This window comes from Salibaculum griseiflavum (assembly GCF_003129565.1).
In the GTDB taxonomy this organism is placed as follows: Bacteria; Pseudomonadota; Alphaproteobacteria; order Rhodobacterales; family Rhodobacteraceae; genus Salibaculum; species Salibaculum griseiflavum.
Map to the genome: position 1 here is coordinate 1 of NZ_QETF01000014.1, position 56431 is coordinate 56431.

At 64.4% G+C, this 56431-nt stretch carries 50 protein-coding genes and 2 tRNA genes (1 of these 52 cut by a window edge); 23 read left to right on the top strand and 29 right to left on the bottom strand.

The genetic code is table 11. The features are described 5' to 3' along the window. Positions 1-693: hypothetical protein (locus DFK10_RS16515; protein WP_217810144.1), on the top strand; the 693-nt coding region annotated here is incomplete at its 5' end. Positions 694-1466: 773 nt separating this feature from the next. Here DFK10_RS16515 and DFK10_RS11880 read toward each other — a convergent pair. The 6 genes from DFK10_RS11880 to DFK10_RS11910 form a co-directional block, all read right to left on the bottom strand. Continuing rightward, a complete protein-coding gene (locus DFK10_RS11880; RefSeq protein ID WP_109389253.1) occupies positions 1467-3740 on the bottom strand; it encodes an AAA family ATPase in 2274 nt (757 codons plus the stop codon). Further along, positions 3737-4411: a hypothetical protein gene (locus DFK10_RS11885; RefSeq protein WP_109389254.1), complete on the bottom strand. Its 675-nt coding sequence runs from the start codon at positions 4409-4411 to the stop codon at positions 3737-3739. Before DFK10_RS11885 ends, DFK10_RS11880 begins: the two co-directional genes overlap by 4 nt. Positions 4412-4516: 105 nt before the next feature. After that, positions 4517-4912 (bottom strand): helix-turn-helix transcriptional regulator, encoded by a 396-nt coding sequence (locus DFK10_RS16695; protein ID WP_328589374.1) that lies wholly within the window; start codon positions 4910-4912, stop codon positions 4517-4519. Positions 4913-5062: 150 nt separating this feature from the next. Further along, positions 5063-6328: a tyrosine-type recombinase/integrase gene (locus DFK10_RS11895; protein WP_109389255.1), complete on the bottom strand. Its 1266-nt coding sequence runs from the start codon at positions 6326-6328 to the stop codon at positions 5063-5065. Positions 6329-6945: 617 nt separating this feature from the next. Further along, a complete protein-coding gene (gene glpK, locus DFK10_RS11905) occupies positions 6946-8412 on the bottom strand; it encodes a glycerol kinase GlpK (RefSeq protein ID WP_109389257.1) in 1467 nt (488 codons plus the stop codon). Between the two features lie 12 nt (positions 8413-8424). After that, a complete protein-coding gene (locus tag DFK10_RS11910; RefSeq protein WP_109389258.1) occupies positions 8425-9138 on the bottom strand; it encodes an RlmE family RNA methyltransferase in 714 nt (237 codons plus the stop codon). Positions 9139-9276: 138 nt separating this feature from the next. Between DFK10_RS11910 and DFK10_RS11915 the strand changes: the two genes are divergently transcribed. Further along, on the top strand, positions 9277-10269 hold the full coding sequence (locus tag DFK10_RS11915) for a glucokinase (protein ID WP_109389259.1): 993 nt from the start codon (positions 9277-9279) through the stop codon (positions 10267-10269). Positions 10270-10402: 133 nt separating this feature from the next. On the opposite strand, the gene DFK10_RS11920 is transcribed toward DFK10_RS11915, so the two are convergent. From DFK10_RS11920 to guaB, 3 genes are all read right to left on the bottom strand, one after another. Continuing rightward, on the bottom strand, positions 10403-12730 hold the full coding sequence (locus tag DFK10_RS11920; RefSeq protein WP_109389260.1) for an ATP-binding protein: 2328 nt from the start codon (positions 12728-12730) through the stop codon (positions 10403-10405). A gap of 144 nt (positions 12731-12874) precedes the next feature. Then, positions 12875-14029: an RsmB/NOP family class I SAM-dependent RNA methyltransferase gene (locus DFK10_RS11925; protein WP_109389261.1), complete on the bottom strand. Its 1155-nt coding sequence runs from the start codon at positions 14027-14029 to the stop codon at positions 12875-12877. Further along, positions 14029-15477 carry an IMP dehydrogenase gene (guaB, locus tag DFK10_RS11930; protein ID WP_109389320.1) on the bottom strand — a complete coding sequence of 483 codons (1449 nt, stop codon included), beginning with the start codon at positions 15475-15477 and terminating at the stop codon, positions 14029-14031. The genes DFK10_RS11925 and guaB overlap by 1 nt, the downstream gene beginning before the upstream one ends. Between guaB and DFK10_RS16280 the strand changes: the two genes are divergently transcribed. From DFK10_RS16280 to DFK10_RS11940, 3 genes are all read left to right on the top strand, one after another. Beyond that, positions 15476-15703, top strand: a complete 228-nt coding sequence (locus DFK10_RS16280; RefSeq protein WP_146193263.1) for a hypothetical protein — start codon at positions 15476-15478, stop codon at positions 15701-15703. The two genes, guaB and DFK10_RS16280, sit on opposite strands and share 2 nt — an antisense overlap. Further along, complete coding sequence (locus DFK10_RS11935) at positions 15700-17748, top strand: ASKHA domain-containing protein (protein ID WP_109389262.1); 2049 nt, start codon at positions 15700-15702, stop codon at positions 17746-17748. The genes DFK10_RS16280 and DFK10_RS11935 overlap by 4 nt, the downstream gene beginning before the upstream one ends. Positions 17749-17793: 45 nt before the next feature. Then, positions 17794-17867: transfer RNA gene (locus DFK10_RS11940), tRNA-Gly, on the top strand. 79 nt (positions 17868-17946) lie between these two features. Here the strand turns inward: DFK10_RS11940 and pgi are convergent. The 6 genes from pgi to DFK10_RS11970 form a co-directional block, all read right to left on the bottom strand. Then, the gene (pgi, locus tag DFK10_RS11945; RefSeq protein WP_109389263.1) at positions 17947-19545 is read right to left on the bottom strand and encodes a glucose-6-phosphate isomerase; all 1599 of its coding nucleotides are present in this window, start codon (positions 19543-19545) and stop codon (positions 17947-17949) included. A 4-nt stretch (positions 19546-19549) separates the two neighbouring features. Next, complete coding sequence (pgl, locus tag DFK10_RS11950) at positions 19550-20224, bottom strand: 6-phosphogluconolactonase (protein ID WP_109389264.1); 675 nt, start codon at positions 20222-20224, stop codon at positions 19550-19552. A 3-nt stretch (positions 20225-20227) separates the two neighbouring features. Next, the gene (gene zwf, locus DFK10_RS11955) at positions 20228-21682 is read right to left on the bottom strand and encodes a glucose-6-phosphate dehydrogenase (protein WP_109389265.1); all 1455 of its coding nucleotides are present in this window, start codon (positions 21680-21682) and stop codon (positions 20228-20230) included. 112 nt (positions 21683-21794) lie between these two features. Next, complete coding sequence (locus tag DFK10_RS11960) at positions 21795-22379, bottom strand: HNH endonuclease (protein ID WP_109389266.1); 585 nt, start codon at positions 22377-22379, stop codon at positions 21795-21797. Positions 22380-22560: 181 nt separating this feature from the next. Beyond that, positions 22561-23229, bottom strand: a complete 669-nt coding sequence (locus DFK10_RS11965) for an alpha/beta hydrolase (RefSeq protein ID WP_109389267.1) — start codon at positions 23227-23229, stop codon at positions 22561-22563. Further along, positions 23226-23858 carry a DNA-3-methyladenine glycosylase family protein gene (locus DFK10_RS11970; protein WP_109389268.1) on the bottom strand — a complete coding sequence of 211 codons (633 nt, stop codon included), beginning with the start codon at positions 23856-23858 and terminating at the stop codon, positions 23226-23228. The genes DFK10_RS11965 and DFK10_RS11970 overlap by 4 nt, the downstream gene beginning before the upstream one ends. A 69-nt stretch (positions 23859-23927) precedes the next feature. On the opposite strand from DFK10_RS11970, the gene DFK10_RS11975 reads away from it, so the two are divergent. Next, positions 23928-25175 (top strand): MFS transporter, encoded by a 1248-nt coding sequence (locus tag DFK10_RS11975; protein WP_109389269.1) that lies wholly within the window; start codon positions 23928-23930, stop codon positions 25173-25175. Here the strand turns inward: DFK10_RS11975 and DFK10_RS11980 are convergent. The 5 genes from DFK10_RS11980 to DFK10_RS16520 form a co-directional block, all read right to left on the bottom strand. Then, on the bottom strand, positions 25172-25930 hold the full coding sequence (locus tag DFK10_RS11980; protein ID WP_109389270.1) for a squalene/phytoene synthase family protein: 759 nt from the start codon (positions 25928-25930) through the stop codon (positions 25172-25174). The genes DFK10_RS11975 and DFK10_RS11980 overlap by 4 nt on opposite strands. Positions 25931-25985: 55 nt before the next feature. Further along, positions 25986-27608 carry a citramalate synthase gene (gene cimA, locus DFK10_RS11985; protein ID WP_109389271.1) on the bottom strand — a complete coding sequence of 541 codons (1623 nt, stop codon included), beginning with the start codon at positions 27606-27608 and terminating at the stop codon, positions 25986-25988. A 136-nt stretch (positions 27609-27744) separates the two neighbouring features. Further along, positions 27745-29175: a cysteine--tRNA ligase gene (cysS, locus tag DFK10_RS11990; protein ID WP_109389321.1), complete on the bottom strand. Its 1431-nt coding sequence runs from the start codon at positions 29173-29175 to the stop codon at positions 27745-27747. A gap of 197 nt (positions 29176-29372) precedes the next feature. Further along, positions 29373-29759: a VOC family protein gene (locus DFK10_RS11995; protein WP_109389272.1), complete on the bottom strand. Its 387-nt coding sequence runs from the start codon at positions 29757-29759 to the stop codon at positions 29373-29375. A gap of 3 nt (positions 29760-29762) precedes the next feature. Continuing rightward, entirely contained in the window at positions 29763-29930 is a 168-nt protein-coding gene (locus tag DFK10_RS16520) for a hypothetical protein (RefSeq protein WP_217810145.1), read from the bottom strand. A gap of 84 nt (positions 29931-30014) precedes the next feature. Here DFK10_RS16520 and soxR point away from each other — a divergent pair, with 84 nt between their 5' ends. After that, on the top strand, positions 30015-30455 hold the full coding sequence (gene soxR, locus DFK10_RS12000) for a redox-sensitive transcriptional activator SoxR (RefSeq protein WP_109389273.1): 441 nt from the start codon (positions 30015-30017) through the stop codon (positions 30453-30455). 32 nt (positions 30456-30487) lie between these two features. Next, complete coding sequence (locus tag DFK10_RS12005; protein ID WP_109389274.1) at positions 30488-31666, top strand: pyridoxal phosphate-dependent aminotransferase; 1179 nt, start codon at positions 30488-30490, stop codon at positions 31664-31666. A gap of 39 nt (positions 31667-31705) precedes the next feature. Here DFK10_RS12005 and DFK10_RS12010 read toward each other — a convergent pair whose 3' ends face one another. Then, positions 31706-32314, bottom strand: coding sequence for an outer membrane protein (locus DFK10_RS12010; RefSeq protein WP_109389275.1), 609 nt, complete (start codon positions 32312-32314; stop codon positions 31706-31708). A gap of 435 nt (positions 32315-32749) precedes the next feature. On the opposite strand from DFK10_RS12010, the gene DFK10_RS12015 reads away from it, so the two are divergent. Further along, complete coding sequence (locus DFK10_RS12015) at positions 32750-34306, top strand: trimethylamine methyltransferase family protein (protein WP_109389276.1); 1557 nt, start codon at positions 32750-32752, stop codon at positions 34304-34306. Between the two features lie 271 nt (positions 34307-34577). Here the strand turns inward: DFK10_RS12015 and DFK10_RS12020 are convergent, their stop codons facing one another. After that, the gene (locus DFK10_RS12020; RefSeq protein ID WP_109389277.1) at positions 34578-35678 is read right to left on the bottom strand and encodes an anhydro-N-acetylmuramic acid kinase; all 1101 of its coding nucleotides are present in this window, start codon (positions 35676-35678) and stop codon (positions 34578-34580) included. Between the two features lie 62 nt (positions 35679-35740). Between DFK10_RS12020 and tyrS the strand changes: the two genes are divergently transcribed. After that, a complete protein-coding gene (gene tyrS / locus DFK10_RS12025; protein ID WP_109389278.1) occupies positions 35741-36994 on the top strand; it encodes a tyrosine--tRNA ligase in 1254 nt (417 codons plus the stop codon). Here the strand turns inward: tyrS and DFK10_RS16700 are convergent. Beyond that, positions 36991-37119, bottom strand: a complete 129-nt coding sequence (locus DFK10_RS16700) for a hypothetical protein (RefSeq protein ID WP_268952262.1) — start codon at positions 37117-37119, stop codon at positions 36991-36993. The two genes, tyrS and DFK10_RS16700, sit on opposite strands and share 4 nt — an antisense overlap. 45 nt (positions 37120-37164) lie before the next feature. Between DFK10_RS16700 and DFK10_RS12030 the strand changes: the two genes are divergently transcribed. The 6 genes from DFK10_RS12030 to DFK10_RS12055 all read left to right on the top strand — a co-directional run bounded on the left by DFK10_RS12030 (position 37165) and on the right by DFK10_RS12055 (position 42098). After that, entirely contained in the window at positions 37165-37953 is a 789-nt protein-coding gene (locus DFK10_RS12030) for a GNAT family N-acetyltransferase (protein ID WP_109389279.1), read from the top strand. A 60-nt stretch (positions 37954-38013) separates the two neighbouring features. Then, a complete protein-coding gene (locus DFK10_RS12035; protein ID WP_109389280.1) occupies positions 38014-38436 on the top strand; it encodes a Fur family transcriptional regulator in 423 nt (140 codons plus the stop codon). After that, the gene (locus tag DFK10_RS12040; protein ID WP_109389281.1) at positions 38433-39305 is read left to right on the top strand and encodes a DMT family transporter; all 873 of its coding nucleotides are present in this window, start codon (positions 38433-38435) and stop codon (positions 39303-39305) included. Before DFK10_RS12035 ends, DFK10_RS12040 begins: the two co-directional genes overlap by 4 nt. Continuing rightward, on the top strand, positions 39305-40195 hold the full coding sequence (locus DFK10_RS12045) for a DMT family transporter (RefSeq protein ID WP_109389282.1): 891 nt from the start codon (positions 39305-39307) through the stop codon (positions 40193-40195). The genes DFK10_RS12040 and DFK10_RS12045 overlap by 1 nt, the downstream gene beginning before the upstream one ends. Positions 40196-40244: 49 nt before the next feature. Then, entirely contained in the window at positions 40245-41519 is a 1275-nt protein-coding gene (eno, locus tag DFK10_RS12050) for a phosphopyruvate hydratase (protein WP_109389283.1), read from the top strand. A gap of 63 nt (positions 41520-41582) precedes the next feature. Then, positions 41583-42098: a GNAT family N-acetyltransferase gene (locus DFK10_RS12055; RefSeq protein ID WP_109389284.1), complete on the top strand. Its 516-nt coding sequence runs from the start codon at positions 41583-41585 to the stop codon at positions 42096-42098. Between the two features lie 4 nt (positions 42099-42102). On the opposite strand, the gene DFK10_RS12060 is transcribed toward DFK10_RS12055, so the two are convergent. Then, positions 42103-42372 (bottom strand): glycine zipper 2TM domain-containing protein, encoded by a 270-nt coding sequence (locus DFK10_RS12060; protein ID WP_109389285.1) that lies wholly within the window; start codon positions 42370-42372, stop codon positions 42103-42105. Between the two features lie 188 nt (positions 42373-42560). Here DFK10_RS12060 and DFK10_RS12065 point away from each other — a divergent pair, with 188 nt between their 5' ends. Further along, positions 42561-43256: a haloacid dehalogenase type II gene (locus DFK10_RS12065; protein WP_109389286.1), complete on the top strand. Its 696-nt coding sequence runs from the start codon at positions 42561-42563 to the stop codon at positions 43254-43256. 185 nt (positions 43257-43441) lie between these two features. Then, positions 43442-43864: a cupin domain-containing protein gene (locus DFK10_RS12070; RefSeq protein ID WP_109389287.1), complete on the top strand. Its 423-nt coding sequence runs from the start codon at positions 43442-43444 to the stop codon at positions 43862-43864. Between the two features lie 463 nt (positions 43865-44327). Here DFK10_RS12070 and DFK10_RS12075 read toward each other — a convergent pair whose 3' ends face one another. The 5 genes from DFK10_RS12075 to pdxH all read right to left on the bottom strand — a co-directional run bounded on the left by DFK10_RS12075 (position 44328) and on the right by pdxH (position 50392). Next, positions 44328-47993 (bottom strand): vitamin B12-dependent ribonucleotide reductase, encoded by a 3666-nt coding sequence (locus DFK10_RS12075; protein ID WP_109389288.1) that lies wholly within the window; start codon positions 47991-47993, stop codon positions 44328-44330. Positions 47994-48521: 528 nt separating this feature from the next. Next, a tRNA-Pro gene (locus tag DFK10_RS12080) sits at positions 48522-48598 on the bottom strand. A 45-nt stretch (positions 48599-48643) separates the two neighbouring features. Further along, positions 48644-49144 carry a DUF192 domain-containing protein gene (locus DFK10_RS12085; protein ID WP_109389289.1) on the bottom strand — a complete coding sequence of 167 codons (501 nt, stop codon included), beginning with the start codon at positions 49142-49144 and terminating at the stop codon, positions 48644-48646. Next, positions 49108-49647 carry a cold-shock protein gene (locus tag DFK10_RS12090; RefSeq protein ID WP_109389290.1) on the bottom strand — a complete coding sequence of 180 codons (540 nt, stop codon included), beginning with the start codon at positions 49645-49647 and terminating at the stop codon, positions 49108-49110. The genes DFK10_RS12085 and DFK10_RS12090 overlap by 37 nt, the downstream gene beginning before the upstream one ends. Before the next feature lie 142 nt (positions 49648-49789). Continuing rightward, positions 49790-50392, bottom strand: a complete 603-nt coding sequence (pdxH, locus tag DFK10_RS12095) for a pyridoxamine 5'-phosphate oxidase (protein ID WP_109389291.1) — start codon at positions 50390-50392, stop codon at positions 49790-49792. Positions 50393-50548: 156 nt separating this feature from the next. Here pdxH and fabI point away from each other — a divergent pair, with 156 nt between their 5' ends. The 5 genes from fabI to trpE form a co-directional block, all read left to right on the top strand. Beyond that, positions 50549-51355: an enoyl-ACP reductase FabI gene (gene fabI, locus DFK10_RS12100; protein WP_109389292.1), complete on the top strand. Its 807-nt coding sequence runs from the start codon at positions 50549-50551 to the stop codon at positions 51353-51355. A gap of 5 nt (positions 51356-51360) precedes the next feature. Further along, on the top strand, positions 51361-51882 hold the full coding sequence (gene gpt, locus DFK10_RS12105) for a xanthine phosphoribosyltransferase (protein WP_109389293.1): 522 nt from the start codon (positions 51361-51363) through the stop codon (positions 51880-51882). Beyond that, positions 51882-53063, top strand: coding sequence for an aminotransferase (locus DFK10_RS12110; RefSeq protein ID WP_109389294.1), 1182 nt, complete (start codon positions 51882-51884; stop codon positions 53061-53063). Before gpt ends, DFK10_RS12110 begins: the two co-directional genes overlap by 1 nt. A 69-nt stretch (positions 53064-53132) precedes the next feature. Then, a complete protein-coding gene (locus DFK10_RS12115; protein ID WP_109389295.1) occupies positions 53133-54980 on the top strand; it encodes a peptidyl-prolyl cis-trans isomerase in 1848 nt (615 codons plus the stop codon). A gap of 3 nt (positions 54981-54983) precedes the next feature. Then, positions 54984-56431: the 5' portion of an anthranilate synthase component I gene (gene trpE, locus DFK10_RS12120; protein WP_109389296.1), read on the top strand. Its footprint extends 64 nt past the window's final position; the window shows 1448 of its 1512 coding nt (coding positions 1-1448); the start codon lies at positions 54984-54986; its stop codon lies beyond the right edge, outside the window.

Genomic DNA, 56431 nt, shown 5'->3' on the forward strand with positions numbered 1-56431 from the left:
GCACTGGAGGATGTGGTAGTCGTCTTCATGGTGTTGCTTCCTTTTTGGTTTGATCACCCCGAGCCTACGGCTCAGGGGAAGCAACGCCACCCTTTTTCAAAGTTTCAACATCCGTCGGGACATCCCCATGCCGTGCACCAATTGGATGAGGAGGTCTTCTTGGATGGCTTTGTCACGTTGGGCGTTGGCAACAATGATCTGGAAATGGCCAATGACGTGCTGGCGCTGGAAAGCGACTACACCACGCGCGCGGCCACTCTGGGGGCGTCTCTCTCCGGCGTTTATGAGCACAAGCAGTACGAGTTCCGCCCCGAGCTGGCCTTCAGCTACGGTAAGACCTGGATTGGCACTATGGACTTCACGGGCCGCGCCTATGGCTTGGTGGACGACACGCTGAGCTTGGATGCAGGAACTGTGTCGATTGCAAACCTGACGCTGCGACCTGAAATGATTTTGGCGCTGGACGCCGGCACGGTGGCCGAGAGCAACTCCCAGTTCAGCTTTGCGCCGCGGCTGATCTGCGAAAGCCGCAAGATCACGCAGACCACCGAGGACTGCGGGGGGGGTGCAGAACTGGGGCTGAGCAGTCAATCCGAGGATGGTCGCAGCCGGACCAAACTCCGCATCATCATGGACCGCGTGGGCGATACCACACGCTCCAGCCTCGCGTTCAACCTCGAACATCGGTTCTAAACACCACTCACAAGCACCAAAAAGGGGGCGGCCTAAGGGTCGGCCCTTTTTACGTCAAGATGGCTTAGGGGAAGCAGCGCCCACCCGGCACCGGCCCGCTTTGGCCAACTCAACTTTGCCTCCCTAAGCCGCACGCCACTTGGCCTGAGCCGGACAGCTCACTGAGCTGCGCGTGCTGAGAGGCGGGTTGTAAGCGCGCCGTGGGCGAGGCCCCAGTAACCTTACCACCGGGCAACGCGCGGTATTTATAAAGCCCGCGTCGCGGGATGCGACATGCCAGTTCAGCCTAGGGCTGTTGCACCACTCGGGCAAACGAAAGTGACGGTGTCCTCGGCCACCATTGGTACGACCAGTTCGTTGAGGGCGAACATAGGCCTTTGGCGCGCGGTTCCTCTTCTGGATTCCACTCGGGCAGCTTGGTTTATGACGCGCCGATTCTTGGGGGCGCTTGCCGTTGCTGGATCGCTTCAGCTGCCCCGAGTTGGGTGGGGCAAGGGTCGCCACGGGGGGCGAGCTGAGCAATTTAATAACTGCTTAATAAATACCAAAATATGGGAATTTGGCCATATATAACGGTTATTAAGTGCTGACACACGTGTTCACCTCCCCTTCATCTCCTGAAATGAGGGGTTCATCTCCTATTCATCTCCCCCTCCACCTCAGCTTCGCCTCCTATTCATCTCCCCTTCATCTACCCTGTTCTTCCACCCCCCATACCCCCCTAGGGGCTGCCCGCCCCCTTTGGGGGCGGGCGGGCAGCCCTTAACTCGTTATTAAGGTGCGTCACCACCTTCAGCTTGATCGCCCCCCGGTGGAGACGATGCGAGCACAAGTTGGCTCACGCGCTTGGACGGCGGCCCACTCTGTTCGTTGCGGATAGCGCCATCGGACATGAGTTGATACATGGCCTGCTTGAATGCAGCCTTTTGCACTCCTTCGCTGTCCGGATGCTCTGCGAACTGTTTGGGGGCATAGTTGGGCCCGGAGGAGGCGTTGACCTTGAAACCGTTCGCGTTGAACTGCCGCAACAGCACCACAAACACCCTCTTGGCTTTGTCCGTGATGTTCTCGCCGCCATTGAGGCCGGACGTGCCTGCGCCCGTGCAGCCCCCCGTAGGAACGAACACGCCCCTTTGGTAGCGCAACCCAAGCGCGCCGCCTTTCGGGCCGTAGTTGGCTTTCATGGTCGTGAGGATGCGCGCGTCGGGGTCCGGCTCATATCCATCACGCATGTCGCGCGACAGATACAGCCGCGACCGGGCCGAGTTGCTCCATGCAACAGACCCGCTGTCACCGCTGCCGGAACTCATGCCGCTCTTACTCGGGTGCGCCAAGAGCACTACCGCGCAGTTATGCTGGATTGCCAAGCCGCGCAAAAGACCGATGAACTGTCTGGCCTGAGACTTGTCGTTCTCGTCGCCTGCATAAAGATCGTTCAGCGTATCGAGCACGATCAGCGCCGGTGCATCGCGCAAAACTTGCGCTTCGATCTCCGCGAACAACCCCGTGGCGGCCAAACGTCCCGCGGGATCAAACGTCCCGAGAATGGCATCCTCGCCCGCCAAGCTGCGCACGGTCAGCCGGTCCAAGTCCTGCAAGGTCAGACCTGAGCCAGTTGCAGTTAAGGCCAGACGTCGATGCAATTCAGGCACATCGTCCTCTGCTGAGATGAACAGCGCGCTACCGCTGTGAACGTCCTGGCCAACCCAGTCCTTTCCGCTGGCCGTTGCCACGGCCAACTGAAGCGCCAAGAGACTTTTACCTGTGCCGCCATCGCCATAGAGCATCGTTACGTTTTCCAATGGCACCAAATCCTCAACCAACCATTTCCGCGGCGGAATGGCCTGGCCGTGCAGTTGGGAAGCTGGGAAAAACGTGCTCGTATGTTTGGCGTTTTGGGCCCCTGTTGTGGCGCTTTCAATTGCCCTCAACGCTTCGAGCGTAGCTGTTCGCTCGGGTTCTGCCTGTTGGTCCATAGCAGCCAAAGTCAACTCACCGAACACATGCTTCGCCTCGTTCCACCCGTGCTCCTTGGCTTTTGCAAAAACCGTGGCAACTGACACACCCCCGGCGCGCTCTGAGCTGAAGCTATTCCAAGTCTTGTCGTTTTCGTCGGTTGGGCCTCCTATCTCGTTGCACCAGTCGTCCCAAATCGCGCGAGCGACATCCTCCCCCAAATCTGAGATCGCGCTATGAACCGCAGCCGAGATTTTGATCCAGTGTTCGCGGTCGTTATATCGAATATAGCGGAGGGCGTCTGTGAGAGCCGCTGCGCGGCGCTCCGGCGGTATTCCGTACCATTTGCCACGTGTAGCCCTCTGCGCCCCTGAGGAGGGGCCTGAAGGCGCTTTTGGCCCCATTGACATGGGTGTGCCGCCAGAACCCAGTTCCCGGCGCTCCAGAAGGCGCTCACGCAGCCCAGAGGCCTCCGTGATCTCCCCCGTGGAGCCAATCCGCTGCCCAGTGCTCGTGAAGAACTTTTTGCCGTCCGCGAAGAGGCCGACACCATTGCGTTCTGCGCCGTTGATAGCCTCATCGCCCGGCTGCCGCTCCATCAGCACCCGAAAGCCATTTTGCGACGGGGACCATTCTAAATAGCTGTCGGGGTTTGCGATCAGCCCGCGCGCCCACTCATGCAGTTCGCCTTGGTCGTTGAGCACCTCATCGATATCGCCGCCCACCATCGCAGAGCCGGGACGCGGCAGGTAGCCAAGACCCCACGCGCCGGTTTTATTGGCCTCAATCCCGCGGCGGGTGTTGAACGCTTTGCAGGCCTTGGCGGCTTCCGCGAAGGTCAGCTTGGCCGCCTCATCCTTGCCAACCTGCTGACCAGTCTCAGCATCCACGGGCAGCTTGTTCATTTTGCCAGGTTTGCCGTTGGCCTTGGCCTCCAACCGGTAGACCAGCCAATTCCGCTCCTGCTTGGCTATTTCCCAAACAGCACCGCTTGGCCCCACCGGGTGTGTCTCGGCCCGATTGGCTTGGATTGCGTTTTTTTGGCAGTCTGTTGAGGTTTCTACCCCCGTGGTATTCAAACAGCTATTCATGGCTGCACTCCTGCGCGCTTGGCGATCTTACGCACGATGAATTCACTGAAGGTCTTGGCGTCTTTTTGGCGATGCGGATTTTGGGCCAATTTGTAGATGTATGTCAGCCAACACACCGCTTCATAGAGTGTAGGACCGGTTTCGTTGTCATCGACGGCGTTACGGGCCGCCTTTTGGGCCGTCGCTGCGAACAGCTCAATCTCCTCGGTTTCGACCCGGACCCCCTTACGCCAATTAGACACGGGAAGCAGTTCAGGGCCGTTGGGGTCACCAGTAGGTTGATCCAAACCGAGGAAGTGTCTGTTCAGCTGCCACGTAAACTCGGATATCCAGCGCTTTTTCTTTGGGAACTGGATGCGATATTCGACAACCCCAAATGCCTCATAGAGCTGCCGCAAAAGGTCTCCTGGCGTGCATTCATTGAACGACGTTGGCACCAACCAAACCTTAGCAAACTTTGTGGCATGCACCCGCGCCGCCTTAACGTAGTGGCTGGGAAAGGCATCCTCCACGGCAGTGATTGCATCGTTTTTGCAGAGGGCTATCCCATGTGAGCTAAGGCAAAGAGATAGACCGAGCGATTCGGTTTCACGCTCAAAGATCGTCTTTGGCAGCTCGTCGGCATCAATGATTTGCTTGGCCGTCGTGTTAGTTTCATGTATATCAATCATAGTGATTGTCCTTCGATCACATAGCGTTGCCTTCGGCCTCTATTGATCGGCAAAGAGGCAGGCATAGGTTTAAGCGGCGGGTCCTATGGGAGCCGCCGCTACCCTTCACGCAGCCCGGCTTTCCTCGATGCGGTCTTCGATCCACTGGTGAACTTCATGCTCCAACCAGACCGACAAACGCCCGAGCTTCACCGGGGCCGGAAATACCCCGTTGCGAATGTCGCGATAGATCGTCGAGCGCGCCAAGCCGCAAAGCGCTATCACTTCAGGCAAGCGTATAAGCCGACTTGTTTCAGGGCGCTGAGCAACCCCAGTGTTGGAATGTTCAATGATATCCGAAGGGAGTGCCCGCGGTGTTGCGGCACCGGGAGAACGCTGTTTCATGCTGATGTCCCATAGATTTTGGGTTATTTTGGAACCCAAACTTTTCCGTACACGTCGAGTAAGCCGGCGCTCGTGCACGATCGTTAGAACAACGGTCAAAGCGTAGCGCTTTGACATGAGCGTTGCCAAGGTGGCTGGCAAGGCCACCTTGATTTATGTCCACATATTGCCATTTGGGGCCACAGGCTGTCAACATGTGGTGCCATTCGAGATGTGACAGCCATGCAAAAATACCTTGGCTATCGCTATGCCGAACATTTCATCAGGTCATCTTCGCATGGTCACCACGTTTTTCGCCCCCGTGGTGACGTCTTGGCCGTCCAAGTGAGACGCCCAGGCTTCCATCATCGGACGGCGACGCTCAACCGCAGAAACGCGCATATAAGCCCGTTCCACGGCCCCCAGCTGGTGCGCCAGCTGCTCTTCAATCAGTTCACGCGCAAACTCCGTACAGGTGGCGGCCCAGCCTTTGAACGTGGCCCGCAATCCATGCACGGTGTACTGGCCATAGTTCATGCGCTTGAGCTGCATGATCGCAGCCATCTCCGACAGCGGCTTACCTTTGCGTGGACCGGGAAACAGCCAGTCCTCCGGCGCCACATCGCGCCCATGCCGCCGTTTGGCTTCCTCCAAAATCACCGCCATGCGTTCCGTGATCGGCACCACATGATCGCGACGCATCTTCATACGCTCGGCCGGGATCGTCCACACCATCCGGTTCAGGTCAAGTTCCGCCCAGGTCCCAAAACGAGCCTCCCCCGTTCGGCAGGCCGAAAGCGCAATCCATTCAAGCATCAGAGCCGCAGTGCTCTCCGCCTGTCGGGTGCGCAGCTCCGCAATGAACGGTGAGATTTCATCATGTGGGATGCTGGCGTGGTGCCCACGGGTCAGTTTGCGCGGCGCAGGCAGGGTCGCATCAAATTGCCGCCATGCAGCTGGGTTATCCGCATGAAAGTAACCATTCTGCGTGGCATGGCTGAACAGCCGCTCCAAACGCTCTCGGCTGCGTGTGGCTGTGACGCTTTTCGTGGTCCAGATCGGGCGCAACACGGCCAACACATCATCACGCGTCACCTTGGCCAAGGGCAGCGCGCGCAAACTTGCAGCATGTTTGCGAAACGTCGCTTCCCACTGCTGGATATGCGCTGCGTTGCTGAAGTTGGGCAGAACCGTTGGCAGGAAAATCTCGTCCGCATAGCGGCCAAACGTCATCTCTTCGGCTTGAGCCGCTTGCGCCTCCGCTTTGGCGGCCTCTGCAGCCTGCTGGGCCTCCTCGATAGGGTCGAGCCCCGCTGCTACCATGTCACGCGCTGCTGCGGCTTTCTTACGCGCCTGTGCCAAGGTTGTGGCCGGAAAGGACCCAAGACCCATTTCCCGTTGGTTCATCTTTGGCCCAGGTCTGTAGCGCAGCACCCACCGCGTGTTGCCCCTGGCCCCGCATCGCAGCGTCAGCCCGCCGCCGTCACTGAGCGTGGTGCCGGGCTTAACGCTTTCGACCTGCTTCACCGTCAGAAGGTGCAGTCCCTTTACCATGACCTCACCCCCCGCATTGCCTCAAAATTCATGTTCGCCCCTCCGTCTGACCAAATCCCAGCCCCTCAATAGCCCCTCAAAAACCGTGGCTGTCAGAAGTCAGTAGCAGACAGGCATGGACAAGGCAAATAGCTAAGTAACTGTTTTAATGTATATTTTGTGTATATGATGTTTTGAGATGGACAGTCCTGGACGTGGGTTTACCGGCCTGTCTCTCCGCCACTAGCAGAAGGCAGCACAGCGATTGCGCGCTGTCCTAATTGCTGACCAAACCAGCCAGAATCAGGAAAATGAGCCACCCTAATATAGTCGAACCAGTCGCGCCGACTGCGGTTTGGCCTTCTATCTCGAAAAAGGTTCGAAGTGGTTCTTGAGACAAGATCCAGTCTCCCGGGTAAGTCCAGATCCATGAGATCGCGCCCCAAACATCTGAAATCGTCAGACCCGCTTCACAGTCAAAGAACTCTATGCCATCAGACGGCCACATAAGCCGCCAACCTGGCATATAATCTTCCATCCTTTCAGCGCACTGGGCCCAATTCATGGCTAAACTCCAAAAAGCGAACGCTAAACCTATTTAACTGCTCCCAGTCATTTGAGAGTCGGTTGGCTCGGCATTACCTGGATCTAGTGCGCCCGATCGCGTCCTGCCATCCAGCGTAGCGGCGGTCGCGGGTGTCGGCGTCCATTTGCGGCTCGAAACGGCGTTCCAGTGCCCAATTCGCGGCAAAACCGTCCCGGTCGGGATAGAGCCCCACCGACATGCCCGCCAGCCAGGCGGCACCAAGCGCCGTGGTTTCCAGCACCTTTGGCCGATCCACCGGCGCGCCGAGAATGTCCGACAGGAACTGCATCGCCCAGTCGCTGGCGCTCATCCCGCCATCGACCCGCAGCACGCCATCGGCGGCGCCGTCCCAGTCGGCCTTCATGGCCTCCAGCAAGTCTCGGGTCTGGAAGCCCACGCTTTCCAGGGCCGCGCGGGCGAATTCCGCCGGACCGGCATTGCGCGTCAGCCCGAAGATCGCCCCGCGCGCCTGCGAATCCCAGTGCGGCGCGCCCAGACCGGTGAAGGCGGGGACGAGGTAAAGTTCCACATTGGGGTCGGCCTTCTCGGCCAGCGGGTGCGTGTCTGCCGCCTTGGCAATGATCCCCAGCCCGTCGCGCAGCCATTGCACCACGGCCCCTGCGATGAAGATCGAGCCTTCCAGCGCGTAGGTCGGTTTGCCGTCGAACTGGTAGGCGATGGTGCCCAGCAGGCGGTTGCGGCTGGTTACGAGGTCGTCGCCGGTATTGAGCAGCGCGAAACAGCCCGTGCCATAGGTGGATTTCAGCATGCCCGGCTCGAAACAGGCCTGGCCGATCGTGGCCGCCTGCTGGTCGCCGGCCACCCCGCGAATGGGGATCTCGCCCCCCTCGATCCGGGCGGTGCCGAAATCGGCGGCGCAATCCTTGACCTCGGGCAGCATCGACATCGGGATGCCGAGGCGCGTGCAGATCGTTTCGTCCCAGGCGCCCTCGCGGATGTTGTAGAGCATGGTGCGGGCGGCATTGGTGGCATCGGTCGCGTGGACCTTGCCACCGGTCAGGCGCCAGATCAGGAAACTGTCGATGGTGCCGAAAAGCAGCTCGCCCGCCGCGGCCCGCGCCCGCGCGCCCTCCACGTTCTCCAGCAACCACCTCAGCTTGGTGCCCGAGAAATAGGGGTCGGCCAGAAGCCCCGTACGCGTGGTGATCTCCGCTTCGAACCCTTCTGCGCGCAGGTCGTCGCAGAATTCGGCCGTGCGCCGGTCCTGCCAGACGATCGCGTTATGAATGGGCGCGCCGGTGGTCTTGTCCCAGACAAGGGTGGTCTCGCGCTGGTTGGTGATGCCGATGGCGGCAACGTCGTCGGACTTGCCCAACACCTCCTTGCAGGTGGCAAGGACACTGTCCCAGATCTCCTCGGCATCATGTTCGACCCAGCCGCTCGCCGGATAGTGCTGAGTGAACTCCTGCTGCGCCACATGCGCCGGGGTCATGGTTTCGTCGAACAGGATCGCGCGGCTCGACGTGGTGCCCTGGTCGATGGCAAGGATATGGGTCATGTCTGTCCTCCCTCAGCCCCGGAAGCCCGTGGCCACTACGAATTTTTCCGAACTGTCCGACCGCGACGCGGGCGGCTTCACGTTCACGACCTTGGTGAATTTCTGCTTGAGCAGTTTCTGCAGCTCGCCTTCTGCGCCCCCGGCCAGCACCTTGGCGACGAAAGTGCCGCCCTCTTCGAGAACGTCGAAGGCGAAATAGGCGGCGGCCTCGCAAAGGGCGATGATGCGCAGATGGTCGGTTTGCTTGTGGCCCGAGGACGCCGCGGCCATGTCCGACATGACCACGTCGGCCTTGCCACCCAGCCAGGCCTTGACCTGGTCGTCGGCGCCCTCGTCCATGAAATCGAGCTGGTGGATCTCGGCCCCGGCAATCGGCTCGACCTCCTGCAGGTCGATCCCCAGCAGGGTGCCCTGGGGCTTGCCCTTTTTCTCGCCCAGGGCATTGACCCGCGGCACGGCAACCTGCAGCCAGCCGCCGGGCGCACAGCCCAGGTCGACCACCCGCGTGCCGGGCCGCAGGAAGCCGAACTTGTCGTCCAGCTCCATGATCTTGAAGGCCGCGCGGCCGCGATAGCCCTCGGCCTGGGCGCGCTTGACGTAAGGGTCGTTCAACTGCCGCTGCAACCAGCGGGTGGACGAGTGCTTGCGCCCACGCGCGGTCTTGACCTTGACGGTCAGGTCACGCTGACCGCGACCGCTGGTGTTCTTGCCGGGTTTCTTTGCCATGGGATGCAGAGGTAGCGGCCATTCGGGGTGTAGTAAAGCCGCCAAAGCTGCGGCCGGGCCCGGTTTCGCCCTTGCAACGGGGCCGTCCCCCGGCCTATCACGCTAGCGCTAACGGAACCTGCCCGGATCGAGGCCCAGATGACCCATCCCGCCAATACCCTGTCGCTCGTTGCCGATATCGGTGGCACGAATACACGCGTGGCGCTGGCCGAGGGGCGGCGCATCCTGCCCGAGACCGTGCGGCGCTATGCCAATGCCGACCATCCGGGGCTTGAGACCGTTTTGCGCCGCTTCATCGACGACGAAGGCGGCGTGGACACCCGCGCGGCCTGTGTCGCTGTGGCCGGGCCGGTGCATGACGGGCGTGCCTCGATGACCAATCTCGACTGGTCTATCGACACGCCCACGATCGCCCGCGCGACCCGGGCCGAGACGGTCTCGGTGCTCAACGACCTGCAAGCGCAGGGTCATGCCTTGGGGCATATCGATGATGAGGCCGTGCGCACCGTTCTGCCGCGCAGTGCCGAAGCTGCACCGGGCGCGCGTGCGGCACGTCTTGTCGTCGGCGTCGGAACCGGGTTCAACGCGGCGCCGGTCTACGAAACCGCGACCGGACGGCTGGTGCCGCCTTCGGAATGCGGCCATGCCAACCTGCCGATCCGCACCGAACAGGAATTGCGGCTTTGCCAGTATGTCTCTACCGCACACGGGTTCCCGGCGGTCGAGGACGTGCTGTCCGGGCGCGGGCTGGAGCGGGTTTATGCCTTTCTCGGCGAAGAGGCCGGTGATCCGGCAGAGAAGCAGGCCCGCGACATTCTGGCCGCCTGCGAGGCGGACCATGATCCCCGCGCCACCGAGGCGGCCCGGCTCTTCGCCCGGATGCTGGGGACGGTCTGCGGGAACCTGTCCTTGATCCAGCTGCCCTTCGGGGGGGTCTTCCTGATCGGTGGTGTGGCGCGGGCCTTCGCGCCGCTGCTGGACCAGCTCGGGTTTGACGAAGCGTTCCGCGACAAGGGGCGTTTTGCAGGCTTCATGGGAAATTTCGCGGTGCATGTGATCGAGGACGACTATGCCGCGCTGACTGGATGTGCCGCCCATCTCGTGGGGCTGGAAGGCCGGCCGACAGCCTGATCGGACGGCGCCAAGGCACGCGCGTTCCGCACCCTTTTGTCCGCTCACCCGGCGGCCGTATCGCGCAGGCCCGTTGGAAGAGAGGCCCGGTCTGCCCCGGCATCGCCGATGGTCAAAACGAAGGCCACCAACCTTAATGCGGCTGCGCACCCCGCATCTGCGCATCGACGGTGCGCGTGAGTTCCGTCAAAGAGAACGGTTTGGGCAAAAAGACCGAGTTGGGAATCCGCTTCTGATTCTCGCCGAAGGTTTCCTCGGCATAGCCCGAGACGAACACGACGCGCGATCCGGGCCGGGATTGAAGGGCCTCGCGCACCCAGGTCGGGCCGTCCTTGCCGGGCATGATCACATCCGTGACGAACAAGTCGACGGACAGGGCCGTGTCCTCCAGCATTTCCAGCGCGGTCTCCGCACTGTCGGCTTCCAGAACCGTGTAGCCCCGCATCTTGAGGGCACGGGCCGCGAAGGCGCGCACGGGGGCCTCGTCCTCCACCAGAAGGACCACCCCCTCGGCCTGTTCCAGCGGCAGTACAGGCTCGGCCAGCGTCGCGGGTTCCGCGATCTCGAACGGGCCGTCATGGGCGGGGATGTAAATTGTGAATCGCGCGCCCTGCCCCACCTCGCTGTCGGCGAAGATGAAGCCGCCGGTCTGCTTGATGATGCCATAGGCCGTGGACAGGCCCAGCCCGGTGCCTTCGCCGGTCTTTTTCGTTGTCACGAAGGGCTCGAACATCTTGGCGCGGATCTCGGGCGGGATGCCGCTGCCCGTGTCCTCGACCGAGAGGCAGACATATCGGCCCGGCGGAACGCTGGCCCGATCCCGCTCCAGCGGTTCTGACAGGGTCACGTTTTCCGTCAGGATGCGGATATCGCCCCCCTCTGGCATGGCATCGCGCGCGTTGACGACCAGGTTCATCAACACCTGTTCCAGCTGGCGCCGATCGGCCTTGATCGGATCAAGGCCCGGATCGTGGTCCAGCGTCAGGGTGATCTTTTCCCCGACCAGCCGGTTCAGCAGATGCGTAGAGTCCGAGAGCGTGTTGCGCAGGTCCAGCACCTCGGGCTGCAGGTTCTGTTTGCGCGAATAAGCCAGAAGCTGCCCGACCAGCGCCGCGGCGCGGTTGGCGTTCTGGTTGATCTGAACGAGGTCGGCATAATCCGTATCGCCCTGGTCATGACGCAGCAGCAGAAGGTCGCAATGACCCGATATGGCCGTCAGCAGGTTGTTGAAATCATGTGCCACCCCTCCGGCCAATTGTCCGATCGCCTGCATCTTCTGGCTTTGAACGAATTGCTGTTCCAGAGATTTGAACTCGGTCACGTCATTTAGGACCGCCAGCAGGTATTCGTTTTCCGCATCACCGGCCGGGTTCAGGGAAACCTGAATGAACTGTTCCTCGTCACGCCCCTTGGCCTGCAGGAATTCCGGCTTCAGCGTGCCCTTGCCCGAGGCGGCTTCTTCCAGCCAGTCGACGATGGGCCGCCCAAGCCCCTCGAACAGTTCAGTGACCAGGGTCTTGTCCCCGATCGGCCGGTCCAGCAGGACCCGCGCCTCGCGGTTGGAGCCGAGGATTTCCCCGGTCGGCGCGATCTTGAGCAATGGCACAGGCAATTCGTCGATCGCATCCCAGGTCTGCGGGGCGTCACCCATGTCGACCGGGGCCTCGCCGCTGCCCTCGCCTGGCAGCAGATAGACCTCGCGGCGACCGCCATGGCTGGGAATTTCCGCCACGAGGCTTTCGATTTCGCCCTGGGCGGCCATGACCTTGTGCACCTGGCCCGACACCAGCGGCAGGTCCCGGAATACGCCGTCCAGCTTCTTGGCGCGCCCCCCGAGAAGACGGCGGAACGCCTCGTTCATGTAGAGCACCGTGCCCGATGGCCCCGCGGTCAACATCGGCAAGCTCAGCGCATCGGCCGCCCGCAAGGCTCCGCCCCGATCCGTGAGGTCTTCGAGCCGCCACAGATAGCGATCCTCCTCCAGGTGATTGACGCAGAGCCGCAGGTGACCCCGCCGGGTCACGACATCTTCACGCGCGGATCCGAGCGCATGGGCCTTGCTTTGCAGTCGGTAAATGACTGTGCCCGGATTGGCGAAAAGTTCGGAAAAGGCGAAGCCCAGCGTATCGGCCCCACGTGACTTGAACTTGGCCTCCGCCGCCTCGTTGCGGGTCAGGATGCGCCCCTCCTGGTCGCTGACGAGGCTGACGGTTGCATCATTCGCAACGATCCGGTCCACCGTTTCGCCGGCCATCCGCAGCCGCGCGGTCCTCCAGGCCAGCCGCGCGCCGACGAAAGCCGAGGCGGCAACGAGCACAAAACCGAAGACCTGAAGCGACAGGCGCAGGGAGGAGTCGGCCTGGAACAGCGCCAGGATCAACGCGCCGATACCGGGCCCTGCCAGCACCCAGACCGGCAGCGGCCGGGGCTTGTCCATCTTCGCCGTCCCCACGGGGCGCATTTCCGGGGCAAGTTCTGTCTGGGTCACGCACCACACCTCTCGATTCGGGTGCCTTGAGAGTCAGGGCAGAACTCTTAAGGCGACCTTAAGAGCTGCGCTTACCCTAGCAGTGGTTGCCTCAAATACAATCTTAACGTGTTTACCTCAGACAATCATACCGGCCAAGTAGAACCCGTCCTGTCGCACGGCGGGGTCCAAGCGCGTGGGTGGGTCCGGCATCGCCGCACTCCGCGAGGCAAGGAAAGCATCGGTGCGCGCCTCGTTCTCGCACCGGAAGACCGAGCAGGTCGCGTAGGCCAATGCCCCGCCCGCGGCCACGTGCTCTGCGCCCTGCTCCAGCAAGCGGGACTGGATCGCGGTCAGCTCGGCAAGGCGGGCGGGCGTCAGCGCCCATTTCGCCTGCGGCGCACGGCGCCAGGTGCCAGACCCCGAACAGGGCGCGTCGATCAGCACCAGGTCGAACCGGCCCGGGATTTCACCCGGCGCCACTGTGTCGATCCGCACCCCGGCTCGCGCCGCGCGGGGCGCGATGTCGGCCATGCGGGCCGGGTCGATATCATGGGCGACAACCTGCACATCGGCCTGCGCGGCCATTGCCAGCGCCTTGCCCCCACCCCCGGCGCAGAGATCCAGCACCCGCATCCCGTCCCGCAGGTCGAGCCGCGAAACGGCGATCTGCGACGCCGGATCCTGAAGCTCCACCAGTCCCTCGGTATAGGCGCGCGACGAAGCGACCCGGCGCGGATTGGTCACAACCTCAAGCGCCGAGGGCACACCCGTGACCGGGGCGGTTTCGATTTCGTCCTCAAGCAGGACCGCCTGCGCCTGCGCCAGGTCGCCCATGCGCGCATTCACCCGCAGGAACACCCCGGCCCGGTGGCGCAAGCACGCCATGGCCGCGTCCGGATCGGCAGGGCCATCGTCCCAATGGGGCAACTGCCAGTCGGGCATGTCCAGCCGCACGCCACGCGGCGCCGCGTCCAGCGGTTGCCCGGCCTCGTCGGGTGTCAGAGGCGCCGGGGCGAAGCGGCTGCCATCGAAGAGCGTCGCGGGGTCGATCCCGCGATCACGGCAGGCCCCAACCATTAAGCCCCGCCCGGTCTCGGCGCCCCCCAGCCAGGCATAGGACCGCCGACAGCGCAGCGCGTCGAAAACATGATCGCGGATCGCGGCGCGATCCTTGGAGCCTGCATAGCGATTGGCCCGCGCCCAACCTGTCAGGGCAGGTTCCGCAGCCTGCCCCGCCAGTATGCTGTCGAGAATCTCTATTGCCGCCGCAACCCGCGCCGCCGGAACCATCAGGCCATCCGGTAATTCGGGCTTTCGCGGGTGATCTGCACGTCGTGCACGTGGCTTTCCTTGAGGCCCGCCCCGGTGATCTTCACGAAATTGGCGTTCTGGCGCATCTCGTCCACGGTGGCATTGCCGGTATAGCCCATGGCAGCCCGCAAGCCGCCAACCAGCTGATGGATCACCGCATTGGCGGAGCCTTTGTAGGGCACCTGGCCCTCGATCCCTTCGGGCACCAGCTTGTCGCTGGCCGCATCCTTCTGGAAATACCGGTCGGCCGAGCCGCGCGCCATGGCGCCAAGACTGCCCATGCCACGGTAACTCTTGAAGCTACGCCCTTGATACAGAATGACTTCTCCGGGGCTTTCATCCGTGCCGGCGATCATGCTGCCCACCATGGCACAGGACGCGCCCGCCGCGATCGCCTTGGCGAAATCGCCCGAGAACTTGATGCCGCCATCGGCGATGACCGGCGTATCGCCGGCGGCCTTGGCGCAATCCATGATCGCGGTCAGTTGCGGCATGCCGACCCCGGCCACCATCCGCGTCGTGCAGATCGACCCCGGCCCGATCCCCACCTTGACCGCATCGGCACCCGCGTCGATCAGGGCGCGCGTGGCCTCGGGGGTGGCGACGTTGCCGGCGATGATCTGAACTTCGTTGGACAGCGACTTGGCCCGCGTCACCGCGTCCAGAACGCCCTGCGAATGCCCGTGCGCCGTATCGACCACGATAATGTCGCAGCCCGCCTCGACCAGCGCCTGCGAGCGTTCATAGCCCGCATCCCCCACCGAGGTGGCGGCGGCCACCCGCAACCGGCCCAGATGGTCCTTGCAGGCGGTCGGGTTCAGCACCGCCTGTTCGGTGTCCTTCAACGTCAGCAACCCGGTCAGCTTGCCGGTGCCGTCATGCACCAGCAGCTTCTCGATCCGCCGCGCCCGCATCAGCGACTTGGCCTCTTCCCGGTCAGCCGGTTCGGCCAGCATCGCAAGGTCGTTCGAGGTCATGACCGCGCTGACGGGCATGTCGTCCGAGGTGGCGAAGCGCATATCGCGATTGGTCAGGATACCGACGATCCGGCCATTCCCGTCGACAACGGGAAAGCCGGTGAAATTGTAGCGTTCGACCAGAGCGCGCGCATCGGCGATGGTCTGGTCCACGGTCAACGTGACCGGGTTGTAGACGATCCCGGATTCAAACCGCTTCACCCGCCGCACTTCGCGTGCCTGTTCCTCGACATTCAGGTTCTTGTGGATCACCCCGATGCCGCCCGCCTGGGCCATGGTGATCGCCATCCGCGATTCCGTCACCGTGTCCATGGCGGAACTCAGCAGGGGGATATTCATCTCGATCTGCTTGGTGACTTTGGTTCGCGTATCGGCGGTGCTGGGCAGCACGGCAGACGCGGCGGGAACAAGCAGAACATCATCGAAGGTCAGGGCCTCACGAATCTCCATGGCGCACTCCATCGGCAGGGATCGTTTGGCGCTTCCCTATTACATGTATCGCGGCGCGGTGAAAGCACCAAATCGGCTGTGTCGCGCCACATTGATCACAATTGCTGCCGCCATCACCGGCCTCATGACGGTCTTGAGCAAAAAGAGGGCGCGGACCGGCTTTCACCGGCGTGGCAAAGGTCTATCTTGGCGCGACACGCGCGAACATGAAAAGGCCCGGGCATGAGCACCAGCGATCCCCTCGTCGTCTTCACCCCCTCCGGCAAGCGGGGGCGCTTCCCCGTCGGCACCCCGATCCTGACCGCCGCCCGGCAATTGGGCGTGGATCTCGATTCCGTCTGCGGCGGACGCGGCATCTGTTCGAAATGCCAGGTCACGCCGTCTTACGGCGAGTTTTCGAAGCATGGCGTCACGGTTCATGAAGACGCCCTGTCCGAATGGAACGCGGTCGAGGAACGCTATGACCAGAAACGCGGCCTGGCCAAGGGCCGCCGCCTGGGCTGCCAGGCGACCGTGCAGCGCGACGTGGTCATCGACGTGCCCGAGACCAGCCAGGTCCACCGGCAGGTCGTGCGCAAGGATGCCAGCGACCGGGTCATGGTCATGGATCCGGCGACCAAGCTCTATTACGTCGAGGTGGCCGAGCCGGACATGCACGAACCCTCGGGCGATCTCGAACGGCTGGCCGAGGCCCTGAAGGCCCAATGGGATATCGCGCCGGTAACGGCGCCACTTTCGATCATGACCCGCCTGCAACCGGTGCTGCGCAAGGGCAAATGGGCGGTCACCGTGGCGCTCCACAAGGGTCATACGGATGACAGCTACCAGATCCTCGACATCTATCCCGGCTTTAACGAGGAACGCCTGTTCGGGCTGGCGATAGACCTCGGCTCGACCACCATCGCCGCGCATCTGACCGACCTGCGCAATGGCACCGTGGCAGCCTCGGCCGGTGTCATGAATCCGCAGATCCGCTTTGGCGAGGACCTGATGAGCCGGGTCAGCTATTCGATGATGAATCCCGGCGGTGACAAGGAAATGACCCGCGCGGTGCGCGAGGCCATCAACGGCCTGGCCCAATCCCTCGCCGAAGAGGCCGGGATCGACGCCGGCCAGATCATGGAGGCGGTCTTCGTCTGCAACCCGGTCATGCACCACCTGCTATTGGGCATCGACCCGGTCGAACTGGGCCAGGCGCCTTTTGCGCTGGCCACGTCGCGCTCGGTCTCGGCCCCCGCGCGAGGGCTGGACCTGTCGGCCCTCAACAGCAATGCCCGCATCTTTGTCCTGCCCTGCATCGCGGGCCATGTGGGCGCCGATGCCGCCGCCGTGGCGCTGACCGAACAGCCGGGCCAGCAGGACGAGCTGACACTGGTGGTTGATGTCGGCACCAATGCCGAGATCCTTCTGGGCGACAAGGCCCGCGTTCTGGCCTGTTCCTCGCCCACCGGCCCGGCTTTCGAAGGGGCGCAGATCAGCTCTGGCCAGCGCGCCGCCCCCGGCGCCATCGAGCGGATCGAGATCGACCCCACCACCAAGGAACCGCGCTTTCGCGTGATCGGCGTGGACCTGTGGTCCGACGATCCGGATTTCGAGGCCGCCGCCGCGGCCACCGGAATCACCGGAATCTGCGGTTCTGGCATCATCGAGGCGGTGGCGGAAATGCGCATGGCCGGGATCGTCGACGCCTCGGGCCTGGTCGGCTCCGCGGCGCAGACCGGCACCGACCGCTGCATCACCGAAGGCCGCACCCATGCTTACGTGATCCATGACGGTCGCGCCGAGGGCGGCCCGCTCATCACCGTGACCCAGGGCGATATCCGCGCCATCCAGCTGGCCAAGTCGGCGCTCTATGCAGGCGCGCGGCTTTTGATGGATGAACGCGGCACGGATACAGTGGGCCGCGTGGTGCTGGCTGGCGCTTTCGGTGCCCATATCAGCCCCAAACACGCCATGGTCTTGGGCATGATCCCCGATGCGCCGCTCGACAAGGTGACCAGCGCCGGCAACGCGGCAGGCACCGGTGCGCGCATCGCGCTGTGTTCCGTCGCGGCGCGGGCCGAGATCGAGAAAACCGTGCGCGAGATCACCAAGGTCGAAACCGCGATCGAACCCAAGTTCCAGGAGCATTTCGTCAACGCCAACGCCCTGCCCCACGCCACCGACCCGTTCCCGATCCTCCGCGGGATCGTGCCACTGCCGGATGTCAGCTACAACACCAAGGGCACCGAGGCAGAGGGCGGCGGGCGGCGCCGCCGGCGGCGCGGCTAACCCCTTGACGCCATCGGGTCACGGACGTATCCCAGCCTCCTGAGCGCGGGTATGGTGAAAAGGTATCACGCGAGCTTCCCAAGCTTAAGTTACGGGTTCGATTCCCGTTACCCGCTCCAGCCTTCCCCCAAAGCATTGCTTCGGTGGGCCCCGAAGCGCCAATTTGAGAATCCAGCGCGCCGAAGGCGCCCAATTTGATTACAGCCCGTTGCCGCGCAGGAATCCGACCAGACCGGCGGTGGAGCCATCCTTGCCAGAGGCATCGCCGCCCTCGACGATCGGTTGCAGCGCGGTGGCCAGTTCCTTGCCCAGTTCCACGCCCCATTGGTCGTAGGAATTGATCCCCAGCACGACGCCTTCGACGAAAACCCGGTGCTCGTAAAGGGCGATGATCTGGCCCAGCACCTCGGGCGTCAGCTGCGGGTAGGCCAGCGTCGTCGACGGGCGGTTGCCCGGGAACACGCGATGCTTCGCCTGCCGCTCCAGCTCTGCCCCGTCGAATTTCTCCGCCACCTTGTCGCGCGCCTCGTCGAGCGTGCGGCCGCGCATCAGCGCCTCCGACTGGGCCAGACAATTGGCCACCAGAAGCTGGTGCTGATGGTGCAACTCGTCCTCGTGGCCACGCGCGGCGACAAGGAACTCGCACGGGATCACCCGCGTGCCCTGGTGGATCAGCTGGAAAAAGGCGTGCTGGCCATTGGTGCCCGGCTCGCCCCAGACGACCGGGCCGCTGTCAAAGGCCAGGTCGGCCCCGTCCATGCTGACCCCCTTGCCGTTGCTCTCCATCTCCAGCTGCTGAAGATAGGCGGGCAGACGCGCCAGACGGTTGTCATAAGGCAGCACCGCACGGGTTGCGTGGCCCAGCACCTGATTGTGCCACAGCCCCACAAGCGCCAGCATCGCCGGCATGTTCTCGGCCCAGCCCGCGTGCTGGAAATGCCGGTCCATCGCCTGCCCGCCGCGCAGGAAAGCACGGAACGCTTCGGGCCCGATGGCGATCATCAGCGACAGGCCGATCGGCCCCCACATGGAATAGCGCCCGCCGACCCAATCCTCGAAGCCGAACACGCGGGACGCGTCGATGCCGAAAGCGGCGGTCTTGTCCTTGGCCGTGCTGAGTGCCGCGAACTGCGCGGCCGGATCGGCGACGGATTCCCCCATCCAGGCCTTGGCGGTACGCGCATTGGTCATGGTCTCGATCGTGGTGAAGGTCTTGGAGGCGACGATCACCAGCGTCGTCGCCGGGTCGCAGGCGCGCAGGGCATCGGCGATATCCGCGGGGTCGACATTCGACACGAAATGACAGCGCGGGCCGTCGTGATAGGGCGCCAGCGCCTTCACCGCCATGGCCGGGCCGAGGTCTGACCCACCGATGCCGATATTGATCACGTCGGTGATCTTCCCGCCCTGCCCCGCAAAGCGGCCATCGCGCACAGCGCTTGCGAAGTCTTCCATCCGCGCGAGCGTCTCCAGCACACCGGGCATCACATCGTGCCCGTCGACCAGAACCGGCCCGCCATCGAGATTGCGCAAGGCCGTGTGCAGCACCGCGCGGCCCTCGGTTTCATTGATCGCCTGACCGTTGAACATCGCGTCGCGCTTCACCGCGACCTCGGCCCGGTCCAGCAGATCGAGCAACAGGCCGCGCCCGGCCTCGTCGATATTCGTTTTCGAATAGTCAAACAGCATATCGCCCAACCGAACCGAGAAATCCTCGGCGCGGTCGGAGCTATCGAACAGCGTTTCGATGCGGCGGTCGGCGATGCCGGCCGCGTGGCGTTTCAGATCGTCGAACATGGTATCAGCTTTCCGCCCAGTGCACCGTGGCCCCCGGAAGGATCGCCGCAATGGGCGCCTCTTCGGGGGACAGGTTACGGGCCCTTTCCAGAGCTTCGCGTTTTTCGTGGCCGATGATGACCACGTGGCAATTCATGGCATCGCGCAGCACACGGGCCGACAAGGTTATGCGCGGCTCGGGCGCGCCGGGGGCCCGCATTGCGTAAAGCACCCCGTCACCGTTGAGCGCCGCCTCCAGTTGATCAGCCCCGGGAAAGATCGAGGCGGTGTGCATGTCCGTCCCCATCCCCAGCAGGCAAACCGACAATGGCAGGCAAGCCTCGACGCCCTGTGCCAGCTGGTCCAGCTTGTCCTCGGGGGCGTCAGCGGGCGCATGGAGCGGCACGTAATTGGCCGCCGCCGCGTGCTCGACCAGCAGCCGTTCTCGCAGCAGCTTCGTATTCGACCGATCCGACGTTTCGGGCACCCAGCGTTCATCGGTCAGCATCACGTCGACCCGCGACCAGTCGATATGGCCCGCCCCGCACAGGCTGTCGAAGATCGGCCCGGGCGTCGTGCCGCCAGGCACGGCCAGCGCGGCGCGATCGTTGTGAAACAGGACGTTCTCCAATTCCCCCGCGATCCGGTCGGCGAGGTGCATCATCATCATCTCACTGTCGGGGTATTCCTTGAGGTCCATCTGTCACTCCTTGATTTCGCGCCATTTCCGGCCATCGCGATGCAACAGCATCAGCGCGTCTTCGGGGCCGGAAGACCCCTGATCATAGAGTTTGGGCACGTCGTTACGCGCCTTCCAGCCCTCGATGATCGGGTCGGTCCAGGCCCAGGCGGCCTCGACCTCGTCACCGCGCATGAACAGGGTCTGGTTGCCCCGGATCACGTCCATGATGAGCCGTTCATAGGCATCCGGCACACCCTCGGCATCCGGCCCCAGCGCCTCGGCGAAGGTCATGTCGAGCGGGACATCGACCAGGCGCATACCCCCCGGCCCCGGCTCCTTGATCGTCACCTGCAGCTTGATGCCCTCGTTGGGCTGCAACTGAATCGACAGGATATTGCGGTGCCGCGCCTCATCCCCCGGAAAGATCGAGTGGCCGAGATCCTTGAAGACCACGGCGATCTCGGAGGACCGCGCTTTCAGCTTCTTGCCCGTGCGCATGTAGAACGGCACGCCCGCCCACCGCCAGTTGTTGATATGCGCCTTGAGCGCCACGAAGCTTTCGGTATGGCTGCGCGGGTCCTCGGCATCGGTGCGGTAGTCGGCGCTGGTCCTGGTCTTGTCATACTGGCCCCGCACGATGTGATGGTAATCGACGGGCTGCAGTGCCCGGATCACCTTGAGTTTCTCATCCCGCACCGCGTCGGCATCGAACATGCTGGGCGGCTCCATCGCGATCAGGCACAAAAGCTGCATCAGGTGGTTCTGCACCATGTCCCGCATGGCGCCGGACTTGTCGTAATAGGCCCCGCGCCCTTCGACGCCCACGGTTTCGGCCACGGTGATCTGGATATGATCGACGTAATGGTTGTTCCAGAGCGGCTCGAACAGCACGTTTCCGAACCGCACCGCCATCAGGTTCTGGACGGTTTCCTTGCCCAGGTAATGGTCGATCCGGTAGATCTGATCCTCGTTGAAATGCTGCGCCAGCGTGGCGTTCAGCGCCCGGGCCGACTCCAGATCGCGGCCAAAGGGCTTTTCGACAACGATCCGGGCATTGGTATCGGCAATCTCGAACCGCAGCAGGCGCTCGGCCAGATCGCCGAACAGCCCCGGCCCGACCGAGAAGTAGAAGGCGTTGATGACATCTTTGCGCAGCAGGTCGTGCAGCTCTTTCCAGCCGCCATCGCCGCGGGCGTCCACGGTGACGTAATGCAACCGGGTCAAAAAGCGGTCGATCGCCTTGCCGTCGGCGGCCTCGGGCCCACCGAATTCCGCAATCGCCTCGCGGATCATCTGGCGATAGCCCTCGGTATCCATGTCAGACCGGGCGGCACCGATAATGCGGGCGTCGTCGGGCACCTGCCCTGACAGGCACCGGCGGTAGAGGCCCGGCAGGATCTTGCGCCGCGCAAGATCGCCCGTGCCCCCGAAAATCACGAGGTCGAAATCATCAACCGGGATGACGCGCGAAACCATGTCTGCTCCTTTGCTGCCGCTTTGAGCGGAGTTAGCGCTAACGCGCCCCTCCTACCCCCAGTGCAGCTCGGAGTCTAGCGCGATGGCGCCGGCTCTGGCCAGCGTTGGGCGATCAGGCTTCCAGTTCACTGTCCCAATAGAGGAAATCGAGCCAGGTTTCGTGCAGGTAGCCCGGCGGAAAGCGGCGGCCCATGTTGCGCAATTCCTCGGACCCGGGCTGGCGCGGCGGCTTGCGCAGGGTCAACCCCGAGCGGCGCAGGGACTTGCTGCCCTTCTTGAGGTTGCAGCGCGAACAGGCCGCAACCACGTTTTCCCAGCTGGTCACACCCCCGGCGGCGCGGGGCACCACGTGGTCGAAGGTCAGATCACCCTTGGCGCCACAATACTGGCAGCAGAATTCATCCCTCAGAAACAAATTAAAGCGCGTGAAGGCCACGCGCTTTTGAGGTTTCACATAATCTTTCAGAACGACGACCGAAGGTATCCTGATTTGCATCGACGGGCTGCGGGCAACCTCGTCATATTCGGCGATGATATCCACCCGGTCGAGAAAGGCCGCCTTGACCGCATCCTGCCAGGGCCAAAGGGACAGCGGGTAATAGGACAAGGGCCGATAATCCGCATTCAGAACCAACGCCGGATGCTGCTTCAGCGCCGTAGGTTGCCTGACAAATTCCGTCCTGAAATCGCCATCCATGAGTGACTCCGTCCTCGCCCTGTCTGCCCGTCCTGTCCGGCACCAGAGCGGGAGCCCCGCTCCTGCCTTGATTTGACTATATATGGCAATCCTTGACTGGCAAGCCCCAGATATAGCCTTCCCTTGTCCACATCTGGTAGGGCGATTCCGTAACGATGGGGTGACAGCCGCGCGGCGGACGTCAAGCGTAGCCCAGCCGATCCCGCATGAAGGCCAGGGCCACCGACAGTCCATCGGGAGCGATGCCATGCGCCGTCCCTTTCTGGATATGGGCATAGACATCCTGCCAGCCGGCCGCCTCCAGCGCTTCTGCGGCCTGCGGCAGGGATTGCACCGGCACCACGTCATCCTGATCGCCATGCACCAGCAGGACCGGCGGGCGCACCACCACCTCGTCGACCAGCAATTCCGGCTCCAGCAACCTGCCGGAAAAGGCGCAGATGCCCGCCACCGGGTCCTCGCGGCGTGGCAAGACATGCAGCGCCATCATCGTGCCCTGGGAAAAGCCGAAAACCAGCACCTGTTCCGGCAGCAGGTCCTCGTCCACCATCAGCCCGTCCAGAAACGCGTCCAGATCATCGACGGCACGCAACATTCCCGCCTTGGACTCCTCTTCGGACGAGCCGTCGATCCACGGGATCGGAAACCACTGGAACCCGAACGGCGCTCCGGCGCAGTTTTCCGGCGCATCCGGCGCGAAAAAGGCGGTGTCGGGCAGATGTTCGCCAAGCGGATCGGCCAGCCCCAGCAAATCCTGCCCGTTGGCGCCGTAACCATGAAGGAACACGACCGCCGAGCGCATCTCGCCCGATACCGGTTCCACCCGCCCTGCTTTCAAAACCCGTGTCATGCGATGCCCTCTCTGTTCTTCTCCACCCGGTAGTAGGCCCAGAGCAGCCGCGCCGCAACCGCGCGCCAGGGCGACCAGGCTTCGGCCATGCACCGCAACTGTCCTTCAGTGGGCCGTTCGGGCAGGTCATAGAGCGTCCGGGCCGCCTCTTGCAGGGCCAGATCGCCCGCCGCGAACACATCCGCCCGGCCCAAGCTGAAACTGGCATAGATTTCGGCGGTCCAGCGGCCGATACCCGGCACGGCGACCAGCGTGGCAATCACCTCTTGGTCGGCCATGTCGCGCAAACCGTCATAGTCAATATCCGCCGCAGCCAGCGCCCGCGCATAGCGTTGCTTGGGCCGCGACAGGCCCACGGCGCGCAGATCCTCGTCGGCAGCGCGGGCAATGGCGCCGGGCGTGGTCAACCCGGCCGCCTCGACCCGGCCCCAGATCGCGCGGGCGCTGGCCACGCTGACCTGCTGGCTGACGATGGCGGAAAGAAGCTGGGCGAACCCCTGCGGGTTGCGGCGCAGCGGCAAGGGCCCGGTCAGCCGATAGGCCGCGGCCATGCGCGGGCAGCGGGCCGCCAGCCAATCCATCCCCTCGGCGACGCAGGCCGCGGTCTCGATCAGGCGCCCCGGATTCATGTCACAAATTTCATATGTGAAATCATTCTTGCACTGGACCTTGTTTCCTGCCGGGTCTAAGCCGGGACCATGACCGATACCACTGCCTCAGACCCCAACGTGAACGACGCCGCCGCCCGGCGCAACGTGATCGTATTGATCCTCGCCCAGGCGATTCTGGGCGCGCAGATGCCGATGATCTTTGCCGTGGGCGGGCTGGCGGGCCAGATGCTGGCGCCCAACCCCTGCCTGGCCACCTTGCCGATCTCGCTGATCGTTTTCGGGTCCATGACCACTGCGCCTTGGATTTCGCCGCTCATGCAGGCCCGTGGCCGCCAGTTCGGCTTTTTTCTCGGCGCGTTCGCCGGAACGATCGGGGCGCTGATTGCGGCCTTCGGGCTCTGGACCGGGCAGTTCTGGCTGATGCTTGTCGGCTCTTACCTGACCGGCATCTACATGTCGGCACAGGGCTTCTATCGTTTCGCCGCAACCGACCGCGCCTCGGAATCCTTCCGCCCCAAGGCAATCTCCTACGTGATGGCCGGCGGATTGCTGGCCGCCATCATCGGCCCGCAATTCAACAAGCTGGTGATGGATGCCACGGTCGTGCCTTTCGTTGGCAGCTACCTTGCCGTGGCGGCGCTGAATCTCGTGGGCATGTTCCTGTTCCTCGGGCTGGACCTGTCCAAGGGCACCCGCGCCACCGGCCCCGAGAAACTGACAGGCCCTGCCCCGCGCAGTCGCAAGGCGATGCTGAGCGATCCGCATATCCTGGTGGCGATCATCGTCGGCATGGTGTCCTACGCCCTGATGAACCTGGTCATGACCTCGACGCCGCTCGCCGTGGTTGGCTGTGGCTATTCCGAGGCGCGCGCCAATGACATCGTCTCGGCCCACGTGCTGGCCATGTATATCCCGTCCTTCTTCACCGGCCACCTGATTGCCCGGTTCGGCGTGCGGGCGATCATGGCGCTGGGGCTGCTGATCCTGGCCGGCGCCGGGGGCGTGGCCCTGATCGGGGTCGACCTCGAACATTTCTTCATCGCCCTGATCCTGCTGGGCGTCGGCTGGAACTTCGGCTTCATCGGCGCCACGACCCTGCTCGCCTCATCGCACGGGCCGCGAGAGCGTGGCGTCGTCCAGGGCCTGAACGATACCATCGTCTTCGGCTGCGTCACCCTGGCCTCGCTGGCTTCGGGCGGGTTGATGAACTGTTCGGGCGGCACGGCCGAGGCCGGCTGGACCGCGGTAAATCTGGCCATGGCGCCGTTCCTCGCCCTGGCGGGTGGCGCGCTGATCTGGCTGTGGCTGCGCCCCCGTGATGCAGAGATCGCCTAGAGCGCCCACCGCATCAGGCGCAGTTTCGACCGGAACGGGCTCGGCCCAAGAGTCCCTTGCGCGACACGGTTCGGGCCTTTGGCGACCTGCCTGAGGATCGGCGTGGCCTGCCATCCTTCAAGCATCCCGGCCCGCGCCTGCGGGGGCACAGAGCGTTTCGTAACGCCCCAGCCGCCCGTCTCGACAAGCGCATTGCGGGCCAGACCGCGCACCGCGTCCGGGCGGCCATCGACCAGGGGCACCCGGCCCCGCGCTTCCAGCTCCGGCACCGCTTGCAGAAACCGGGCCAAGCCGGCGGCCCGGCCCAACCCGCGCACGGTGTCTTCTGCGTCAGCCTGCCCCCCCAGCAGCCGCGTGGCCTGCCACATCAATTCGGCTGCCGTCGCATCGAGATACTCGCCGAAATGGGCCGAATCCTCGAAGGATTCCTTGTAGATATCCCAGCGACGCGCCGCGATGGAGCGGTCCAAAGCCTTGGCCGCCTCACCATCCAGCACGGCGGCGAGTTCAACCGTGACCTCGTGACTGCGCACCGCCCCGCCGGCGGCAATCTCTTCGAGCGCATCGCGCCACCATTGCAAGCGCATCTCGGCGATCATCGGCTCTTCGGTCACCCAGGGCGCGCGGCTGACCTCGACGTTGAAGGCATAGAGCGGGAACAGCACCCGGCGTGCCGCGGGCGGCGCGGCCATGGCGGCCAGAAAGCGCTCCGGGTCACCCTTGCGGACGATATCGGCACAGGCCTCGAAACTCATGGGCGCCCCGAAATTCCGGCATTTTGGCCGCGCGACCGGCTGTCTGGCAATTCCATCATGCCATGGCCTCGTCGCGCAGCAGTTTCCAGACGATCCCTTCGTGCAGGGCATCGAAGGCCGCATCGACGATATTGGCACTGACCCCGACCGTGGCCCAGCGGTGCCCGGCCCCGTCCTGGTAGTCGATGATGACCCGCGTGACGGCCTCGGTGCCGCCATTGGTGATGCGCACCTTGAAATCCACCAGCTTCATGTCGTCGATCATTGCCTGGTACGGGCCAAGGTCCGATTTCAACGCCTGCCAAAGCGCATTGACCGGGCCGTCGTCGGACAGGTCGCTGGCATGTTCGTTCTTGTAGTAGCTGGTGCGGGGTTCGCCGCGGATGCTCACCGTCACAACTGCCTCCGACTCGACCACGATCTCGCCGCGCGCATTACGGCGGCGTTCGGAAATCACCCGGTAGCGTTCCACGTCGAAGAAGGCGGGCAAGGTGCCCAGCTCTTCGCGCGCCAGCAATTCGAAGCTTGCCTGGGCGGTGTCATAGGCAAAGCCCGCCGATTCCTGCGCCTTGATCCGGTCGAGGATGCGGGCCAGGGCCGGATCGCCCGGCTCCACCTCGATGCCCGCCCCTTTCAGGCGTTCGCGCAGGTTCGACTGCCCGGCCTGGTTCGACATGGGAATGATGCGCGTGTTGCCCACCAGGGCGGGATCTATGTGCTCATATGTCGTGGGGTCCTTGGCGATGGCGCTGGCATGCAGCCCCGCCTTGTGGGCGAAAGCGGACGACCCGACATAGGCGGCCTGTTTCGTCGGCACCCGGTTGAGGATATCGTCCAGCAGCCGCGAGGCCCGCGACAGCCCGGTCAGGGCCTCTGGCGTCACGCCGGTTTCGAACTGGCACGAATAGGGCTCTTTCAGCAGCAGCGTCGGGATCAGCGTCGTCAGGTTGGCATTGCCGCAGCGCTCGCCCAGCCCGTTCAGCGTGCCCTGGACCTGCCGCGCGCCCGCATCCACCGCGGCCAGCGAATTGGCCACCGCGTGTTCGGTGTCGTTATGGGTGTGGATGCCGACATGGTCCCCCGGCACGCCCGCAGCGATCACCGCCGCCGTGGCCTCGGCCACCTCTGCGGGCAAGGCCCCGCCATTCGTGTCGCACAGCACGACCCAGCGCGCGCCGGCCTTGTAGGCGGTGACGCAACAATCGAGCGCATAGGCCGGGTTGGCTTTCCAGCCGTCGAAGAAATGCTCCGCATCGAACAGCGCCTCGCGGCCCTGTGCCACGATATGGGCAATCGAGGCGCGGATATTGTCGAGGTTTTCCTCCAGCGTGATGCCAAGTGCGGTATCAACATGGAAATCATGGGTCTTGCCGACGATGCAGACGGCAGGCGTCTGGGCATTCAGCACCCCGGCCAGAACCTCGTCATTCTCGGCCGAGCGCCCGGCCCGCTTGGTCATGCCGAAGGCGGTCATGGTGGCGCGGGTCTTGGGGGCATTGTCGAAGAACTCACTATCCGTGGGGTTCGCGCCGGGCCAGCCGCCCTCGATATAGTCCACGCCAAGCTCGTCCAGCACAGCGGCGATGGCCTGCTTGTCGGAGGTGGAGAATTGCACGCCCTGCGTCTGCTGCCCGTCGCGCAGGGTGGTGTCGTAGAGGTAAAGGCGTTCCTTGGTCATCGGGTGGCCTCTTTGGCGATGGTTTTCGTTTCAACCCGGATCGCATGCGATCCGGATCGCCCCCGACCCGCCCCCCAGGGCGGGGGCGATACCGCCCCCACCCCCGGGCCGGGCGCGATCCCCTGGTTCGAACGGGTCATAGCAGGCCCTCCAGCTTGGCGGGGTCGAAGTCCGGACCGGGAACCAGATCCACACCCTCCTTCGACATGCGCACTTCGGCACCGGCGTCGATAAGTGCGGCCTTCATGCGGTCCACTTCGGAGAAGTCTTTTGTCTGCATTGCAGATTTGCGCTTATGATCAAGTGCCTGACCAAGGGCGGCAAGGAGCTGATTGGGACCAGTACCAACGCTTGTTGCAAACCATTGCTCCTTGAAAACGGCCCGTGTTTCATCCGTCAAGAACCCCATGAAACGGGCGTTATCCAACAAGCGCTGAGGATCATTCCTAAATCGTCTCAGCACGCTTAAGGCGTCATACGTATTCAGGTCTTCGCTCAGGGCGTTCACCAGCGTGTCACTGGGTACCATGTCCGCTTCAGGCGTCGGCGCAAAGTCCATGGTTTGCTTGTGCCAATCGAAAAGCAGTCGCTTCGCCTCGCGTACCCTTTCCTCCGTCCAATCCATCGGCTTGCGATAATGCGTGGAGAGCATCACGAAGCGGATCACCTCGCCCGGCACGCCCTGGTCCAGCAAATCCCGCACGGTGAAGAAGTTGCCCAGGGACTTGGACATCTTCTTGCCCTCGACCTGCAGCATCTCGTTATGCATCCAGACCCGCGCGAAATCACCCTCGGGGTGAGCGCATTTGCTCTGCGCGATCTCGTTCTCGTGGTGCGGGAATTGCAGGTCGTTGCCGCCGCCGTGGATATCGAAACTCTCGCCCAGCAATTCGTAGGACATGGCCGAACATTCGATGTGCCAGCCGGGCCGTCCCCGGCCCCAGGGCGAATCCCAGCCGGGCAGTTCGTCGTCCGACGGCTTCCACAGGACGAAATCCATCGGGTTGCGCTTGTAGGGCGCGACCTCGACCCGGGCCCCGGCGATCATGTCATCGACGGACCGGCCCGACAGGGCACCATAGTCGGCATAGCTTTCCACGGCGAACAGCACGTGACCCTCGGCCTCGTAGGCATGACCCTTGGCGATCAGGTCCTCGATCATGGCGATCATCGCGCCGATCCACTCGGTGGCGCGGGGTTCCTTGGTGGGCCGCAGCGCGCCGAGCGCGTCCATGTCCTGATGATACCAGTCGATGGTCTCGTCCGAACGGTCGTGCACCAGCTCTTCCAGCGTGCCCTTTGCCCCCGCTTCCTTGCGGGCCAGCGCGGTCGCGTTGATCTTGTCGTCCACATCCGTGAAATTGCGCACATAGGTCACGTGATCGGCGCCATAGGTATGACGCAGCAGCCGGTAGAGCACGTCAAAGACCAGCACGGGCCGGGCATTGCCCAAATGTGCGCGGTCATAGACCGTCGGCCCGCAGACATACATGCGCACGTTCTCGCGGTCCAAGGGTTCGAAAACCTCCTTGGTCTTCGTCTTGGTGTTATAAAGCTTGATCGTCACAAGTGGCCTCAACGCGGTTTTCGCCCGCGGGCTTAGCGACTTTCCTGTTGGATTGAAACGTGAAAGAGCGGCCCGCGTGACTGGTGTCAGCAGGGAATAATGCAGCAGATGATGCAGATGCTCTTCATGGGTGTCTTGATAGACGCCACCGGCCCCCGAATGCAAGCCCGCGCGTGACACGGCGCGGGCTTGCGGGTTCAATCGTAGCAGACCACCTCGATTTCCAGCCCGTTCTCCTCATGGAAGTAGAACCGGCGGCCGGGTTCGTAATCGGCATGGGAATGCGGCGCGTAGCCCCTGGCCCTGACTGCCGCCTCGGCCGCGTCGAGATCCTCGACCACCACACCGATATGGTTGAGCCCGCCGCGGGTGCGATAGCTGTCATCGGCCTCACGCTGGCCCTCGGCCCCGTCTGGGCCTGTATAGAGCGCCAGGTAGGTATCGGCCTCGCCGACATGGATGGTGTAGCCATTGTTCTTGGCCGCGCCCTCCCAGCGGGTATGCCAGCCGAAAAGGTCATGCAGCATCCCGGCCGTCGCCTTCGGGTCCTTGACGGTGATGTTTACGTGTTCCAGCCGTCCCATGGCTCACCTCCCGTTTCCGAAACGCGAGAGCAATCCGCGCAGCACCCCGGGCGGCGCGCGGCGGGCCACGCTGTCGAAACAGCCGCAATCGAGGTCATGACCCCAGCCGATACCGTCGCGTTGCAGGTGCCGGATCGTCGCGGCGTCGAGGCAATGTCGTGTCGTCGTCATTCCGTGTCTCCTTCTCGTCTGGAATTCTGTGGACGACTCATGTGTAATTCCTCAAGTTCACTTTAGATCAAGCGGAGTTTTCGAATGGCCAAGGACGGGCTGACCATCGGCGATCTTGCGGACCGCACCGGGCTGGCCGTCTCCGCAATCCGGTTCTACGAAACCCACGGCATCGTGCATCCGGTGCGCAACGCGGGTGGGCATCGGCGCTATGGCCGGCATGATTTGCGGCGGCTCAGCTTTGCGATGATCGCCCAGAGACTGGGCTTTGCCCTGTCAGAAATCGCCCGCCAGATGGCGCACCTGCCAGCCCACAAGGCCCCGTCGAAATCCGACTGGACGCGCATCTCCACCGCCATGCGCGGCGACATCGAGACCCGCATCGCCGAACTGGAACGCCTGCGCGACCGGCTCGACGGCTGCATCGGCTGCGGCTGCCTGTCGCTCGAGACCTGCGCGCTCTACAATCCGGGCGACACCCTGGCCGCGCGCGGTCCCGGCCCCGTCAAGCTCTTGGGGGATTGACAGTCTCGCCCCCGGCTGGAAGGTCGCGGCCCATGACACGCACGCTTTCCAACCGCATCACCACCTTGACCCCCGGCGGCTCCGACGGGTGGGAGGTCTTCTATCGCGCCCGCCAGATGGCCGAGGCAGGCGAGGACGTCATCGAACTGACCATCGGCGAGCACGACATTCGCACCGCCCCGGACATCCTCTCGGCCATGCATGACGCGGCGCGGGGCGGCCATACGGGCTATGCCGCCGTGCCCGGCACCACGGCCCTGCGCGACACCGTGGCCGCACGGATCGCGGACCGCACCGGCGTGCCCACGACTCGCGACAACATCCTGGTGACGGCCGGTGGTCAGGCAGGGCTCTTCGCCGCCCAGCACGCTGTCTGCGACGAGGGCGACCGGGCGCTGTTCATCGACCCCTATTACACCACCTATCCCGGCACGATCCGGGGCGTGGGCGCGCTGCCCGTCCCTGTGCTGGCCCGGCCGGAGCAGGGGTTCCAGCCGAACCGGGCGGATATCGAGGCCGCGGCCCATGGCGCCAAGTCGCTGCTGATCAACACGCCCAACAACCCCACGGGCGCGGTCTATTCGCGCGCCACGCTGGAGGGGATCGCGGCGGCCTGCGCGGCACATGACCTCTGGCTGATCTCGGACGAGGTCTATGACACGCAGGTCTGGGAGGGGGACCACCTGTCACCGCGCGCCCTGCCCGACATGGCCGATCGCACGCTTGTCGTGGGTTCCATGTCGAAAAGCCACGCCATGACCGGCAGCCGCGTGGGCTGGGTCTGCGGCCCCGAAGAGGTGATCGACCACCTGCTCAACCTGGCCACGCATACGACCTATGGCGTGCCGGGCTACATCCAGGACGCTGCGGTTTTCGCATTGAACCAGGGGGTCGCCGCCGAAGAAAAGGTCGCCGCCCCGTTCCGCCGACGCCGCGCCATCGCCCATGACCTGCTTGCCCGCCAGAACACGGTTCGGGCCGCCCCGGCGCAGGGGGCGATGTATGTCATGCTGGATATTCGCGCCACGGGGCTGAGCGGATCCGAATTTGCCCACCGGCTGCTGGACGAAGCCGGGATCGCGGTCATGCCCGGCGACAGTTTCGGTGCAGGCGGGGCCGGCCATGTGCGGGTGGCGATGACCGTGGAGGATGCAGCCTTCGAGGCCGCGATGACACGGCTTTTGGACTTCGCCGCGACCGTACGCGGCTGAAAGACGGGCGGCCTGCGACAGGCCGCCCGACGGGTCAGATCAGAATTCGAAGGCGACGCGTGCGCCGATCGTGGTGGCATCGACGTCGATGCCACTACCGGCATAGTCGTCGAACCGGTGCTTGAGCACCTCGCCGCCCACACGCATGTTGCCGCCCACGCGGTAATCCAGGCCGGCCCCGTAGAAAACTCCGTTTCCGCTGTCGTCGATGGCGCCGGAAGTGGCCAGACGCGCGCCGCCGGCGGTCAGATACGGCAGGGCATTGCCGGCATCGTAACCGGCCCGGACCTTGAGCCGGGTGACGCTGTCCACGTCGAGCCCGAGGGTTTCCTCGGTCACGTCGAAGCCGGATATCTCCAGCTCACCGCCTAGGACGAAATTGCCGAAATCGTAGTCATAGCCGGCAAAGCCGCCATAGGTCAGACCGGTCGGGCTATCGTCGAACCCGTCGGTGCCGGTCGCATCGGCATAACCCAGCGATCCACCGGCATAGAAGCCGGTCCAGTCGCCGCCCATGCTGACCGGAGCAGGTGCGGCCACTGGCGCCGGGGCCGGTTCGGCCGCGGGCTCGGACATGGAGCCGGCGAAGGCAGGGGTGAGGCCGACCATGGTCAGCGCGGTGGTGGTGGCGATAAGGGAACGTCGCATTGGGGGTCTCCTGTCTCGATCTCATTAGGGTTCGGCGCGCCGCGTGACGCGGCCCGTCGCGTCAGATGTCGTGTCGCCCGGGCACATTTCCAGACCGCTCACCACGCCGTGATCCGACTATGCGTTTCCTTGCCGAACGGGGCGGCACGGCCGCGCGGGTTCCCGCCGTATGGCAGTTTCCTGCCGCTCGGCCCGAATTGGTCGTACCGGGGTCCGAAAGCGACATTCGGTCGCATTTGGGAGAGACCCCATGGCCTGTCCGCGCCCAGATGAACCGAGGACGGAGAGGAGGACCGCCCCATGTGGCGCATGAGCAAGCGAACCAGCGATAGTCTTCTGGTGCTGCGCACGATCGGTGCGCGGCGAGGTCGTGCCGCGCGGGGGCGGCCGCGTCAGGTCTGAGCCTTTTCCCTTCCCCTGACCCAAGGACCGACCATGGCCACTGACCTTTCGCAAGACCCGACCCGACCCGCGCGCAGCGGGGGCCGCGCCGCCCGCCGTGCCGCCCGCGCCGCGCCGCCAGACGCCGCAAATCGCGCGATCTGGCCCGGCCTGCAGGGCGGACGTTACAAGCCCCTGACCGAGACGCAGGTCGCCCGCATCCATGACACCGCCCTCACCGCGCTGGAAGAGATCGGCCTGGCTGATGCCCCGCCCAGCGGCATCGCGGCAATGTGCGCTGCCGGGGCCATTCTGCAGGACAATGGCCGGCTGACCTTCCCGCGCGCGCTGGTCGAAGACATGCTGGCCCGCGCCGCCCGCGAGATTACCCTCTGTGCCCGCGACCCCGCCCTAGACCTGCAACTCGGGCCGTCCCGGGTCCATTACGGCACGGCCGGGGCGGCGGTGCACATGGTCGATGTGGAGGGACGCGATTACCGCGAAAGCACCCTTCAGGACCTGCATGACGCGGCCCGCATCGTCGACCGGTTGGACAATATCCATTTCCTGCAACGTCCCATGGTGGCCCGCGACCTGAGCGATCCCCGCGACCTCGACCTCAACACGGTCTATGCCTGCTGCGCGGGCACGACCAAGCATGTCGGCACGTCCTTTGTCGATCCCGCCCATGTCCCCGCTGCGTTGGAAATGCTGCATCTGATCGCGGGCGGTGAGGAAGCTTGGCGAGCACGCCCTTTCGTGAGCAATTCCAACTGCTTCGTCGTGCCACCCCTGCGCTTTGCGACCGAGGCCTGCCAGGTGATGGCAGCCTGCATCGGGGGCGGCATGCCCGTGCTGCTCCTTTCGGCGGGCATGGCCGGGGCGACGGCACCTTCGACCATTGCCGGGGCCATCGCGCAATCGGTCGCCGAATGCCTGGCCGGCGTCGTCTATGTCAACGCCATCGCGCCCGGCCACCCGGCGATCTTCGGCACCTGGCCCTTCGGGCTGGACCTGCGCACCGGCGCGATGACCGGGGGCTCGGGCGAACAGGCGCTGCTCAGCGCGGGCTGCGCCCAGATGCATGCCTTCTACGGACTGCCCGGTGGCGCCGCCGCCGGGATTGCCGATGCCAAGCTGCCGGACATGCAGGCGGGCTGGGAACAGATGTGTTCCAACGTCATGGCCGGGCTGTCCGGGCTGAACATGGTCTACGAGGCAGCCGGCATGCATGCCTCCCTCCTCGGGTTCTGCCATGAAAGCCTGATCCTGGGCGACGACGTCATCGGCCAGGCCCTGCGCTGCGTGCGCGGGATCGAGGTGGATGACGAAACCCTGGCGCTGGACCAGATGAAAGAGGTCTGCCTGAACGGGCCGGGACATTATCTTGGCACGTCCCAGACCCTGGGACGCATGCAGAAAGACCATGTCTATCCCGGCCTCGGCAACCGCATGTCGCCCAAGGAATGGGAGGAAGAGGACAAGCCTGATCTGATCGCCTCGGCAACGGCCCGAAAAGAGGCCATCCTCTCGACCCGCAGCGCCGCCGCTTTCGATGCGGCCACGGACCGCGCCATAAGAGAGCGATTCGACATCCGCCTGTCGGTTTAGGGGCTCTGCCCCGTCCGCCCTGCGGGCGGACTCCCCGGAGTATTTTTGGCGAGATGAGAGAGCGGACGCCCCGGTCTCTTGGTTACATAATATTAAGGTTAATGCGCGATGCTGGAGACACGGTACAGGCTGGAGAGCCGATGACCGTGCGAGGTGAGGGCCGACTGCCCGATCCGGGGCGAAATGGGGCCTGCTCTCATTTCGCCCCAAATACTCCCGCCGGAGGCATCCGCGCGTGCCACGGGCACGCGGCTTTGGCGGGGGCGCGACGTCAGCCCTTTCGCGGCTTGCTCAGCGTGCCACCGCCCACCGCCGCACGCACCCCTGTCGTTCCGGGACAAGACGTCGGCAGGCCGCGCGCAACCCGGACGGCAAGAAAGGCGAATGCCTGCGCCTCCAACATGTCACCGTCCAGGCCAACGGCTTCGATCGGTGCCACGGGCATGTCGGCCGCCGCAGAAATCATCGCCATCAGCGTGCGGTTGTGTCGGCCTCCGCCGGTGACCAGAAGCCGCTCGGGCGGGGCAGGACATTGATCCAGCCCTTGGGCAACCGACGCCGCGACACAGGCCGACAAGGTAGCCGCCGCATCGCCATCTGCCAGCCGGGATACCGCTTGCGACAATGACCTGAAATCGTTTCTGTCCAGGGACTTGGGCGGCATCCTGTAGAAATAGGGCGAGGAAAGGAAGTCGGTCACGACGGCCGCGTCCACCTCTCCGGTCGCCGCAAGGGCACCATCCTCATCACATGCCAGACCGCGCCGCGCCCGCATCAGATCGTTGATCGGCGCATTGGCCGGACCGGTATCGAAAGCCAGAAGCGCCCCCTCTACCTCGGGCGCGGCTTTCGACGGGTCGATCCATGTCAGATTGCCGACCCCGCCAAGGTTCAGGACAGCCAGCGGCCCCTCGGCCCCGATCCACTTGGCCAGTGCGAAATGGTAGAACGGCGCCAGCGGCGCGCCCTCGCCGCCCATCTCCACGTCCGTGCTGCGGAAATCCCAGACCACAGGCACCCCCAGCACCTCGGCCAGCACCGCGCCATCACCGATCTGATGGGTGCCGCGCCCACGCGGCTCGTGCGCAAGGGTCTGGCCGTGAAAGCCGACCAGCGCCACCTCGTCCAGCCCGGCCAGCGCCTGGGCATGGACGGTTTCCACGATCTCGGCGGCCTGCGCCACGTCCTCGCCCGGCCATTTTCCCAGCGCGGCACTCAGAACCGCCTGCTGGTCGGCGGAATACGGCAGGAACCGGCTTGGTCCGAACCCGAAAATGGCCTCCCCATCGGTCTCGATCACCGCCGCATCGACCCCGTCCAGCGATGTGCCCGACATGGCGCCCGCAACGCGCACCGCCCCCGCCTTCAACATCCGCTTTTCCTCTGCCGTCTCGCGTCCTATAGAGTGCGCCGAACGCAACGCGGGGACAAGACATGACCTACCATCCCAAGTCCGATTTCATGGCCACCATGATCGCGCGCGGCTTCCTGGCCGATTGCACGGACTATCAAGGCCTTGACGAGGCATTGAGCAAGGGGGTCGTGCCCGCCTATATCGGCTTCGACGCCACGGCGAAATCGCTTCACGTCGGCAGCCTGATCCAGATCATGATGCTGCGCTGGCTGCAAAAGACCGGGCACCAGCCCATTACCCTGATGGGAGGCGGCACGACCAAGGTCGGGGACCCGTCGTTCCGCGCCGATGAACGCCCCCTTCTGACCCCGGCGCAGATCGATGACAATATCGCCGGGATCAAGCGGGTCTTCGCCGCCTATATCGACTATGACACCGGCGCCCCCAACGCGGCGCTGATGCTGAACAATGCCGAATGGCTGGACGACCTGAACTACCTCGATTTCCTGCGCGATATCGGGCGGCATTTCAGCGTCAACCGGATGCTGTCCTTCGAGAGCGTGAAATCGCGGCTGGACCGGGAGCAATCGCTGAGCTTCCTCGAATTCAACTACATGATCCTGCAAGCCTACGATTTCCTTGAATTGAACCGGCGCTATGGCTGCCTGTTGCAGATGGGCGGGTCGGACCAATGGGGCAATATCGTCAACGGGATCGACCTGACCCGCCGGGTGCTGGATCACGAGATCTACGGGCTGACCTCGCCGCTTCTGACCACGTCTGACGGCAAGAAGATGGGCAAGTCGGCCAGCGGCGCGGTGTGGCTGAATTCCGAGATGCTGTCGCCCTACGAATTCTGGCAGTTCTGGCGCAACACCACCGACGCGGATACCGGCCGGTTCCTGAAGCTTTACACCGAATTGCCGGTGGAGGAATGCGATCGGCTGGGGGCGCTCGGCGGGTCCGAGATCAACGAGGCCAAGATCATCCTGGCCAACGAGGTGACGGCGCTGCTGCATGGGGCCGACGCCGCGAAGGCCGCCGAGGCCACCGCGCGCGAGGTCTTCGAGAAAGGCGGCGCAGGCGGTGACCTGCCGACCCTGACGCTGGGCGCCGACGAGATCGGTGACGGGATTTCCGTGGTGCAGCTGATCGTGCGCTCGGGCCTGGCCGCATCGGGCAAGGAGGCCAAGCGTCTGATTGCCGATAACGGCGCCAAGCTGGACGATGCACCGCTGAACGATGCGGGCCGGATGATCACCGCCGCCGACCTGGCCCGCCCGATCAAGCTGTCGGCGGGCAAGAAGCGCCACGCGATGGTCGAACTGGGCTAGAAGACGGCCCAGTCCAGAAGGGCGAGCAGCGCGCCACCGGCCAGCGCACAGGCCGCCGCGACCAGGGCTGCGGCGAGCGGTGTCGGGCGCGGCGGAGGGATCGAGAGCCCATAAACCCTTGTCATGGCCCCATTAACCGCGCCTTAGGTTTCCATTGGCTTAACGGGGCCATGGATTCTGCTCTGCAACAATCCTCGGAATTCGAACGCGGCCTGCTGGCCTGCGGGCAGGCGCCGTGGCGTGGGCCGGGCGGGCTGATGCTGCGCCGCCGTCTGCCTCTCATCGGATGGCACGGGGTGCTCTCGCGCAGCGACGTGACCTGTCCGGATAGACTGCGAACCGCGCGGCGTATGGGCCTGCGCATCGTCAATGCCGAGCGGGCCGCTCCCCGCATCCTGCGCGCGGCGGGGTTTCGTCAGATCCTGACCCCGGTCCACATTGCCGAACTGCCATTAAAGGGCGACCTGAGAGCGGCGATGCACCAGAAGTGGCGCAACCGCCTGCGTCGAGCCGAAGCGGCCGGCCTGAGTCTAAGACATGACGCCTGGACAGGCGCGCCCCATTGGCTGATCGCGCATGAGGTCGCGCAACGTGACCAACGCCGCTATGCCGCCCTGCCCGTGCCCATTGTCGCGGCCATCGCCCGCGAAACCCCGGGCTGCGCCCGCATCGTCGAAGCCTGGGAAGGCACCAGCCCGATCGCTGGCATGCTGATCCTGCGGCACGGTGCGCGGGCCACCTATCAGGTGGGCTGGACATCCGAGCGGGGCCGCGCGCTGAATGCCCATTGCCTGACATTGTTCGAGGCGGCCCGCTGGCTGGCCGATCATGGCCACAGGCTGCTGGAGCTCGGGGCGATCGAAACCGAGCGCAATCCGGGCCTGGCCCGCTTCAAGCTGGGCACCGGGGCGCGGGCCCGCGCCCTAGGCGGCACGTGGCTGGCCATTCCCGGCCTGTAGGATCACTGCCGAAATCGGGGCTGGCGACCCCCTGCCCGATCTTCTAAAGATCGCGGCGAGATGACCCAGACGATCCTCGACAGATGCGAAGCGCGCGGCCTGCGCCTGACCGATCAGCGCCGGACCATCGCCGGTGTGCTGGAGCAGGCCGAGGACCACCCGGATGTCGAGGAATTGCACGTGCGTGCCACCCGCATCGACCCGGGCATTTCGCTGGCCACGGTCTATCGCACGGTCAAGCTTTTCGAGGAAGAAGGCATTCTCGACCGTCTGGATTTCGGCGACGGCCGCGCCCGCTACGAGGCGGCCGACCGAGAGCACCATGACCACCTGATCGACCTTGAAACCGGCGCGGTGATCGAATTCGTCGATGACGAGATCGAGGCGCTTCAGGAAAAGATCGCCCGCAAGCTGGGCTATCGCCTCAAGGGCCACCGGCTGGAGCTTTACGGCGTGCCCCTCAAGCGAGGCAACACCAAGTGAACAACATCATCGGCGCCTTGTGGATGATCCTGGCCATGGCCCTGTTCGCCCTGGTCGATACCTGTATCAAGCTGGCCACCGAATCCGTGCCCCGCGCCCAGGTCGTCGTGGTGATCGGCGCGGTGGGGCTACTGGTCTTCGCCTTGGCCGCGCGGGCGCGGGGGCTGAAACCACTCCCGGCCGAAGTGTTTCGCGGCCCGTCCCTGCTGCGGGCGGCGGGCGAGGCCGGAGCCACCACCTGTTTCGTCTTTTCCCTGTCCGAGGTGGACCTGTCGCTGTTCACCACCATCGTGCAGGCCAATCCGCTTCTGGTCGTGCTGGGCGCAGCACTGTTCTTGGGCGAGCCCGTGGGCTGGCGGCGCTGGTCGGCGATCGTCCTCGGCATGGTCGGGGTGCTGATCGTATTGCGGCCCACCGGGGCCGATTTCAACGTTTTCGCGCTACTGGTGTTCCTTGGCGTGCTCTCGCAGGCGATCCGTGACCTGGCCACGCGCCGCGTGGCGCCCGGGATCCACACACTGCAATTGTCCTGCGGATCCTACCTGGGGCTGATCGCCGCCGGGTTCGTCATCGGCATCGCCCAGAACACGCCACCGATCCGCCCCGAGGGGATGGCCTGGCTCTACCTGTTCGGGGCCGCGGGCCTCTTCATGCCCGCGATCTATTCGATGGTCGCCTCGATGCGCGTGGGCGAGGTCGGCTTCGTCGCGCCCTTCCGCTACAGCCGCATCCTGTTCGGGCTAGGGCTGGGCGTCTTCATCTTCGGCGAACGGCTCGACACCTATACATTGGCCGGCGCGACACTTATCGTCGGGACCGGGCTCTATTCCTTCTGGCGCGAGACCCGGCAGGGCGCGACGGCCCGCTGATGGAGAACCTGCGCGGCGCTGCTCTGATGACCCTGTCTATGCTTGGCTTTGCGATCGAGGACGCGCTGATCAAGACCGTGGCCGCGCGGCTTCCTGCCGGGCAGATCATCGCCCTTCTGGGGCTGGGCGGCGCCGTGCTGTTCTGGGCTTGGCTGGGGATACGCGGGCAGCGTCTTTTCGTGCCCGCGCAATTGGCGCCCCGGGTACTGATGCGCACCGGCTGCGAGGCGCTGGGCACCGCCTTTTTCGTCACCTCGCTCACCCTGATCCCGCTGACGCTGGCCTCGGCCGTAATCCAGGCCACGCCGCTGGTCGTGGCGCTGGGTGCCGCGCTGTTCCTCGGCCAACCCGTGGGCTGGCGGCGCTGGACGGCGATTTCCGTCGGCTTCGCGGGCGTCTTGTTGATCCTGCGCCCCGGCAGCGCGGCGTTCGACCCGCTGGTGCTGCTCACCGTGGCGGGGATGCTGGGGCTGGCCGGGCGCGACCTGCTGACACGTGCTTTGAACTCGAACATCACCGGCCCGCACTTGTCGATCGCGGCGTTCCTTGGCCTTGTCCCGACAGGCCTCGGACTGGTCGCCCTTCAGGGCCAGACCTTGCTGCGCCCCACCCTGCCCGAAGCCGCGCTGCTGGGTATCTGCGTCGTGATCGGCATGGTGGCCTATCTCGCCATCATCGCGGCGACCCGTGCGGGGGATGCCGCCGTGATCTCGTCGTTCCGCTATGCGCGGATGGTCTTTGCCCTGGTCATCGGCTGGCTGGTCTTCCAGGAACAGCCCGACACCCTGACCCTGGTCGGGGTCGCGGTGGTCATAGGGGCCGGGCTCTATACCCTGATCCGGGAACATCGGCTCCGCCGGGCTTCCCTCGCGGCCAGCAAGCCGTTATAGCAGCGGCGAGTATTCTTCTGTTTGCGCTAACAAAGCCAAAGGACACCCCATGAGCACCATCATCGACATCCATGCCCGCGAGATTCTCGACAGCCGCGGCAACCCCACGGTCGAGGTCGACGTGACCCTCGAAGACGGCACCATGGGCCGCGCCGCCGTGCCCTCGGGCGCCTCGACCGGCGCCTATGAGGCCGTGGAACGCCGCGATGGTGACAAGGCCCGCTACATGGGCAAGGGCGTGCTGGAGGCGGTCGAAGCCGTGAATGGCGAGCTCGCAGACACCCTGCTGGGCTTTGACGCCACCGAACAGGTGGCCATCGACGGCGCGATGATCGAGCTGGACGGCACCGACAACAAGGGCCGCCTCGGTGCCAATGCGATCCTCGGCGTGTCGCTGGCCGTGGCCAAGGCAGCGGCCGAATTCACCATGCAGCCGCTGTTCCGCTATGTCGGTGGCACCTCGGCCCGCACCCTGCCGGTGCCGATGATGAACATCATCAATGGCGGCGAACATGCCGACAACCCGATCGACATCCAGGAATTCATGATCATGCCGGTGGCTGCCGAAACGATCCGGGACGCGGTGCGCATGGGCTCGGAAGTGTTCCACACGCTGAAAAAGGAACTCAGCGCGGCGGGCATGTCCACGGGGCTGGGCGATGAAGGCGGCTTTGCCCCGGAACTGGGCAGCACCCGCGAAGCGCTCGATTTCATCCTGAAATCCATCGAGAAGGCCGGCTACAAACCCGGCGAAGACATCTACCTGGCGCTGGATTGCGCGGCGACCGAATACTTCAAGGACGGGAAATATGTCCTTGCGGGAGAAGGCAAAACCCTGACCTCGGAAGAGAACGTCGCCTACCTGGAAGCCCTGGTGAACGATTACCCGATCATCTCGATCGAGGACGGCATGTCGGAAGATGACTGGGACGGCTGGGTCGCCCTGACCAAGGCGCTGGGCGACAAGGTGCAGCTGGTCGGCGACGACCTCTTCGTGACCAACCCCGAACGCCTCGCCACCGGCATCGAGAAAGGCGCCGCCAATTCCATGCTGGTCAAGGTCAACCAGATCGGCAGCCTGACCGAAACCTTGCAGGCCGTCGACATGGCCCACCGCGCGCGCATGACCAACGTGATGTCGCACCGCTCGGGCGAGACCGAGGACGCCACCATCGCCGACCTCGCCGTGGCCACCAATTGCGGGCAGATCAAGACCGGCAGCCTTGCCCGGTCCGACCGGCTGGCGAAATACAACCAGCTGATCCGCATCGAGGAAGCCCTGGGCGAAACCGCCACCTATGCCGGCCGCTCGATCCTGAAGTAAGACCTCGCACTTCATCACGCGTTTCACTAGGCTCTTCGTGGCGCTGCCACGGAGAGCCTTTTCATGACCAAAGCCCGGATCATCCCGCCCGAAACCTCGCAGGATATCGACGCCGTGCAAAAACTGTGCTGGGACTACCGGGACTACCTGATCGGCCTGTCGCCCTTTGACGCGCAGCTGATCGAACTGTTCTACCCGCAGGACAAATACGCCGCCCTTATGGACAGGGTTGCGGAAGAGCATGCCCCGCCCACGGGGCTGATCCGGCTTGCCAAGCTGGGCGAGGCGCCTGTCGGATGCGGCATGGTTCATTCGCTGCCCGATGGCTCTGCCGAGATCAAACGCGTCTATGTAACCGAGGCCGCGCGGGGCACCGGCACGGGCTATGCGATCATGAATGCACTGATCGAAGGATGCCGCGATCTGGGATTCGAGCGCATCCTGATGGACACCTCGAAGCCGCTGGAGGCCGCGCAGCGCCTATACCTCTCCATGGGGTTCAAGCGTCGCGGACCCTATCAGGATGTGCCCCCCATCGCAGAGGGGCACATGCTATATTTCGAGATGGACCTGTCCTGACCTGTCAGGGACAGGGCGCGGTGTAATAGGTGCCGTCCCCGCGGGCATAGGCGCAGGTCTGGCCGTTCTGATTCTGGGCCACGACCGTGCCGGCCGCTGCGCCACCCAGCGCGGCGATCAGGCGCCAGTCATCATCCGCCTGAAGCACATCGGCGGCGATCAGGCCGGCGGCCGCGCCCCCGGCAAGCCCAACGACGGTGCGCTGCTCGGCGGTCAGGTTCTCGCAGGCTGTCAGGCCCAACACTCCAACAAATGCGATAATCAGGGGTCTCATGGAAATCCTCCTTGCCCAGTCTTGGCGCCAGTCCGGCGCTGTCCGCAAACCCTCTGCGATGGGCCTCTCGCTCGCGACCGGTTCCGACTCCGGTGGCCGTTTTTCCGAGGATTCTTGCCCAAAGGGGGCTGTCGCGACGGCAGGAAATTGCCAAAATGAGCCTCGGACCGTCAAACAGGTGAGCCATCATGCCCCAGGCCTTGATCTTCGATGTCTTCGGCACCTGCGTGGATTGGCGCAGCAGTATTGCACGTGCCGTCGCCAAGGCCCTGCCCGGCCTGGACGCCGTCGCCTTCGCGGATGCATGGCGCGCCGAATACCAGCCCGCGATGGAACGGGTCCGCAGCGGTGGCCGGGGCTATGTGCCCCTGGACGACCTGCACCTCGAAAATCTGCACCGTGTGGCCGCGCGGTTCGGGGTCAGTGCCCCCGACCACCTCGCCACGGCGTGGGAAAGGCTGGATCCCTGGCCCGATGTGCCCCCTGGGCTGGCGACCTTGCACCGGACCCATATCCTCGCCCCCTGTTCCAACGGGTCCATCGCGATGATGGCGCGACTCGCCCGTCATGCCGCCCTGCCCTGGGATTGCATCCTTGGCGCCGAGATCGCCCGCGACTACAAGCCCAAACCGCAAGTCTATCTGGCCAGTTGCACGGCGCTGCGTCTGCCACCGGAGCACGTCATGATGGTGGCCGCGCATAATGACGACCTGGCCGCGGCGCGGGCGGCGGGTCTGGGCACGGCGTTCGTGGCCCGGCCCACCGAGCATGGGCCCGGCCAGACAAGCGACCTGCATCCCAGCGCCGACTGGGACATTGTCGCACCGGATTTCGAAGCCCTTGCGGCCCGGCTTCAGGCGGACACGAACCGCCCTGGCCCATAGGGCGCGACCAGCGCCCCAGCTCCTGCGATCGCGTGCCGCATTCCCGCGCAACCACCGCCTCTGACGCGACAGCGACTAGAGTCACTCCGGAAGGCATCACAGCCCAGAACAGCCTCTCGGGCCCGCCTGCCCCGATCGCCTTGTGCCCCATTGCATGCCCCGCGCCGGCTTTCTAGGCTCAAAGGATGACCGAGGCCGATCGCATCATCAAGCAGCTGGATCTCGCGCCGCATCCCGAGGGCGGGCATTATCGCCAGACCTGGCAGGCCGACGCCGACACCGGCCGCCCGGCCGGCACCTGCATCTACTTTCTGCTCAAGGCCGGGGAGCGCAGCCACTGGCACAGGGTGGACGCTGCCGAAATCTGGCATTTCTACGCGGGCGCGCCACTGATCCTCTCCCTGGCCGAAACGGACACCGGCCCCAGGGCCGATCACCGTCTTGGTCCGGGCCTAAACACGGGCGAGCGACCACAATTGATCGTGCCGCCGCAGTGGTGGCAGGCCGCGCGCAGCACCGGCGACTGGACGCTTGTGGGATGCACCGTCAGCCCGGGCTTTCAATTCGACGGTTTCACCCTCGCCCCACCGGACTTCGAGATCGGCTAGCGCAAGGGGGGCGCTGCCCCCGTCCCGCGATGCGGGACTCCCCCGGGATATTTTCGGTCCAAAGAAAGGCCCCGGCAGAGGGTCACCAGGTGCCGTGCCAGGGCCCGGAGCTTTCTCCGGACACGGTCATCGGCGTCCCCGCCTGTACCGCTCCGGGAGGATCTCCGATTCCGGTTAATGAATCCCTACCGTTTTCTTTGGACTGAAAATATCCCGGGGTGAATTGGCCGCAGGCCAAGAGGGGCAGAGCCCCTGCCCGGTCGGCTCGGGCGCAGCCCGAGACGAAAAAAACGAGGGCCGAGGCCCCCGTTCAAGTTTCGCCGTCCAAGCTCACTTCTTTGTACCGCCCGGTTTCTGCCTGCGGCCTGGACGTCGGCGGCACGAGCGCACCCGCGCCGGACCCCTTTGGAACGCCGTGACGTTCCGGCGTGGCGGCCCCAATGGGACCGTCACCCCCTGTTTCTCAGCTACACCCGCTGGTCGCGCCGCAGGTGTTGCATTTCATGCAGGTGCCGTTGCGCACCAGGGTGTAGTTACCGCAATCGCCGCACGCTTCGCCTTCGTAGCCCTGCATCTTGGCCTTGTCGCGGGCAGACAGCGCCGAGACCGAGGCCGATCCGGTCGTCGCCTGGGCCATGCCGCCGCCCTTGGCCACCGCCGGCACCAGGGTTTCCAGCGCCGCCTGCGGATCCTCGGCGCCGTTCAGCGCCACCGCTCCGGCCCCGCCTTGCAGCACCACCAGGTCCTGCGGCACGCGCTTGCGCAGGTAGCCGGTCGAGCTGATCTGCTTGAGCACTTCAAGGCTACGCGAGGCCGCGCTTTCCGACATTTCCTTGATATTGGACACGCCCTCTTCCTCGCCGCGGCCGAGATCGTCAAAACTCGCACCTTCGGGCTTCACATGGGCCAGGTCGGTGCGGTCCAGGTAGGACACGGCCAGCTCGCGGAAGATGTAGTCGAGGATCGAGGTCGCGTTCTTGATGCTGTCATTGCCCTGCACCATGCCCGCCGGTTCGAACTTGGTGAAGGTGAAGGCATCCACGAACTCCTCCAGCGGCACGCCGTATTGCAGGCCCACGGACACGGCGATGGCGAAGTTGTTCATCATCGCACGGAAGCCGGCGCCTTCCTTGTGCATGTCGATGAAGATTTCGCCCAGGGACCCGTCGGCATATTCGCCGGTCCGCAGGTAGACCTTGTGGCCGCCCACAACCGCCTTCTGGGTATAGCCCTTGCGGCGCTCGGGCATCTTTTCGCGGTGGTTGCGGACCAGTTCCTTGACCACGACCTTCTCGATCACCTTCTCGGCCAGCACCTTGGCCTTTTCCTGGGTCGAGCCGCTTTCCAGCACCTCCTGCGCCTCTTCGTCATCCTCGACAAGGGCGGCCGCCAGCGGCTGGCTCAGCTTGGAACCGTCGCGGTAGAGCGCGTTGGCCTTCACACCCATGGACCAGCTGCGCTCATAGGCGGCCTGGCAATCCTCGATCGTGGCGTCGTTGGGCATGTTGATCGTCTTGGAGATCGCGCCCGAGATGAAGCTCTGCGCCGCGGCCATCATGTCGATATGGCTGTTCACGGACAGGAAGCGCTTGCCCTTCTTGCCGCAGGGATTGGCGCAGTCGAAGACGTGGTAGTGCTCTTCCTTCAGGAAGGGCGCGCCTTCCAGCGTCATCGTCCCGCAGACATGGTCATTGGCGGCGTCGATATCGGCCTTGTTGAAGCCCAGATGCGACAGCAGGTCGAAGGTGGGGTCGTTCAGCTTCTCGGCGGGAATGCCGAGGGTCTTCTTGCAGAACTCCTCGCCCAGGGTCCACTGGTTGAAGACGAAGCGGATGTCGAAGGCACTGGGCAGGGCCGCCTCGACCTTCTCGATCTCGGCCTCTCCGAAACCGTGGCCGATCAGCGCCGTGTGGTTGATGCCGGGCGCGTTGCCCAGGGTGGCGTGACCCACGGCATAGCTGACGATCTCCTCGATCTCGGCGGCGCCATAGCCCAGCTTTTCCAGCGCGGCGGGCACCGACCGGTTGATGATCTTGAAATAACCGCCGCCGGCGAGCTTCTTGAACTTCACCAGGGCAAAGTCCGGCTCGATCCCGGTGGTGTCGCAATCCATGACCAGGCCGATCGTGCCGGTGGGGGCGATGACGGTGGCCTGTGCGTTGCGGTAACCGTTCTTCTCGCCAAGCCTAAGCGCCTCGTCCCAGGACGACATGGCCAGATCGACCAGGCGGCGGTCCGGGCAGTTGGCGTGATCCAGCGGCACCGGCTTGACCGCCAGCGACTCGTAGCCTTCCGAGGCGCCATAGGCCGCGTTGCGGTGGTTGCGCATGACGCGCAGCATGTGGTCACGGTTCTTGCCGTATTTGGCGAAGGCGCCCAGCTCGCCCGCAATCTCGGCGCTGGTGGCGTAGGACACGCCGGTCATGATCGCCGTCAGGGCGCCGGCCAGGGCGCGGCCCTCGTCGCTGTCATAGCCCAGCCCCATGTTCATCAGCAGGCCGCCGATATTGGCATAGCCAAGGCCCAGCGTGCGGAAATCATAGGACAGCTGCGCGATTTCCTTGGACGGGAACTGCGCCATCATGACCGAGATTTCCAGCGTCAGGGTCCACAGCCGGGTAGCGTGCATGTACTCCTCGGCCTGGAACTGCCCATCCTTGTAGAAGGTCAGCAGGTTCATCGAGGCCAGGTTGCACGCCGTGTCGTCGAGGAACATGTATTCCGAACAGGGGTTGGAGCCGCGGATCGCGCCGTCCTCGGGGCAGGTGTGCCAGGCGTTCACGGTGTCGTGGAACTGGATGCCCGGATCGGCACAGGCCCAGGCCGCGTGGCCGACCTTTTCCCACAGATCACGCGCTTTCACGGTCTTGGCGACCTTGCCGTCGGTGCGGTTGATCAGCTCCCAGTCGCCATCGTCGCGCACGGCCTTCAGGAAGGCCTCGGTGACACGGATCGAATTGTTGGAGTTCTGGCCGGAAACCGAGTTATAGGCCTCGCTGTCCCAATCCGTATCGTAGGTCGGGAACTCGATGCTGTCATAGCCCTGCTTTGCATAATCCAACACGCGTTTGATGTATGTCTCCGGAATTGCCACTTTCTTGGCCTCCCGAATTGCACTTTTCAAACCTTCGTTGGCTTTCGGGTCGTAGGCATCCTCGACCGTGCCGTCCCAGGCCTTGATGGCTGAGAAGATGCCGTTGAGCTTCTCTTCGTGCATCTTGGACCCGGCCACGATGCTGGCGACCTTCTGTTCCTCCAGCACTTTCCAGTCGATGAATTCCTCGATGTCGGGGTGGTCGGCATCGACGATCACCATCTTGGCGGCCCGGCGGGTGGTGCCGCCGGATTTGATCGCCCCGGCGGCGCGGTCGCCGATCTTGAGGAAGCCCATCAAGCCGCTGGACTTGCCGCCACCAGACAGCGCCTCGCCCGCGGCGCGCAGGTGGCTGAAATTGGTGCCGGTGCCCGAACCATACTTGAACAGCCGCGCCTCACGCACCCAGAGGTCCATGATCCCGCCATCGTTGACCAGATCGTCGGAACAGCCCTGGATGAAGCAGGCATGCGGCTGGGGGTGTTCATAGGCACTCTTGGATTTGACCAGCTTGCCGGTCTTGTAATCCACGTAGTGATGCCCCTGGCTGGGCCCGTCGATCCCATAGGCCCAGTGCAGGCCGGTGTTGAACCATTGCGGAGAATTCGGTGCGGCGCGCTGGGTGGCCAGCATGTAACGCATCTCGTCGAAATAGGCGCGGGCGTCCTCTTCGGTGGTGAAATAGCCACCCTTCCAGCCCCAATAGGCCCAGGCACCGGCCAGCCGGTCGAAAACCTGCTTGGCGCTGGTCTCACCGATGATCTCGGCGCCGGTCTCGGCCTCGGAGCGCCAAAGGAATTCCGGCACGTCCTTTTCCTCGACCTTGCGCAGCTTGCTGGGCACACCGGCCTTGCGGAAATATTTCTGAGCGATCACGTCGCTGGCGACCTGGCTCCAGCTGGCCGGAATCTCGCATTCCTCCAGCTTGAAGACGATGGTGCCGTCCGGGTTGCGGATTTCCGATGTGGTCGTCTTGAACTCGATATCCGCATAAGCGTCCTGGCCTGCCTTGGTGAAGCTGCGTTCGATCTTCATGTGTCCCTGTGCCTCTAAATTCATGGTCGTCGTTGCGACCGCCCCTAACCCTGTGAACCCGAAGGTCCCGCGATTGCCACCACAGCCGGCAGAAGGGAAAAGACCACCTTCGGGACCCCGCAATATGGGGCCACGTTCATGGAGCGATCGAAATCGCGCTCCTGAGGTCGCTGGGTGTCCGTCCCTGCCGTTCTGCCACTATATCTTGTGTGCTGTCGTCCGGCTTGCACAAGTTGGCAAAACTACACCTAGTGGGTCAACGAGTTTTTTACGCTAAATTTGCGATTTTGTGGCTTGACCGGGATGGTCCTGTGACCGCCCGCGATTCCTCCACCCGGTTATGCACAGAATGGTTAACGCAGCGTCAGCCGGATTTTGGACTTATCCACAGCCATCTAGGCCCGAGAGCTCAGAAATCACCTGAACCGGGCAAAGTCGCCCCGCCCGATTCTCTCGCTGATCCCGGCCTGTCGCAAAGATGTCGCGCCCGGCATGGCGATGATCATTTTTCATGCTGCGCGGTAATGGTGGTCGGGGCGGCGAGATTCGAACTCACGACCCCCTGTACCCAAAACAGGTGCGCTACCAGACTGCGCCACGCCCCGGACCACGGCGCCCCGTCTACTGTCCGGCGCGCCGCTTGAAAAGACCTAATCGTCAGGACAGGGCCAGGCGGCATTCGACCCGACGGATGGATGCTGCATCACGTCGCCCGGCGCGATCCCCAGCCGGTCGGCCAGCCCGCCGTTGATTTCCAGAACAAACTGCACCGCATCGCCACCGGGGATAGGCGTTTCATCGAGCGGCTGCGCCATCGCGTGCACGCGGGTCAGCGTGCCGGTCTCGTCGAAAAACAGCATGTCGAGCGGGATCAGCGTGTTGCGCATCCAGAACGAGGCGGATCGCGGGCTGGGATAGACGAAGAGCATGCCGGTCATGATCGGCATCTGCTCGACGAACATCAGGCCGCGGGCCTGTTCCGCTGGGCTGTCGGCGACCTCGACTGAAAAACGCGCCTGTCCCCAGTCACCACGGATCGCGACGGCGCTGTCGACACAGCGCGCATGCAAGGTGGCAGGAAAGAACGTCAGAAGACCCAGCACGCAGGCCTTGATCAGTCGTCTCCAGCCAGGTGCAGACCGGCTTCCCATGGCAGAACCTCCGTCGCCATGAGGCCGCGCGTCCCTTCGACGGTCTTGATCCCAATGGCTTCGCCCGGAAGCAAATCAGCAAGCCCAGACCGGCGCAAGACCTCGATATGCACGAAGACGTCATCCTCGACACCGAAGATATTGGCGAAGCCGAAGCCCTTGACCTTGTCGAACCATTTGACCCGCGCGGGCTGCATCGGCGCGGCGGCGAGCTCTTCGGCACTCATCTCGGCGAAGTCGGACAGTCCGCCGCCGATCACGGCTTCGGACACCTGGATGTCCAGCACCTCGGCGGCTTGCAGGCCACGCTCGGTCTGGTGCACCACCAGTTCGATCTCGGCGCCATCGGCAACCGAACTCTGGCCGAAATTCCGCAGCACATTTGCATGCAGAAGGATATCCGGGCCGCCCTCGTCGGCAACCACGAATCCGAAGCCCTTGCCTGGGTCGAACCACTTCACATGGCCCCGGCGAATTTCGCCACTGCTCTTGTCTTCACTCATTGCTTTATCCCTGACCCGCCGGACCCCTCTTCCGCGGGCAACTACGACCTGACCTGCCTGCTAGCAGGACCAGTTTCAACCCTAATCTTTAGTGTAACTCTTTACGTTACGCGAAATGATTCCGATGATTTTTCGCGATACATCAGGGGCTAAGCCTTTGAACTTGCCAAGTATTATCTGACTGCAATTGCCACAGAAAACGATCATGCAGTCGAAAGGCCCCGTCTGCCCAAAACTCGATTTGCACAGGTGCAATACGATACCCGCCCCAGAACGGCGGCCGTTCCGGATCCGTGCCTTTCTCGGCCGTGATGCGCGCCACCTCGGCCATCAGCCGGGTGCGCGACGACAGCGGCTGCGACTGGTGCGAGGCCCAGGCGCCAAGCCGGCTCTTGAGGCTGCGGCTGCGGTAATAGGCATCGGCCTGTTCACCCTCTTCGCGGGTGACGGTGCCGCGCACCCGGATCTGGCGGCGCAGGCTCTTCCAATGCATGACGAAGCCCGCCATGCCGTTCGCCTCGATCTCCTGGGCCTTCGCGCTGCCGTAATTGGTATAGAAGACAAAGGCCGCGTCCTCGATATCCTTCAGCAGCACCATGCGCACATTCGGCAAGCCTTCGGGATCGACGGTCGCCAGCGCGATTGCGTTGGGATCGTTGGGTTCACTCTGTTCGGCCTCGGCCAGCCAGCGCCGGGCGATGACGAACGGATCATCCCCTTCGAATATGCCGCTGCGGTCGCTCATCTGAGGCTCCTGTCCGGATGGATTGGGAAGACCGGGCAATACCGCCTTCCTGAGTGAAACTGTAGGTCAAATGACGCAATGTCAAACGCGTCTTGATGCGTTGTATCGCTTGGCTTACACCAAGCAAAACCATGGCCGGGACGGCAGGAGAAAAAGATGTCTTCCAATTTGATGCAGGGAAAACGCGGGCTTATCATGGGCCTGGCCAACGACAAGTCCATTGCCTGGGGCATCGCGCGGGCGCTTGCCGATGCCGGCGCGGAGCTGGCATTTTCCTACCAGGGCGAAGCGCTCAAGAAGCGGGTCGGGCCACTTGCCGAGCAATTGGGATCGAATATCGTCCTGCCTTGCGACGTGGCCGACGAGGCTAGCATCGACGCCCTTTTCGACGGGCTGAAAGAGCATTGGGACAGCCTTGATTTCGTGGTCCATGCCATTGGCTTTTCCGACAAGAGCGAGTTGCGCGGCCGTTACGTGGACACCAGTCGCGCCAATTTCGCCATGTCGATGGACATTTCCGTGTATTCCTTCACCGCCGTCATGCAGCGTGCCGAGAAAATGATGAACGCGGGCGGCAGCGCCGTGACGCTGACTTACTACGGTGCCGAGCGGGTGATGCCGCATTATAATGTCATGGGCGTGGCCAAGGCCGCGCTCGAGGCCAGCGTGCGCTACATGGCCGAGGATCTTGGCAAGGACGGTATCCGCGTGAATGCCATATCCGCCGGTCCCATCAAGACGCTCGCGGCCAGTGGCATCGGTGATTTCCGCTATATCCTGAAGTGGAACGAGCTGAATTCGCCCCTGCGCAAGAACGTCACCATCGACGAGGTGGGCGGCTCGGCGCTCTACCTTCTGAGTGATCTCAGTGGCGGTGTCACCGGCGAGGTGCATCACGTGGACGCGGGCTATCACGTCGTCGGCATGAAGGCCGTCGATGCCCCGGACATCGAAAAGGGGTAAGCCAGATGATCGACAACCGCCTGCCGCATGAAAAAGGGTTCCATGTCAGCTGGGACCAGTTGCACCGCGACAGCCGGGCGCTGGCCTGGCGGCTGGACGGCAAGGGACCGGATGCGGGCGCATGGCGGTCCGTCGTGGCGATCACCCGCGGCGGCATGGCCCCGGCCATGATCGTGGCGCGCGAACTGGATATCCGCACGGTCGACACGATATCCGTCAAATCCTACCTGTCGGGCGGCGGCAAGGCCGATCAGCGCCGCGAGGCGCAGGTGCTCAAAAGCCCCGATCCCGAGATGATGGGCGATGGCGAGGGCGTGCTGATCGTCGATGACCTTGTCGATACCGGCAAGACCCTGGAGCTTGTGCGCGAGATGTATCCAAAGGCGCATTTCGCAACCGTCTACGCCAAACCCCAGGGCGAGCCGCAGGTCGATACTTTCATCACGGGCGTCAGCCAGGACACCTGGATCTTCTTTCCCTGGGATATGGCGCTGCAATATGTCGAACCCTATCGCGGCAAGGATTGATGCGCTGGCATCCGCGCACCTCTGACACCTTCGCCTCGCCGATTGTCGAGACCCAGGCCTGGATGCGGCAGGTGCCGCTGCCGCCGGATCTTCCATTGATAAACGTGGCGCAGGCCGCGCCCTCCGATCCGCCCCCCGAGGGCCTGCGCCGGGCCATCGCCGAGGCGGCGATGGAGGACACCTCCGCGCATCTATATGGCGACGTCCTCGGCCTGCGCGCCCTGCGCGAGGAAGTGGCACAGCACTGGAGCGCCGCCTACGGGGGCGGTCTCCAAGCGGAAAACGTCGCAATTACAAGCGGTTGCAACCAGGCCTTTGCGGCGGCGATTGCCGGGCTCTGCGGCGAGGGCGACCAGGTCATCCTGCCCTGCCCGTGGTATTTCAACCATGCCATGTGGCTGGACATGATGGGCGTCGAAACCCTGCCGCTGCCCACCGGCGCGGACCTTCTGCCCGACCCGGACCAGGCGGAGGCGCTGATCACCGAACGCAGCCGCGCCATCGTGCTGGTCAGCCCCAACAATCCGGGCGGCGTGGAATACCCGCCCGCCCTGATGCGCGCCTTTTTCGACCTGGCACGGCGGCACGGGCTGAAACTGATCGTGGACGAGACCTATCGCGATTTCGACAGCCGCGACGGCCCGCCCCATGACCTGCTTGCCGATCCCGACTGGGACGACACGCTGATCCAGCTCTATTCTTTCTCCAAGGCCTACCGGCTGACCGGCCACCGGGTCGGCGCGATGATCGCCGCGCCGGGACTGCTGAAGGAGATCGAGAAATTCCTCGATGCGGTCACCATCTGCCCCAACCAGCTGGGCCAGCGCGCCGCCCTGTGGGGGATGCGCAACCTGTCGCAATGGCTGGCCGGCGAGCGGGCCGAGATCCTGGCCCGGCGCGACGCCATCGTTGCAGGGTTTCCGGTGCTGGCCGAACAGGGCTGGCACCTGCGCGGCTGCGGTGCCTATTTCGCCTATGTCGAACACCCCTACCCGGCCTCGTCGCTGGACATCGCACAGCAGATGCTGGCCCGGTCCGGGGTGCTCATCCTGCCGGGGACATTTTTCATGCCCGATGGCGCCGAGGCCGGTCGCCGGGCGTTCCGCGTTGCCTTCGCCAATGTCGACCGGCCCGGTATTTCAACTCTCTTCGAGCGACTGACCGCCTTCCGCCCCGCCTGATCGCTTGCACCGCCTGACGCCCGGCCCTATTGAGGATCGGCAAACACTCTGGAGCAGGCAAAAGGCACCATGGCTGACGGCACCAAGAAAAACCGCCCCTTCGTCTGGATCGTGATCGGCTTGCTGATGTTCGGCATGGTCGGCTTCGGCGCAACCGGCCTGTCGGGCCGGATCAGTTCCATCGGAACGGTCGGCGCGCTCGAAGTGCCCGTCAATGCCTATGCCGCCGAATTGCGCGGCCGTATCCAGGCCGCCTCGGCCCAATCCGGGCAGGCGCTGTCCTTTGCGCAGGCCCGCGAACGCGGCATTCCGGACCAGGCCCTTCAGCAGGTCGTCTCGAACCGCGTTCTCGACAATGAGCTGCACCAGATGGGCATTTCGGTCGGCGACGAAACCGTGCGCCGAGAGGTGGTGACCAACCTGGCTTTCGCGGGGCCCGAAGGGTCCTTTGACCGAGAACAATATCGGGCGCTCCTTCGTGACAACGGGCTGACCGAGCAGGAATACGAGGCCGAGATCCGCGATGACACCAGCCGGGCGCTGTTGCAGCGCGCGGTGATCGCCGGCCTGCCCGCCCCCGACACCCTGGCCCAGACCGTCGCGGCCTATATCGGCGAACAGCGCGATTTCACCTGGGACACGCTGGGGCCCGAAGACCTGCAGGAGCCCCTGCCGGACCCGACCGACGCCGATTTGCGCGCGCAATACGAGGCCAATCCCGCGGCCTACACCGCGCCCGAGACCAAGGTCGTCACCTATGCCTGGCTGACACCGGACATGATCCAGGACAATGTCACCGTGGACGAGGACGAGCTGCGCCAGGCCTACCAGGACCGGATCGACGAATTCATGCAGCCCGAGCGGCGCCTCGTGGAACGGCTGGGATTCGGCACTGCCGAAGCCGCCGAGGACGCGCTGGCGCGGATCGAGGCGGGCGAGACCGATTTCGACGCCCTGGTGGCCGATCGCGGCCTCGACCTCGCCGATATCGATCTGGGCGATGTCACCGAAACCGAGTTGCGTGCCGCCGGACCCGCGGTCTTTGCCGCCGAGCCAGGCGCGGTGGTCGGCCCGTTCGAAAGCCCGGTTGGCCCGGCCCTGTTCCGCATGAACGCGGTTCTGGCCGCGCAGGAGACCTCTTTCGAAGAGGCACGGCCCCTGTTGCGCGAAGATCGCGCCGCGGCCCGTGCCCGCCGGGTGATCGAGGACCAGATCGAACCGGTGACCGACCTGCTGGCCGGGGGCGCGCGGCTTGAGGATCTGGCCGAGCGCACCGACATGGAGCTTGGCCGGATCGACTGGAGCGCCGACGTGCAGGAGGGCATCGCCGCCTATGCGACTTTCCGCGACGTCGTGAGCGCCCTTGAACCCGGCGCCTTCCCCGAATTGCATGAACTCGAAGGTGGCGGGCTGTTCACGCTGCGCGTGGACGAGGTGCGTGCCCCGGAATTGCAGCCCTTCGAGGCGGTGCGTGAACAGGTCGAATCCGATTGGGTGCTGGCCGAAACGCGGCGCCGCCTGTTGGAGCAGGCCCGGCAGATCGCCGACCAGATCGGCCCCGACACCGAGTTCACCGAGCTGGGCCTCGACGGGGCCATCTCCGAAACCGGCCTGACCCGCCGCAGCTTCCTCAACGGGACACCGCCGGGATTCATGGGCCAGGTGTTTGACCTCGACGTTGGCGGAACCGCCGTTGTCGAAGGCTCGGCCAGTGTCCTCATCGTCCGGCTTGATGCCATCACCCCGCCCTCCGAAGAGGACGCGCTTGTCGCTGCCGAAGCCGAGGCTGTGGCCGCACGCGCCGGGCAAGGTATGGCTCTGGACATCTTTTCTGCCTTCAGCGGCGCCGTGCAGGCGGGCACCGATGTCGATATCCGCCAAGAGGCTGTGAACGCGGTCCATGCGAATTTCCAGTAAGACATGACCTTGACCCCTGAATACGACAGCTTCCGCGCCGGCTATGAGGCGGGCGAGAACCAGGTGGTCTATACCCGCCTGGCCGCCGACCTGGACACGCCCGTGTCGCTGATGCTCAAGCTGAACGCGGCCGGAAAGCATGCCTTCCTGCTGGAAAGCGTCACCGGCGGCGAGGTGCGCGGGCGCTATTCGATCATCGGCATGAAGCCCGACCTGATCTGGGAATGCCGCGGCACCGAGGCGCGCATCAATCGCCAGGCCCGCATCGACGAAACTGCCTTCGAGCCGCTTGAGGGGCACCCGCTGGATACGTTCCGCGACGTGCTGGCCGAAAGCCATATCGACCTGCCACCCGACCTGCCGGCGGCCAGTGCCGGTCTGTTCGGCTTCCTGGGCTATGACATGATCCGGCTGGTCGAGCATCTGCCGGACGTGAACCCCGACCCGCTGGGCCTGCCCGACGCGGTGATGCTGCGCCCCTCGGTCGTGGCGGTGCTGGACGGGGTCAAGGGCGACGTGATCCTCGTGGCGCCGGCCTGGGCCAATTCGGGCCTGTCGGCCAAGGCCGCCTATGCGCAGGCCGCCGAACGGGTCATGGATGCCCAACGGGCGCTGGACCGTCCCATGCCCGAACAGGTGCGCACCCTGGGCGAGGCCGAGGCCGAGGGCGAGGCGGTCAGCAATTTCACCCATGAGGGCTACAAGGCCGCCGTGGAAAAGGCCAAGGACTACATCAAGGCCGGTGACATCTTTCAGGTCGTTCCCGCCCAACGCTGGACCCAGAGTTTCCGCGAACCGCCCTTCTCGCTCTACCGCTCGCTGCGGCGCACGAACCCGTCGCCCTTCATGTTCTTCTTCAATTTCGGCGGCTACCAGGTGATCGGCGCCAGCCCCGAAATCCTTGTCCGGGTGATGGATGGCGAGGTCACGATCCGGCCCATCGCCGGCACCCGGCCGCGCGGCGCGACCCCCGAAGAGGACAAGGCCAACGAGGCCGACCTGATGGCGGATCAGAAAGAACTGGCCGAGCACCTGATGCTGCTGGACCTGGGCCGCAACGACGTGGGCCGCGTGGCCAAGATCGGCACGGTGCGCCCGACCGAACAATTCATCGTCGAACGCTATTCCCACGTGATGCATATCGTCTCCAACGTGGTGGGAGAATTGGCCGAGGATCAGGACGCGCTGTCGGCCTTCTTCGCGGGCATGCCCGCGGGCACGGTCTCGGGCGCGCCCAAGGTCCGCGCGATGGAGATCATCGACGAGCTGGAACCCGAAAAGCGCGGCGTCTATGGCGGCGGCGTGGGTTATTTCAGCGCCGGCGGCGACATGGACATGTGCATCGCCCTGCGCACCGCCGTGCTGAAGGGCGAAGACCTCTATATCCAGGCGGGCGGCGGCGTTGTCTATGACAGCGATCCCGAGGCGGAATACATGGAAACCGTCCACAA

What these genes read in the sequence shown, in the direction of transcription:
- DFK10_RS11880 (WP_109389253.1), bottom strand. Translation starts at nt 3,740, where the DNA reads ATGAATAGCTGTTTGAATACCACGGGGGTAGAAACCTCAACAGACTGC.
- DFK10_RS11885 (WP_109389254.1), bottom strand. Translation starts at nt 4,411, where the DNA reads ATGATTGATATACATGAAACTAACACGACGGCCAAGCAAATCATTGAT.
- DFK10_RS16695 (WP_328589374.1), bottom strand. Translation starts at nt 4,912, where the DNA reads ATGTCAAAGCGCTACGCTTTGACCGTTGTTCTAACGATCGTGCACGAG.
- DFK10_RS11895 (WP_109389255.1), bottom strand. Translation starts at nt 6,328, where the DNA reads ATGGTAAAGGGACTGCACCTTCTGACGGTGAAGCAGGTCGAAAGCGTT.
- glpK (WP_109389257.1), bottom strand. Translation starts at nt 8,412, where the DNA reads ATGACCCATATCCTTGCCATCGACCAGGGCACCACGTCGAGCCGCGCG.
- DFK10_RS11910 (WP_109389258.1), bottom strand. Translation starts at nt 9,138, where the DNA reads ATGGCAAAGAAACCCGGCAAGAACACCAGCGGTCGCGGTCAGCGTGAC.
- DFK10_RS11915 (WP_109389259.1), top strand. Translation starts at nt 9,277, where the DNA reads ATGACCCATCCCGCCAATACCCTGTCGCTCGTTGCCGATATCGGTGGC.
- DFK10_RS11920 (WP_109389260.1), bottom strand. Translation starts at nt 12,730, where the DNA reads ATGCGCCCCGTGGGGACGGCGAAGATGGACAAGCCCCGGCCGCTGCCG.
- DFK10_RS11925 (WP_109389261.1), bottom strand. Translation starts at nt 14,029, where the DNA reads ATGGTTCCGGCGGCGCGGGTTGCGGCGGCAATAGAGATTCTCGACAGC.
- DFK10_RS16280 (WP_146193263.1), top strand. Translation starts at nt 15,476, where the DNA reads ATGGCGCACTCCATCGGCAGGGATCGTTTGGCGCTTCCCTATTACATG.
- guaB (WP_109389320.1), bottom strand. Translation starts at nt 15,477, where the DNA reads ATGGAGATTCGTGAGGCCCTGACCTTCGATGATGTTCTGCTTGTTCCC.
- DFK10_RS11935 (WP_109389262.1), top strand. Translation starts at nt 15,700, where the DNA reads ATGAGCACCAGCGATCCCCTCGTCGTCTTCACCCCCTCCGGCAAGCGG.
- pgi (WP_109389263.1), bottom strand. Translation starts at nt 19,545, where the DNA reads ATGTTCGACGATCTGAAACGCCACGCGGCCGGCATCGCCGACCGCCGC.
- pgl (WP_109389264.1), bottom strand. Translation starts at nt 20,224, where the DNA reads ATGGACCTCAAGGAATACCCCGACAGTGAGATGATGATGATGCACCTC.
- zwf (WP_109389265.1), bottom strand. Translation starts at nt 21,682, where the DNA reads ATGGTTTCGCGCGTCATCCCGGTTGATGATTTCGACCTCGTGATTTTC.
- DFK10_RS11960 (WP_109389266.1), bottom strand. Translation starts at nt 22,379, where the DNA reads ATGGATGGCGATTTCAGGACGGAATTTGTCAGGCAACCTACGGCGCTG.
- DFK10_RS11965 (WP_109389267.1), bottom strand. Translation starts at nt 23,229, where the DNA reads ATGACACGGGTTTTGAAAGCAGGGCGGGTGGAACCGGTATCGGGCGAG.
- DFK10_RS11970 (WP_109389268.1), bottom strand. Translation starts at nt 23,858, where the DNA reads ATGAATCCGGGGCGCCTGATCGAGACCGCGGCCTGCGTCGCCGAGGGG.
- DFK10_RS11975 (WP_109389269.1), top strand. Translation starts at nt 23,928, where the DNA reads ATGACCGATACCACTGCCTCAGACCCCAACGTGAACGACGCCGCCGCC.
- DFK10_RS11980 (WP_109389270.1), bottom strand. Translation starts at nt 25,930, where the DNA reads ATGAGTTTCGAGGCCTGTGCCGATATCGTCCGCAAGGGTGACCCGGAG.
- cimA (WP_109389271.1), bottom strand. Translation starts at nt 27,608, where the DNA reads ATGACCAAGGAACGCCTTTACCTCTACGACACCACCCTGCGCGACGGG.
- DFK10_RS11995 (WP_109389272.1), bottom strand. Translation starts at nt 29,759, where the DNA reads ATGGGACGGCTGGAACACGTAAACATCACCGTCAAGGACCCGAAGGCG.
- DFK10_RS16520 (WP_217810145.1), bottom strand. Translation starts at nt 29,930, where the DNA reads ATGACGACGACACGACATTGCCTCGACGCCGCGACGATCCGGCACCTG.
- soxR (WP_109389273.1), top strand. Translation starts at nt 30,015, where the DNA reads ATGGCCAAGGACGGGCTGACCATCGGCGATCTTGCGGACCGCACCGGG.
- DFK10_RS12005 (WP_109389274.1), top strand. Translation starts at nt 30,488, where the DNA reads ATGACACGCACGCTTTCCAACCGCATCACCACCTTGACCCCCGGCGGC.
- DFK10_RS12010 (WP_109389275.1), bottom strand. Translation starts at nt 32,314, where the DNA reads ATGCGACGTTCCCTTATCGCCACCACCACCGCGCTGACCATGGTCGGC.
- DFK10_RS12015 (WP_109389276.1), top strand. Translation starts at nt 32,750, where the DNA reads ATGGCCACTGACCTTTCGCAAGACCCGACCCGACCCGCGCGCAGCGGG.
- DFK10_RS12020 (WP_109389277.1), bottom strand. Translation starts at nt 35,678, where the DNA reads ATGTTGAAGGCGGGGGCGGTGCGCGTTGCGGGCGCCATGTCGGGCACA.
- tyrS (WP_109389278.1), top strand. Translation starts at nt 35,741, where the DNA reads ATGACCTACCATCCCAAGTCCGATTTCATGGCCACCATGATCGCGCGC.
- DFK10_RS16700 (WP_268952262.1), bottom strand. Translation starts at nt 37,119, where the DNA reads ATGACAAGGGTTTATGGGCTCTCGATCCCTCCGCCGCGCCCGACACCG.
- DFK10_RS12030 (WP_109389279.1), top strand. Translation starts at nt 37,165, where the DNA reads ATGGATTCTGCTCTGCAACAATCCTCGGAATTCGAACGCGGCCTGCTG.
- DFK10_RS12035 (WP_109389280.1), top strand. Translation starts at nt 38,014, where the DNA reads ATGACCCAGACGATCCTCGACAGATGCGAAGCGCGCGGCCTGCGCCTG.
- DFK10_RS12045 (WP_109389282.1), top strand. Translation starts at nt 39,305, where the DNA reads ATGGAGAACCTGCGCGGCGCTGCTCTGATGACCCTGTCTATGCTTGGC.
- eno (WP_109389283.1), top strand. Translation starts at nt 40,245, where the DNA reads ATGAGCACCATCATCGACATCCATGCCCGCGAGATTCTCGACAGCCGC.
- DFK10_RS12055 (WP_109389284.1), top strand. Translation starts at nt 41,583, where the DNA reads ATGACCAAAGCCCGGATCATCCCGCCCGAAACCTCGCAGGATATCGAC.
- DFK10_RS12060 (WP_109389285.1), bottom strand. Translation starts at nt 42,372, where the DNA reads ATGAGACCCCTGATTATCGCATTTGTTGGAGTGTTGGGCCTGACAGCC.
- DFK10_RS12065 (WP_109389286.1), top strand. Translation starts at nt 42,561, where the DNA reads ATGCCCCAGGCCTTGATCTTCGATGTCTTCGGCACCTGCGTGGATTGG.
- DFK10_RS12070 (WP_109389287.1), top strand. Translation starts at nt 43,442, where the DNA reads ATGACCGAGGCCGATCGCATCATCAAGCAGCTGGATCTCGCGCCGCAT.
- DFK10_RS12075 (WP_109389288.1), bottom strand. Translation starts at nt 47,993, where the DNA reads ATGAAGATCGAACGCAGCTTCACCAAGGCAGGCCAGGACGCTTATGCG.
- DFK10_RS12085 (WP_109389289.1), bottom strand. Translation starts at nt 49,144, where the DNA reads ATGGGAAGCCGGTCTGCACCTGGCTGGAGACGACTGATCAAGGCCTGC.
- DFK10_RS12090 (WP_109389290.1), bottom strand. Translation starts at nt 49,647, where the DNA reads ATGAGTGAAGACAAGAGCAGTGGCGAAATTCGCCGGGGCCATGTGAAG.
- pdxH (WP_109389291.1), bottom strand. Translation starts at nt 50,392, where the DNA reads ATGAGCGACCGCAGCGGCATATTCGAAGGGGATGATCCGTTCGTCATC.
- fabI (WP_109389292.1), top strand. Translation starts at nt 50,549, where the DNA reads ATGTCTTCCAATTTGATGCAGGGAAAACGCGGGCTTATCATGGGCCTG.
- gpt (WP_109389293.1), top strand. Translation starts at nt 51,361, where the DNA reads ATGATCGACAACCGCCTGCCGCATGAAAAAGGGTTCCATGTCAGCTGG.
- DFK10_RS12110 (WP_109389294.1), top strand. Translation starts at nt 51,882, where the DNA reads ATGCGCTGGCATCCGCGCACCTCTGACACCTTCGCCTCGCCGATTGTC.
- DFK10_RS12115 (WP_109389295.1), top strand. Translation starts at nt 53,133, where the DNA reads ATGGCTGACGGCACCAAGAAAAACCGCCCCTTCGTCTGGATCGTGATC.